This window comes from Methylorubrum populi (assembly GCA_036946625.1).
GTDB classification, from domain to species: Bacteria; Pseudomonadota; Alphaproteobacteria; order Rhizobiales; family Beijerinckiaceae; genus Methylobacterium; species Methylobacterium populi_C.
The window spans coordinates 1,470,001-1,523,733 of the sequence record JAQIIU010000002.1; the positions used below are offsets into that span (position 1 = coordinate 1,470,001).

The window sequence follows — 53,733 nt, forward strand, 5'->3', positions numbered from 1 at the left end:
CGAACCGGGCACCCCGGCGCTGTCGGACGACGACGTGACGGCCCAGGTCGAGGAGGAGCGGCGCCTCGCGGCGGAGGCCGGCCGCCGCACCGCCCTCCCCCTCGCGCCGCAGATCCTGCTCTCGCGCACCCTGCAGCAAGGCTCGGCCTTCACCGGCTTCGGCGGCGGGAGCGACGGCGGAACCGGAAAGGGCAAGCTCGGCGAGGACAACAGCCCGTTCAAGTCGATCGAGGTGCTCGTCGTCCCCGAGAACGTGACGAAGCTCGCCAAGGTGGAGTTGCGCTCCGGCGAGGCTCCGCTCGTCGAGGAGCGTGACCTCGCGCTCAAGCGCGGCGAGACGCTCGAGGGTTTGCTGAAGGCCACGGGACAGGCGTCCGATGCCGCCCTCGCGGGCATCGTGGCTGCGCTCGGCGGCAAGACCAAGGTGACGGCCCTGTCGGAGGGCCAGCAGTTCCGGGTGCAGATCGCGCCCGGCCCGAAGCCCGGCGACGGGCGGCAGGTGACCCGGGTGGTGCTGTTCGGCGAGAGCGGGGTCCAGGCGATCGCGGCGATCAACGACCACGGCAGCTTCGTGTCCGTGGCGCCGCCGGTGGACGAGTCGCGCGGCCGCGGGCGGGAGCAGACCCAGGCCGATGCGCCGGACGGCGAGGACGACGAGGACCAGGGCAGCGGCCCGCGGCTCTACCAGAGCCTCTACGAGACCGGCGCGCGCCACGAGATGCCCCGCGCGACGATCGAGGATATCGTCCGGATCTTCAGCTACGACCTCGACTTCCAGCGCCGCATCTCGGCGGGCGACGGGATCGACCTGTTCTACACCTATGACGAGGAGGCCGGCCCCGCCGCCGCCGAGCGGCCGGAACTGCTCTACGCCGCGCTCAACCTCGGCGGCGAGTGGCGCAAGGTCTACCGCTTCCAATCGCCGGACGACGGATCGATCGATTATCTCGACGATCAGGGCCGCTCGCTGAAGAAGTTTCTGATCCGCAAGCCGATCGCCGACGGCATCATGCGCTCCGGCTTCGGCTATCGGCGCCACCCGATCCTCGGCTATGCCAAGCTCCACACCGGCGTCGACTGGGCCAACCCGATCGGCACGCCGATCATGGCGGCCGGCAACGGCACGGTCATCAAGGCGGAATGGGATTCCGGCTACGGGCGGCGGGTCGAGATCCAGCACATCAACGGCTACGTCACGACCTACAACCACATGTCCCGTTTCGCCCGCGGGGTCACCGCCGGCGTCCGGGTGCGGCAGGGACAGGTGATCGGCTATGTCGGCTCGACCGGCCTCTCCACCGGCGCGCACCTGCACTACGAGGTGATCATCAACGGCCATTTCGTCGACCCGATGAAGATCCGCGTGCCCCGCGGGCGCGAGTTGGACGGGCGGCTGCTCGCCGAGTTCAAGCGCCAGCGCGAGCAGATCGAGGCGACGATGCAGAAGTCGAAGACCGCCACGGCGATGGCGCAGCGCGACGCGATGCGATGAGAGACCTGCCTCCCAGGCGGCGGGAAGAAGCGGAGCGATCTCCTGCCAGAGCGTCGGGAAGGATCGGTTTGGCCATCCTCTCCAACGCCCCAGACAGCGTTTTGTTAGGCGCTCTGAGCTCGACTTTGGCCATTCATGCGGCGTGGCAGAGCGCATAGGCCCAGGGCGCTGGCAAACGGAAGCGGGGTTTTGTTCGGGCGCGTCGGCGCAGTGATGTTGCCAAAGTCCGCTCGCGCCAGATCGCACAGCGCACGGCGGCCAGAGCGTCGGCGAAGGTCGGGCGCGGTTTGGAGTACCACGCGGCCGTCGCGACGCGTTGGCGTTGGCGAGCCGAGAGGCGTGCGGCCAGCAGTGTGACGATCGAGAACAGGGCGAGCAGGCAGGGTGTGGTGCGGGCAATCGCCGTATCGGACCACTGCCGCTGCGTCTCGACCCCAAGATGGGCACGCGCTTCCTGGAAAGTGACCTCGATGGTCCAGCGCCGCACGAACCACCCTACGATCTGTGCGGGCTCGCGCGTCGGATCAGTGCAGAGCAGGGCCTGGGGCGGGAAGCGCGCCTCGGGATCGCGGATGAGGACCCAACGGATCGGTACGACGGGCAAGCCACCGTGCCGCCACACCGCGGTGTCCGAGGCGATCTCGATCGTGCGCTCGCCTGCCCCATACCAGCCGGGCACCACGACCGCGTGCCAGCGCGTGTCCTCCGCCGCGAGGATCGCAGTGAGCGTCGGCAGCCGCGCGCCTTTGGTCCGCGGGCGCCCGATCGTGCCGGGCGGGCGCGGCGGGGCGGGATCGTAGAGAGCAGCATCCAGCCGCAGGCGGGTGATCGCCGTGATGCGAGCGCGGCGCATCGCGTCGAGGAACAGCAAGGCCGAGAAGCCGCTGTCGCCCACCACGACGAGGTCGCGCCCCGGCAGCCAGCGTCGGGCCTGGAGGGCAAGTTGGCGTCCGACATCGAGCAACGGCTTGTGCCGACGGCTCCGTTCGCGACAGGCGCGCTCTGACGGCACCAGCGCGGTCAGAAACGGCAACGCCCAGACGCGCCCCGCCCAGGGGATCGGGGCGAGCACCATCAGGCTCATCCAACGCAGCCCGCTCGCCTTGACGAAGTGGCTGTCGGAGGAGCGAACCGGATCACGGTAGATGCCCTTGGCGGCGATCCGCTTGCCGCGGCGGCGCTCGATCGTATCGTCCAGTCCCAGGACCACGGGGCCACGTTGCGCAAACGCATCGACGAGGAGCCCGAGCAGGATACGGCTGCCGGAGCGCGGGCACCACGCCGCCCGGCTGAGGATGCGGTGGACGTTCACAAACCGCCGCTCCTGCGCGCGGCCGATGATGCGCAGGACGCTTGTCACCGTGCGCTGCCCCGGCGTGAGGATCGCGCCGACCAGCAGGTTCTGGGCGTGTCGCCACGAGCGGTGGACGAACAGCGGTGCGAACGCCAGGATGATCTCGGCGAAGCGGGTGGGCAGGGGGAGCATGGCGGTGTCTCTTGGCGGGGACGCCACCAGCCTATCCGTCACGCCCGCTTCGTCACCTCACACCCTCGATCACCCGTCCGATTGGCCAAAGTCGAGCTGAGAGCCTGTTTGACCGGCCGACGTGTCTTCGTCAGGCAACGGCAAGGCGAGAGGAAGGTCCTACTCCCATCCCTACCCTCATCCTGAGGTGCCGGAGCGCAGCGGAGGCCTCGAAGGGTGCTCCAGATCCCGCGCGATTCCTGGAGCATCCTTCGAGGCCGCTCACGCGGCACCTCAGGATGAGGGGCGAGATGGGAGCACTGCAGTCAAACAGGCTCTCAGTCGCTCGACCGTGACATTCAGTTTGATCGATAAAACAATGACATTACGAAGGCACTTGGATTAAATATCAAACCCTGCGATCAAGAATAAAAAATTAAATTTCCGATTTATTTCCGTTCGCTAAAGTCTCTTTGTTTCAGATGGAATTTCTCCAAATCTTCTCCTGTAAACGCTTTCAAAATCTCCGAGATTGATAAAACCCCAAATGTTGGCGATCGATGCGACGGTCTGTCCCTGCCCCGCTGCAATCAGGTCGCGGCGCACACCTTGGAGACGTTGGTCGCGCAGATAAGCACTCGGTGTATAGCCGCGAAATCGCCGGAACGCCTCGGTTAGCGTGCGCAGGCTTATCCCGGTGGCCCGGGCGACGTCTGTCATGGTCGGCAACTGCAAGGCATGCTCGGTCATGAAGCGCTCGGCCGCCACGACGTAGCGCGGCGCCACGGTGCTTTGAGGCTTCTCCAGGTCCAGACCGGCCCGCGCGGCCCATTCGTTCAGAAGATGGATACAGATCGTCTGCTCCAGATGCCTTCCCGGCCGAGCTGTCGCCAGACCTTGCGCACGCCGCAGACGTGGAAGTTTTCCTCGAACACGCGTCGGATCTCGACCATCGGCGCGGCGTCCGAGCGAGGCCACCAACACCACCCCCATCGACGTCCCGGCCAATACGTCCGACAGGTAATGGCCGCCCGCGCCGAGCGTCGCGACGATGACCGCCGCGTTGACTCGCTTCGAGCCGCGCGAGGGACGGATCGACGAGCGGCCTCGCCAGCGTGGCGACGAGAACGTGAAGCACCGCCGCCGCGGTGGTGAAGGCGGCGAGATAGGCGCTCGACAGCGCCATGGCCCGCAGCTTCGGCTCCGGCTTCACGGCACCGGGAACGCACGCGAGCGCGAGCAGCCCCGCCACCGCGCCGAGCCACGCCGATCCCGGCCGCCGCGAGCCAGAGGATGTCGAGGCCGGGGAGAACGCCGACGAGCGCCCAGAAGCCCGGGCCGGGCGCGGCGAGGCCCGCGGTCAGCGCTCGAAGGCGGCGCGGTCGGGCCGCCCGCCCGGTCTCCCGCGAGCCGGCCCGGCGTTCCTCATCGAGAGCATCCGCCGGTCGCTCCGTCTCGCGACCAGGACGGCCGCCCCGGACGGGAAGACGCGGCAGCGTGCGTTTGTCCGGTCCGTCGTTCGGCAGGTCGCCCGCTCGGCCCGTCGGCAAGCTGGACCCGCTCAGACGGAGGGCCTGGCCGATTGCACCGGCCCCGCATCGGCGGGCAGCCGGTTCGCATTCGCGGCGGGCATGAAGCTCTCGACCCGATCCCGGCCCTCGTTCTTGGCGGCGTAGAGGGCGAAGTCGGCGGCCCTCAGCAGATCGCGTGCCTGGATGCCGAGTTCCTGCGTCCGGCCGCGGGCGGCGGTGACGCCGACGCTGACGGTCACGGTCGTTCCGGCGGGCCGACCGGGATGGCGGATCGCGAGATCGGCGACCGCCGCGCGAAGCGCTTCCCCCGCCGCACGCACCGTCGGCTGGTCCGTCTCCGGCAGCAGAACCACGAACTCCTCGCCGCCGTAGCGCGCCGCCAGCCCGCCCCAGACCTCGACGGAGGCCTGGAGTGCCGCCGCGACCGTGACGAGGCAGCGGTCGCCCTCGGCGTGGCCGGCCGCGTCGTTCAGGAGCTTGAAGTGATCGATGTCGATGAGGATCACGCCGAGCCACGCATCCTCCTGCGCGGCCAAGCGCCACGCCTCCTCCAGCCGCTCGGAGAAGTGACGGCGATTGGAGAGCGCGGTGAGCGAGTCGGTCTCCGAGAGGATGGTGAGGCGCGCATTGGCGCGGGCGAGCGCCTCGGCCTGGAGTTTGACCCGCAGCCCGATGAGGAAGGTCTTTCGCGCCTCCCACTCCCGGGAATAGCTGAGCTTCAGCGGCACCAGGATCAGCCCGGCGACCAGCAGGGGCAGGCCGCTGCGCTCCGGGCCGCCCAGGCCGAATCCGACGACGAGGCCGGTATAGAGCGCGAGCGAGGCCCCGCAGAACCACAGGCTGTGCCGGAACGGCAGGGGTGCGATCAGGCCCACCACCAGCGGAACGATGGTGGCGATGATGACGTAGACGTCCGCGTGCGGGGCCGGCGCGAGCCGGGCGCTGTTGAGGACGACGGCGATGTCCACGAGGACGGTGGCGAGCGCGGCGGCGGAGATGCGGACCGTCGATGGCCGCCCGCGCAGGGAGACGATCGCGGCCAGGGCGACCGGGCAGAAGACGCCCAGAGTCATCGCCAGCGGCACCGCGAAGCCCTGGGGGCCGAACACGTCGCGATCCATGACGAGCGAGAGGACGTTGAACAGGGTGAAGACGGCGAGCCAGGAGCGTACGTAGAAGCCGCTCTGCCGAGCCGTGTCGGCGCGGAACTGCGCTTCGAGCGCATCCGGCAGCCTGAGCTGATACCAGGGGCGGCTCAGGCCGGCTTCGATAGGCGATGGCATCGGTGCTTCAAGTCGGGCCTCTGCTGGCTGCAACGTTAGCGTAGCAGGCCGTCCCTTCTCAATACGGAATGTCAACCTGAAAGCGCAGCCGCAGGCGTCAGCGTCCGTGCGGTGCCGAGACCGGATCGCCGGCCTCTCCGCAGCCGCGCCGGGCCGCCGCCCGGTTGACGATCCCGAAGCGCAGGACCGCTTCCTCCAGGTAATCGATCGCCCGGACGAGGTGACGGCGCGCCCGGTCCACCTCGTCCGCCTCCGCTTCGCCCGGCATCTCGGCCAGGGTGACGGCGGCGGTCAGCACGCGGTCGCGCCCGTCCTCGATGCGCCGGTCCCGTTCGACATGGCCCCGCACATCCGCATCGAAGGCGGCGATCACCGCCCAGGGAAAGTCGTCAGCCCGGGCGGCTCCGGGAAAGGCGGCGGCGAGCCGCCGTGCCTGCGCGGCGGCTCCACGGACGAGATCTGCCAGGCTCACCGCCATACACGCCATCCTTTCGAAAGAGCCGAAGACGATACCCTCAAAGCCATCCGTCCCCCAGACGGATCGGCGGCTGGCCGATCAGGGTCCCGGGCCTCCACAAGCCGCTCGCGGGACGGGTCCGCGCTGGCCCGCCCACTCCTGCCATGCATCGCCCCTTATTGCGCCTCATTGCCTCCACACTTGCCGAAGATTTGCACATAGCTCACTGAGAGCGGCGAATTCAGTATCGGTTGATGACATGATTGATTTCGAGCGTTTGCCGTCCTGGGCCCGTCGGCGCTTGAACCGGCATTTCGCGCAGGGCGGCAGCGGGCGCGTCGTGCGCTGGATCTCCCTGCCGCCCGGACGCCGTGACGGACTCGCGAGCGAGATGGGCGAACGCGATGGCGGCCTCGTCGTTTCCTTCGTGCCGCGGACGGCGGCCCTGGCGGCCTCTTCCCGCGTGTTCGCCGCCGAATGAGCCGCAGCGGACCGACCGGCGACGCGGAGGATCGGGCCGACCCGAGGCCGTGACAGGGGGCCGCACCCGCGATCCGGCTTCGCGGGCGGCAAGACGACGCATCTGAGTCGACGCCGACGAACGCGGCTCGTGGCCGGATGTGCAACACCGGCATGAGCACGCGGCATGCCCTCGGCCACGAAAAGGGCATAACACCTGCTTTAGCATTTCGGCGGATGCTTCCCCCGTCGGTCCCCGAAAGGGAGGGCCGAGCGGCGCGGCGGCGGTACGTGCGGAACGGACACGCGAACCTCACTGCCGACGTTGCCGCGGAAGCGCGTCGGAAATGCATGGTGTTTCGATGAGACGAACGGGATTGCTCGAACTCGGCGTCGTCGCCCTCGCTGCGGCCGGGATCGGCCTCTCCGGCACGCCCGCCCGGGCCGGCGAAAGCGTGAGCGGGCATGCGAAGGTGCTCTCCGGCGACACGCTGGTCGTGGGCGGACGGGTGGTGGGCCTCTCCGGGGTCGCGGCACCGGGCCTCAAGCAGACCTGCCTGAACGCCAGGAGCCAGAGCTACGCCTGCGGCGTCCACTCGGCCAAGGCGCTGGCCGCCCACCTGAAGGACGCCACGGTCACCTGCCAGATCCGCGGCGCGGATGCCTACGGGCGCGCCCTCGCCGTCTGCCACCGGGACAAGGAGGATCTGAGCGCCTGGATGGCCGAGAAGGGTCTCGCCATGGCCGAGCGGGGCGAGAAGGCGGCCTATGTCGGCGCCGAGACCGTCGCCTGGGGCAAGCGCCTCGGCCTCTGGGCCGGCTCGTTCGAGGATCCCACCGGCCGGCCGCGGACGAGCTACACGCGGTCGAACGCAGTGGCCGACGCCCAACCCGAGACACACTGAGAGCGGCGCAGGCGCCGACGACGGTGCCGACTTTCGCGGGCGCCGGTTGTGCCTCCGGCGGCGGCCGCCGCCTTGGGTGCCGCGCCCGAGCGCGGGCGCCCGGTCGGGCTTGCGAGCCTTCGGCTCGGGGCGTCCTCGACGGGCTGGGATGGTGCGCATCGGCACGCGGCCCGCTCGTGGGACGTCGCGCCACTGCTTGCGGTCGGCCCGGTCCGGTGTCACCTAGACGATCACCCGCGATGCGAAGGGCAGTCCGTTCCCGCCGCCCCCGACCGCAGGGTCCGGTCCGGAGATGCGCCAGGGAGTGATTGAGAAGCCATGCGTCGTTCGATCGCCGTCTCCGCCCTGCTGCTCCCGGGCCTGCTGACAGCCCTTCCCGCTTTCGCGCAGAGCGCGGGCGAGCAGCGGATCTCGCCGACCGGCCGCACCATCAGTTCGACCGGCCAGACCATGCCGCCGGCCCTGGGCCCGCCGCAGGGCCAGATCACGCCGACCTCCCAGGAGCAGATGCTCAAGGCCCAGCGCGCGGCGCAGGAGCGCGACAAGGCCTGGGATGCCAAGATGAACCGGACCATGGGCTCGATCTGCAAGGGCTGCTGAACCGCTGGGCCCCGGCATGATCCGGTTCGAGGGCGTCACGAAGCGCTTTTCCGGCTCCGACCGCCCGGCGGTCGACGCGCTCGACCTCACCGTCGCGGAGGGCACGACCTGTGCCCTGATCGGCCCCTCGGGCTGCGGCAAGTCCACGACCCTGCGCATGGTCAACCGCCTCATCGAGCCGGAGGCGGGCCGCATCCTTCTCGGCGGGCGCGACCTCGCCGTCACCGACCCGATCGCCCTGCGGCGCGGCATTGGCTACGTGCTCCAGGGCGTCGGTCTGTTTCCCCATCGCAGCGTCGCGCAGAACGTGGCGACCGTGCCGGACCTGCTCGGCTGGCCCCGCGCCCGTGTCGCCGCGCGGGTCGAGGCGATGCTCGACCTCGTCGGGCTCGATCCCACCCGCTTCCGCGACCGGCGCCCCGACGCGCTCTCGGGCGGTCAGCGCCAGCGGGTCGGCGTGGCTCGCGCCTTGGCCGCCGACCCGGACGTGCTGCTGATGGACGAGCCGTTCGGCGCCGTCGATCCGGTCGCACGCGGCAGGCTGCAGGTCGAGATCGGCGCCATCCTGCGCGACCTGCGCAAGACGGTGATCCTCGTCACCCACGACATCGGCGAGGCGCTGCGGATGGGCGATCAGGTCGCGCTGATGCGCGACGGCCGCCTCGTCCAGGCCGGCGCGCCCGATCGGCTGCTCGCGGCACCGGCCGACGCCTTCACCGCGGATTTCCTCGGCGAGACCCGCACCCTGCGGCGCCTGGAGCGGCTGCGGGCGGGCGACTTCGCGCAGGCCGGCACACCGGACGCTTCGGCCCCCAGGATCGCGCAGGAGGCCAGCCTGCAGGAGGCGCTCGACCGGATGCTCGCGACCGGCGCCGGTCACCTCGCCGTGGGGCACGGCATGCTCTCGCTCGACAGCGTGCGGGCAGCCGCGCGGACCCTGCCGAACGCGAAATGAACCTCAGCCCTTGGTCTTTTTCGGATCCCGGTTGCCCGCCGCGCGGATCAGGCCGGCGAGCCCCGCCTCGATCACGACTTCCGCCGCCGCCGAGGGCGAGAACCAGCGCGCCTCCCGCTGCCCGCGTTCGGGAAACTTCTTGAGCTGCTTGCGCACTTCCAGCGGGAAGACCTTCACTTGGCAGAGCACCGCGTCGCGGTTCTTCAGGCGCTTCTCGTAGAGATAGAAGCCAAGGGGGCGCTTGCCGACATGGCCGACGATGCCGGCCTCCTCATAGGCCTCGCGCGCGGCTGCCTCGTAGGGCTTGCGCCCCTTCATCGGCCAACCCTTCGGGATGACCCAGCGCCGCGTCTCGCGCGAGGTGACGAGCAGGATCTCCGTGCCGCCCTCCGGCGTCCGGCGCATCGGCAGCACGCCGACCTGGGGCCGCGCTTCGCGGCTGATCTCGATCGGCCCGGCCGTCATCCTGCTGAAACGCCCCGCGGCCGGTGCAGTTCGCGCGCAGCTCCTGCCGCCGGGACGATCCCGCGCGAGCGAGGACGGGGACAGAGTTCCTTGAAGGCTGGATGACGGGAAAGCCCGTCGCCGTGACCGAGGCTGCCGCCGCATGCCGGCGCCGGGCGAGGGAATTCGCCGGAGCATCGTCCCGGATACCGGCTCCGGGACGATGCTCTCGATTCCTGATTTCGCATCGTCTTTTCCCGAAAGCCGGCAACCACCTTCGGGACGATGCTCTAGCGGAACCGCAGACCGGTCCTCAATCGGAATTTAACCGGCAAACGAACTTCAGCCCGCCGCGCAGAGGTTCTCGATCAGAGCGTTGAGATCGGCTCGCATCGCCTGGATCTCGGGCTCGGACATGTTGAGCTGGCACATCACGGACTGGCGCACCGCAACAGCCTCGGCCCGCAGGGCGCGGCCCTGATCGGTCAGGGAAATCTCGACCTCGCGCTCGTCGGACTGGCGGCGGCTGCGGTTCAGCAGGCCGCCCGTCTCCAGCCGCTTGAGGACCGGCGTCAGCGTGCCGGAGTCGAGGCGCAGGCGCCGGCCGATCTCGGAGACGGTGATGCCGTCGGCCTCCCACAGCACCAGCAGGACGAGATATTGCGGGTAGGTCAGCCCCATCCGCTCCAGCATCGGCCGATAGGATTTCGTCATCCGGTGGGCGGCGGCGTAGAGCGCGTAGCAGAGCTGATTGTCGAGCAGCAGGGGGTCCTTCAGCACCTCGGCTGTCTCATTGGGAGCATTCACGGTTCAAAATCCTGCCGTTCGACAACGCCTTCCGGCCGGCCACGCCAGAAAACCGGGCGCGTGCATCCGGCGATCCCCACCCCGCCGCGCCCGGGCACGATAACGGATGAAAGACGGCGAGACATATGCACAATTGTCCCAGTGCCGGTTATCCCCGCGCTTTCGCCACCAGCGGTTCCGCGTTCCGTTCCTACACTCATTGCTGCAAAGCAAAAAGGCGGCCTCACGGCCGCCTCTTGCGTCGATCGGTCGATTGTCATGCTCGCCGCACACCGCGGCGGGAACCGCCTCAGGCGGCGTCGGCGGTCTCGACCGAGGTCGGGCCGGAATCCTTGCCGCGGGCGTCGACGTCGCGGTCCACGAACTCGATCACGGCGAGGGGGGCGTTGTCGCCGTAGCGGAAGCCCGCCTTCATGATGCGGCAATAGCCGCCCGGCCGCGACTGGTAGCGCGGGCCCAGCACCGTGAAGAGCTTCCTGACCATGTCCGCGTCGCGGATCTGGGCCATGGCGAGGCGGCGGGCATGGACGCTGTCGGTGCGGCCGAGCGAGATCAGTTTCTCGACGACCGGACGCAGATCCTTGGCCTTCGGCAGGGTGGTGACGATCTGCTCGTGCTTGATCAGCGCGGCGGACATGTTGGCGAACATCGCCTTGCGATGCTCGGCGGTGCGGTTGAAGCGGCGGCCGCGATAGGCGTGACGCATGTTTTGGCCCTTTCCTTTGTCCTGCGGCCGCCGTGCCAAGGGCCGACCGGTGCCGCGCGTTGCGGCTCTTCGTTTCCGCGTAACCCAGCGGCGGGATTCCTTTTGGAGTGCCCCCGGCTTCGCTGGGGCGGGAGTTCGAGCCGGCCCTTCAGGCGCCGGATCGGATCGGCCAAACAAGCGGCGCCGTGCAGCGCCGCCCAATCAAGCCCGAGGCGGCTTCGCCTCTCAGTAATGCTCCTCGAAGCGCTTGGCGAGATCCTCGATGTTCTCCGGCGGCCAGCCGGGAACGTCCATGCCGAGGTGCAGGCCCATGCCGGCGAGCACTTCCTTGATCTCGTTGAGCGACTTGCGGCCGAAATTCGGGGTGCGCAGCATCTCGCCCTCCGACTTCTGGATCAGGTCGCCGATATAGACGATGTTGTCGTTCTTCAGGCAGTTCGCCGAACGGACCGACAGTTCGAGCTCGTCCACCTTCTTGAGCAGGGCCGGGTTGAAGGGGAGCTGCGGCGCGAGCGGCGCGGCCTCCTCCTTGCGGGGCTCCTCGAAGTTCACGAAGACCTGGAGCTGGTCCTGGATGATGCGGGCGGCGTAGGCCAGCGCATCCTCCGGCGACACCGCGCCGTTGGTCTCGACCGTCATGGTCAGCTTGTCCTTGTCGAGATCCTGGCCCTCGCGGGTGGTCTCGACGCGGTAGCTGACCTTGGTCACCGGCGAGTAGAGCGCGTCGACCGGGATCAGGCCGATCGGCGCGTCCTCGGGGCGGTTGCGCTCGGCCGGGACGTAGCCCTTGCCGGTGGCGACCGTGAACTCCATGCGGATCTCGGCCCCGTCGTCGAGGGTGCAGATCACGAGATCGGGATTCAGGATCTGGATGTCGCCGACGGCGCCGATGTCGCCGGCCGTGACGAGGCCGGGGCCGGTCTTGCGCAGGGTCATGCGCTTCGGCGTGTCGGTCTGCGAGCGCAGCGCGATGGTCTTGATGTTGAGGACGATGTCGGTGACGTCCTCGCGCACGCCGGGGATCGAGGAGAACTCGTGCAGCACGCCGTCGATCTGCACCGAGGTGACCGCGGCGCCCTGAAGCGAGGAGAGCAGCACGCGGCGCAAGGAGTTGCCGAGCGTCGTGCCGAAGCCGCGCTCCAGCGGCTCGGCGACGACGGTGGCGACCCGCTTGGGATCGTCGCCGGCGGACACCTGCAGCTTGTTCGGCTTGATGAGCTCTTGCCAGTTCTTCTGAATGACCACGGTCCTACCTCTTGCCAAACCCGCGCCGCCGGCGTCCCGGACAGCGCTTCGGCCGGCCCTTGAGCGCTGCGAAAGCGCCCGGACCGGTCCCAAAAATCACGGCTGTTCGCCGGCCACCCAGAGGGCGGGGACGAAGCTGTAGCCCGCGCCGTCGCGAGCCACGGACCCGAGCGCCGGGAACTCCAGGTGCGAGCCGGCGATGAAGGTCTTCTCCGTCGCCACCTCGTCGAGCACGCGCTTGCGGGTGGCCCGCGCCCGATCCCCGTCCACGTCGAAGGCGACGCCCGCCTCCGGCTGCTTGAACTGGATCGCCGGCATATGCACCACGTCGGTCCACATCAGCAGGGACTTGTCCCCCGACACGATCCGCATGCCGCAATGGCCCGGCGTGTGACCGGGCAGCGGGACGGCGGTGATGCCGGGCACCAGTTCGCCGCCCTCGTGCCTGCGCAGCCGCGCACCGTAGGGTGCGACCGCCTTGCGGGCGTTCTCGAAATACGGCTTCGCCTCGTCCGGCGCCCGGGAGAGCGCCTCGTCGGGAAGCCAGTGCGCGGCTTCCGTGGCATGCACCACGAGCTCCGCGTTCGGAAAGGCCGCGCCGCCATCCGGCTTCACCAGCCCGCCCGCATGGTCGGGATGAAGGTGGGTGAGGAGCACGGTTTCGATCTCTTCCGGCTTGACGCCGGCCAGGGCGAGGGCCGCGGGCACCTGGCCCATGGTGGCGGGGCCGAAATGGCCGTAGCCCGAATCGATCAGCACCGGCTTGCGGCCGGCGCCGGTGACGAGGAAGGCGTTCAGCGTGACGACCGGCGCCTCGGGGCGGAAGCCCGCACGCTGGAGCGCGCCGGCCTCCTCCTTGGAGATGCCCGTGACGAGATCGAGAGAGCCCTGAAACCAGCCGTCGTTGAGCGCGGTGACCGTGAGGTCGCCGAGGTTCCAACGCAGCGCGCCGGGAAGGGGCTTCGATCCGTCCGCCATGGGCTTCTCCGTTCGAGGGGCTCCGGTTCGTCCGATCAGACGCGACGGCGCTTGCGCGGGCGGCAGCCGTTGTGCGGGATCGAGGTGACGTCGCGGATCGAGGTCACGGTGAAGCCGGCGGCCTGAAGTGCGCGCAGGGCCGACTCACGGCCCGAACCGGGACCGGACACCTCGACCTCGAGGGTGCGCATGCCGTGCTCGGACGCCTTGCGGCCGGCATCCTCGGCGGCGACCTGGGCGGCGTAGGGGGTCGACTTGCGCGAACCCTTGAAGCCCATCGCGCCGGCCGACGACCACGAGATCGTGTTGCCCTGCGCGTCGGTGATGGTGATCATCGTGTTGTTGAACGAGGCGTTCACGTGCGCCACGCCGGAGACGATGTTCTTGCGTTCGCGGCGGCGGACGCGGGTCGGTTCCTTGGCCATTTTTTCGCTTTCGTCCTTCAGTCACGCCCGTACTTCCAGGCGCTCGGGATTCTTTTGTCACTTGGGCACGGCTGCCTTGCAGATCCGCCCCGTTCAACCACCCACGCCGAGGGACACCCGGCGCGACGGAAAGAAGGCCGAGCGAAGCCGGCCTTCCAATGCCAAGAAATTACTTCTTCTTGCCGGCGATCGGCTTCGCCTTGCCCTTGCGGGTGCGGGCGTTGGTGTGGGTGCGCTGGCCGCGGACCGGGAGCTGCTTGCGGTGACGCAGGCCGCGGTAGCAGCCGAGATCCATCAGGCGCTTGATGTTCATCGAGACTTCGCGACGCAGGTCGCCCTCGACGATGTAGTCGCGGTCGATGGTCTCGCGGATCTGGAGCACCTCGGCGTCGGTGAGCTGGTTCACGCGGCGCTCGGCCGGGATGCCGACCTTCCCGGTGATCTCCTCGGCCTTCTTCGGGCCGATGCCGTGGATGTACTGGAGCGCGATGACGACGCGCTTGGCGGTCGGGATGTTGACGCCTGCGATACGGGCCAAGATGATCTCTCCATGGGGCGGGCCGCAGGCCCGCCGTCACACAAGGATAAGCGCGCGTCCGGTGGAGGCCGGCCCCTGCGCGCTCGCCCGAAACGACAAATCGGCCCGCAAGCGTCCTCCGTGAGGCGCCCTCGGACCACATCCCGCTTGGACGAAGGGGGCCCGCCTAGCGCGGGCCGGCCTCTTTGTCAACGCCCTGTTGACCGGATCGGCGGCGGGGAAGGACGCGGTTGCTCCGGGCACCCGCGCGCCGCTGGATGGCTTCGCTTCGCTCGCCATGACGGAGAGGCAGGCCCACACCGTCCATTGCGAGGCGAAGCCGAAGCCATCCGGCATCGCGCTCATCGCCTCAACAACAAAGCCCGCCCCGTTCGAACGAGGCGGGCTTTCTGAAAAGTGGCGGCAGGGCCGATCAGGAGGCCGCGGTTGCGCGAAAACCGTCGAGCAGGCCGGTGACCTCGCCCGTCACCGCGTCGATCGGCTTCATGCCGTCGAGCCGCTTCAGCAGGCCGGTGCCGGCATAGTAATCGGAGAGCGGCGCGGTCTGGGTCTTGTAGGCCTCGAGCCGGGCCTTGAAGACCTCCGGCGTATCGTCCTTGCGCACCGGAAGCCCCTTGGCCGCGGTCTCCTCGGCGCGCTTGGCGATGCGGCCGACGAGTGCGTTCTCGTCGACGACGAACTCCACCACCGCGTCGAGGGCGATGCCCTTCTGACCGAGCATCGCGTCCAGAGCCTTGGCCTGCTCGACCGTGCGCGGGAAGCCGTCGAGGATGAAGCCGTTCCTGGCGTCGGCTTCTTCGATGCGATCGGCGACGATGCCGACCACGACCGCGTCCGGCACGAGGCCGCCGCTCTCCATGATCGACTTCGCTTCGAGACCCACCGGCGTCCCGGCGGCGACCGCCGCGCGCAGCATGTCACCCGTCGACAATTGCGGAATGCGATAGCGCTCCACGATGCGCTCGGACTGCGTGCCCTTCCCCGCCCCCGGCGGTCCGAGCAGAATGATCCGCATAACGTCTCCCCATCCTAAAAGGCCCGGCGCCGGGCTCGTTCTTCATGGGCGGCGCCAGCCAGTCCCAGGCCGCGCCATCGTCACATCTCAGTTGATGCGCAATTCCGGCGCGCGCGTCCACCGAACCTTTGGCGAAGGCGCCGGTTCAGCGGCGCCGCGTCGTGGAGGCGCCCCGGAGCTTGGCCTTCTTCACCAGCCCCTCGTACTGGTGCGCCATCAGGTGCCCGTGGATCTGCGCCACCGTGTCCATGGTGACCGAGACCACGATCAGGAGCGAGGTGCCGCCGAAGCCGAGCGCGGTCGAGGTGTAGGACGCCACGATCTCGGGCACGAGGCAGACGAAGGTGAGGTAGGCCGCACCGATCACCGTGATGCGGGTCAGCACCTTGTCGATGAAGGCCGCCGTGCGCTCGCCGGGGCGGATGCCGGGAATGAAGCCGCCCTGCTTCTTCAGGTTGTCGGCGGTCTCCTGCGGATTGAAGACGACCGCGGTGTAGAAGAACGTGAAGAAGATGATCAGCGCGGCGTAGGCCACCATGTAGAGCGGTCGCCCGTGGCCGAGATAGGCCGTCAGGGTGCCGAGGAAGCCGGTCGAGCCCTGGCTGGCCGAGAAGCTCGCCACCGTGGTCGGCAGCAGCAGCAGCGAGGAGGCGAAGATCGGCGGGATCACGCCCGAGGTGTTGAGCTTGAGCGGCAGGAACGAGGACTGGCCCTCGTACATGCGGTTGCCGACCTGGCGCTTCGGGTAGTTGATCAGGAGCCGGCGCTGGGCGCGCTCCATGAACACGATGAAGTAGATCAGCGCGACCGCCGCGACCGCGGCGCCGAGCAGGATGGCGGGCGAGAGCGCGCCGGTGCGGGTCAGTTCGAGCGCACCGAAGATCGAGGCCGGCAGGTGGGCGACGATGCCTGCGAAGATGATCAGGGAGGAGCCGTTGCCGATGCCGCGGGATGTGATCTGCTCGCCGATCCACATCAGGAACAGCGTGCCGCCGGTCAGCGTGATCACGGTCGAGAGGATGAAGAACGGACCCGGGTTGATGACCGCGTTCGAGCCCTGGAGGCCGAAGGCGATGCCCCAGGACTGGACCAGCGCCAGCACCACCGTGAGGTAGCGGGTGTACTGGTTGATGACCTTGCGGCCCGATTCGCCCTCCTTCTTCAGCGCCTCCAGGCTCGGCACCACCGAGGTGAGGAGCTGAACGATGATCGAGGCCGAGATGTAGGGCATGATGTTGAGCGCGAAGACCGCCATGCGCTCGACCGCCCCGCCCGAGAACATGTTGAACATGCCGAGCACGCCGCCGGCCTGGTTCTGGAAGTTGCGCGCGAACTGCTCCGGATCGATGCCGGGAATCGGGATGTAGGTGCCGAGCCGGAACACGATGAGCGCGCCCAGGGTGAACCAGATGCGCTTCTTGAGCTCGTCGGCCTTGGCGATGGCGCCGAAGTTCAGGTTGGCGGCAAGCTGCTCGGCGGCTGAGGCCATGTCTCGTATCCCAGGAATTGCCGTCGGGACGCGCTTCGAACGGTCCCTGAAAGCGGAAGCGGCGGCCGCGTGCGAGCACGGGCCGCCGCTTCGGCGTTCGACTTAATGGCGGGCTCAGGCCGACGCAACCGCGCCTTCAGCCGCGCCGCGGTGTGCGACGCCGGCAGCGAACACGGTGGTCACCGAACCGCCGGCCTTCTCGACGGCCTCGACGGCCGACTTGGAGGCGCGGGTCACCTCGAAGGTGAGCCTGGCGGTCAGCTCGCCGACGCCGAGCAGCTTCACGCCGTCCCGGGCGCGGGCGATGATGCCGGCCTTGACCAGGGCATCGACCGTCACGGGCGCGTTGGCGTCGAGCCTGCCGGCATCCACCGCCTGCTGGACGCGACCGAGGTTCACCTCGTTCAGGTCGTGGGCGTGGATGTTGTTGAAGCCGCGCTTGGGCAGGCGACGATGCAGCGGCATCTGACCGCCCTCGAAGCCCTTGATGGACACGCCGGTGCGGGCCTTCTGACCCTTCACGCCGCGGCCCGCGGTCTTGCCCTTGCCGGAGCCGATGCCCCGGCCGACGCGCATGCGGGCCTTGGTGGCCCCTTCGTTGTCGCGGATCTCGTTGAGCTTCATGGGTAAGCCCTCCTCACGCCGCGGCGTCGTCGAGGACGCGCACGAGGTGCGCGACCTTGCGGATCATGCCGCGGACCGAGGGAGTGTCCTCCAGCTCGGAAACGCGGTGCAGCTTGTTCAGCTTGAGGCCGATCAGCGTCGCGCGCTGGGAAGCCTCGCGGCGGATCGGCGAGCCGATCTGCTCGATGCGGACAGTCTTGGTTGCCATGCCGCCCTCCCCTTACGCGACGGCCGCTTCGGAGGTGTCGGCCGGGTCGGCGTCACGGCGACGGGCCTGGAGGGCCGACACCTTGAGACCGCGACGGGCCGCGACCGAGCGCGGGCTGTCCTCGTTCTTGAGCGCGTCGAAGGTGGCGCGCACGAGGTTGTAGGGGTTGGACGAGCCGAGCGACTTGGCGACGACGTCCTGCATGCCGAGCGTCTCGAACACGGCGCGCATCGGGCCGCCGGCGATGATGCCCGTGCCCTGCGGGGCCGCGCGCAGAATCACCTTGCCGGCGCCGTGGCGGCCGTTGACGTCGTGATGCAGGGTCCGGCCCTCGCGCAGGCTGACCCGGATCAGGCCGCGCTTGGCGGCCTCGGTCGCCTTGCGGATCGCCTCCGGCACCTCACGGGCCTTGCCGTGGCCGAAGCCGACGCGGCCCTTCTGGTCGCCGACGACGACGAGCGCCGCGAAGCCGAAACGACGGCCACCCTTCACCACCTTGGCGACGCGGTTGATGTGGACGAGCTTGTCCACGAACTCGCTGTCGCGCTCCTCGCGGTCGTCGCGGCGACGACCCTCGCGTTCACGTGCCATTTGTTTTCCACTTCATCTCACTGGCGCGGGCCCGAAGACCCGCTCGCTCGATATCTCCCCTCCCGCAAGGGGAGGAGAGCGTGCTTGGAGCCGCTCCCGATCACGTTGCGATCGGGAGCGGCTCCAAGCTCTCGATGCAACGCGCGCTCTCACGCCGAACCGGTGTCCACTTCGGCGCGAGAGCGCTCTAGAAGTCCAGGCCACCCTCGCGGGCGGCGTCGGCGAGAGCCTTGACGCGGCCGTGGAAGATGTAGCCCGAGCGGTCGAAGACGACCTTGGTGACGCCCGCGGCCTTGGCGCGCTCGGCGACGAGCTTGCCCACCGCCTCGGCCGCCGCCTTGTCGGCGCCGGTCTTGAGGCTGGCCTTGAGATCCTTGTCGAGGCTGGACGCGGCGGCGAGCGTGCGGCCCGCGGCATCGTCGATGACCTGGACGTAGATCTGCTTGGACGAGCGGAACACCGACAGCCGCGGACGGCCGTTGGCGGAGGCTCGGAGGGCCCGACGGACCCGCGCCTTGCGGCGCAGGAGGGCTTCGTTCTTGTTCGACATGATCGCCCCCCTTACTTCTTCTTGCCTTCCTTGCGGAAGATGAACTCGCCGGCGTACTTCACGCCCTTGCCCTTGTAGGGCTCGGGGCCGCGGTACTCGCGAATCTCCGCCGCGACCTGACCGACGCGCTGCCGGTCGATGCCCGCCACCACGATCTCCGTGGGCTTCGGGGTCGTGATCGTGATCCCGGCCGGGATCTCGTACTCGATGTCGTGGCTGTAGCCGAGCGAGAGCTTGAGCGCCTTGCCGGCCATCGCGGCGCGGTAGCCGACGCCGGTGATCTCGAGCTTCTTCTCGAAGCCCTTGGAGACGCCCTCGACGAGGTTCGCCACCTGGGCGCGCGAGGTGCCCCACAGGGAGCGGGCCTGCTTCGACTGGTCCTTGGGCTGCACCGAGACGGCGCCGTCCTTGAACTCCACGACGACCTGGGGCGGGACGACGAACTGGAGTTCGCCCTTCGAGCCCTTCATCTTCACCGTCTGACCCGTGACCGTGGCGGTGACGCCGCCGGGTACGGGGACGGGCTTCTTGCCTACGCGAGACATGTCGCTGGTCCTCCGGATCAGAACACCTTGCAGAGCACTTCACCGCCGACGTTGCGCTCGCGCGCCTCGTGATCGGCCATGACGCCCTGCGGGGTCGAGATGATGGTGACGCCGAGGCCGTCGGCGACGCGCGGCAACTCGCCAACCGACGAGTAGACGCGGCGGCCGGGCTTCGACACGCGCTTGATCTCCCGGATGACCGGACGACCATCGTAGTACTTGAGTTCGATCTGGAACTCGGTGCGGCCGTTGCCGAGCTCCGACACCGCGTAGTCGCGGATGTAGCCCTCGGACTTCAGAACGTCGAGAACCGAGGCGCGCAGGCGCGAACCGGGGGTCTGGACGACGTTGCGGCGACGGCTCTGACCGTTGCGGATGCGGGTGAGCATGTCACCCACGGGATCGTTCACCATGGATGCCTCCCCTTACCAACTGGACTTCACGAGACCGGGGATGAGGCCCCGGTTGCCGAGCTCGCGCAGAGCGACGCGCGAGATGCCGAGCTTGCGGTAGTAGGCCCGCGGACGGCCGGTCATCTCGCAGCGGTTGCGGATGCGGGTGGCCGAGGAGTTGCGCGGCAGTTCCGCGAGCTTCAGGCGCGCCTCGAAGCGCTCCTCCATCTCGCGGGACTCGTCGTTGGCGATGGCAAGCAGGGCCTTGCGCTTCTCGGCGAAGCGCTTCACCAGCTCCTTGCGGTGGTTGTTCTTCTCGACTGAGCTTTTCTTAGCCATGTCTGTCTCCAGTGTCCGCGTCTAAGCGACGTTGCCGCCGCTTACTGCCGGAACGGGAACTTGAAATGGGCGAGGAGAGCCTTGGCCTCTTCGTCCGTGGTGGCGCTCGTCTGGACGACGATGTCCATGCCCCAGGTCTGCTCCGCCTTGTCGTAGGAGATCTCCGGGAACACGAGGTGCTCCTTGAGGCCCATGGCGTAGTTGCCGCGGCCGTCGAAGGAGCGCGGGTTCAGGCCGCGGAAGTCGCGCACGCGCGGCAGCGCGATCGTGATCAGGCGGTCCATGAACTCGTACATGCGGGCCTTGCGCAGGGTCACCTTGCAGCCGATCGGCATGCCCTCGCGGACCTTGAAGGTCGCGATCGCCTTGCGGGCGCGGGTGATGACCGGCTTCTGGCCGGCGATGAGCGCGAGGTCGTCCGCCGCGACGGAGGCCTTCTTCGAGTCCGCGGTGGACTCGCCGACGCCCATGTTGATGACGATCTTCTCGATCTGCGGAACCTGCATCGGGTTCTTGTACCCGAACTGCTCGATCAGCTTCTGCCGGACGACCTCGTCGTAGTGCTTGCGCAGACGCGGGACGTAGGCGTTCTTGTCGGCCTCAGCCATCGATCTGATCCCCCGTGGTCTTGGCGAAGCGGACCTTGCGGCCGTCTTCGAGGATGCGGAAACCCACGCGGGTCGGCTTGCCGTTGGCGTCCTGGAACGCGAGGTTGGAGAGCTGGATCGCAGCCTCCTTCGAGATGATCCCGCCCTCGGCGTTCTGGGTCTGCTTCTGGTGCTTCTTGACCAGGTTGACGCCGCGCACGAACGCCTTGCCGTCCTTCGGCATGACCTGCACGACCTCGCCGGAGCGACCCGCGTCGCGGCCAGTGAGAACGACGACCGTGTCGCCCTTCTTGATCTTGGCGGCCATCACAGCACCTCAGGAGCGAGCGAGATGATCTTCATGTGGTTGCGGGCGCGCAGCTCGCGCGGCACCGGCCCGAAGATACGGGTGCCGACCGGCTCCTTCTGATTGTTGATCAGGACGGCGGCGTTCTTGTCGAAGCGGATCACCGAACCGTCGGCACGCTTCACGTCCTTTGCGGTGCGCACGACGACCGCCTTCATGACGTCGCCCTTCTTCACGCGGCCGCGCGGGATCGCCTCCTTGACGGAGACGACGATGATGTCGCCGACGCCGGCATACTTGCGCTTCGACCCGCCGAGCACCTTGATGCACATCACGCGGCGCGCACCCGAATTGTCGGCGACGTCCAGATTCGTCTGCATCTGGATCACGGAAGTGACCTTTCCTTGTTTCAGGCGGGTTTCCGCACGCGGACGGTATTGCCCGGCGGACGACGCCTGATGGAGATCTGATGTCCCCGGATGTAACGAACCGCGCAAACGGCACGTCTCAGCGCCGGCGCGGTCACCGCGTACGATAAGGGGTGCGAACACCCCAAGGACTGTCGCGAAGGCGTGCCCGATACTACGGACGCGCCCTGCGTGCAAGCCTCAAGGCGCGTGATTTTACGGCCGATCCGTCAGGCTGCGACGGGCTCGATCGCCGCCGACGCCTCGGCCATTCCGGCCTCCAGCGTCCGCAGGTCGTAGTCGCGCTGAAGGTTGACCCAGAACTCGGGCGCATGTCCGAACAAGCGAAGCGGGCGCGGAACTCTCGCTCCGCGCCCGCTTCGCATCCCGTGCCGGGAAAAGATCTCAGGCCGCCGTGCCAGCCGCCTCGGCCGCGGCCGCCTGATCCTCGACCAGCTTCCAGGTCTTGGTCTTGGAGTAGGGACGGGACTCCTCGATGAACACCGTCTGGCCGACCTTGGCCGTGTTGGCCTCGTCGTGCGCATGGTAGTTCTTCGAACGGCGGACCGTCTTCTTCATCACCGGGTGGGTGAAGCGACGCTCCACCTTCACGACGATGGTCTTGTCGGTCTTGTCGCTGACGACGACGCCTTGAAGGACGCGCTTGGGCATGTCGAACCTCCTCAGGCCTTGGCCGCATCCAGCGTCTTCTGACGCTGCAGCGTACGCACGCGGGCGATGTCGCGGCGGACCTCGCGGACGCGGGCGACGTTTTCGAGCTGGCCCGTCGCACCCTGGAAGCGCAGGTTGAACTGCTCCTTCTTCAGGTTGATGAGCTCGTCGGAAAGCTGATCCGCCGACAGAGCGCGCAGATCAGACAGTCTCTGTTCGGACTTCATGATCTCTTCCTATCAATCAGCGATGCGCTGGATGACGCGGGTGCGCACCGGCAGCTTCGCGGCACCGAGGCGAAGCGCCTCGCGGGCGATGTCCTCGGCAACGCCGTCGACCTCGAACATGATCCGGCCCGGATGAACGCGGGCCGCCCAATACTCGGGGGCACCCTTGCCGGAGCCCATGCGGACCTCGGTGGGCTTGGCGGTGACGGGGAGATCCGGGAACACCCGGATCCAGACCCGGCCCTGACGCTTCATCTCGCGGGTGATCGCGCGGCGGGCCGCCTCGATCTGGCGCGCGGTGATGCGCTCGGGCTCCAGGCACTTGAGGCCGAACTGGCCGAAGTTCAGCTCGAAGCCGCCCTTGGCCGCGCCATGGATGCGTCCCTTGAACTGCTTACGGAACTTGGTCTTCTTGGGTTGCAGCATGGCAGCCTCTCAAGATCTCTGCTCGAACCGTCAGGCGTGCGACGGCTCGCGGCGGCCGCGGCCACCCCGGTCGTCGCCGTCACGCTCGCGGCGCCCGCCGGAACGGCCACCCTCTTCCTGCGCCTTCTTGTCCTGCGCCATCGGGTCGTGTTCGAGGATCTCGCCCTTGAACACCCAGACCTTGATGCCGCACGTCCCGTAGGTCGTGAAGGCGGTGGCGGTGCCGTAATCGACGTCCGCGCGCAGGGTGTGCAGCGGAACGCGGCCCTCGCGGTACCACTCGGTGCGGGCGATCTCCGCGCCGCCGAGACGGCCGGCGCAGTTGATGCGGATGCCCTCGGCGCCGAGACGCATGGCCGACTGCACGGCGCGCTTCATGGCGCGACGGAAGGCGACGCGGCGCTCGAGCTGCTGCGCGATCGACTCTGCCACCAGGGTGGCATCGACCTCGGGCTTGCGCACCTCGACGATGTTGATCGTCACGTCGGCCTTGGTCATCGTGCCGACGAGCTTGCGCAGCTTCTCGATGTCCGCACCCTTCTTGCCGATCACCACGCCCGGACGGCCCGAGTGGATGGTGACGCGGCACTTCCGGTGCGGGCGCTCGATGACGATCTTCGAGACGGCGGCCTGCTTGAGCTGCTTCATGAGGGCGGCGCGGATCGCCACGTCCTCGTGCATCAGCTTGGCATACTCGCCCTTCTCGGCGAACCAGCGGGAATCCCAGGTCCGGTTGATGCCGAGACGCAGGCCGATCGGATTGATCTTCTGACCCATGGGTAAACTCCTCAGGCCGCTTCAGCGCGCACTTCGCGAACCACGATCGTGAGGTTCGAGAAGGGCTTCAGGATGCGCGCGCCGCGACCGCGGGCACGGGCGTGGAAGCGCTTGAGCACCAGCGCCTTGCCGACGAAGGCCTGGGACACGACGAGATCGTCCACGTCGAGGTCGTGGTTGTTCTCGGCGTTGGCGATCGCGCTCTCCAGGCACTTCTTCACATCGCGGGCGATGCGCTTGCGGGAGAATTCGAGGTCGGCAAGGGCCGTATCGACCTTCTTGCCGCGAATCAGCGCCGCCACGAGGTTGAGCTTCTGGGGCGACACGCGGAGCATCCGCGCGACGGCCTTCGCCTCGTTCTCGGGGAGCGCGCGGGGGGTGGCAGGCTTGCCCATCTCAGCGCCTCTTCGCCTTCTTGTCGGCCGCGTGACCGGGGAAGGTGCGGGTCGGCGAGAACTCGCCGAACTTGTGACCGACCATCTCCTCGGTGACGTAGACCGGGATATGCTTGTGTCCGTTGTGCACACCGAAGGTGATGCCGACGAACTGCGGGAGGATCGTGGAGCGGCGGCTCCAGATCTTGACGACCTCGTTGCGGCTGGAGCCGCGGGCGGCGTCGGCCTTCTTGAGGAGGTAGCCGTCGACGAACGGCCCTTTCCAGAGGGAACGTGCCATGGCTGTTACTTCTTGCGGTTATGGCGGCTGGACAGGATGAAGGTGTCGGTCCGCTTGTTGGACCGGGTCTTCTTCCCCTTGGTGGGCACGCCCCAGGGCGTGACCGGGTTCCGGCCGCCCGAGGTACGACCCTCGCCGCCGCCGTGCGGGTGATCGACCGGGTTCATGGCGACACCGCGGTTGTGCGGGCGCTTGCCGAGCCAGCGGTTGCGGCCGGCCTTGCCCAGCGAGATGTTCATGTGGTCCGGGTTCGAGACCGCGCCGACGCTGGCGAAGCACTGGCCGTGCACGAGGCGCTGCTCGCCCGAGTTCAGGCGCAGCGTCACGTAGCCCTGGTCGCGGCCCACGATCTGAGCGTAGTTGCCGGCGGAGCGGGCGATCGCGCCGCCCTTGCCGATCTTCAGCTCGACGTTGTGGACGATGGTGCCCACCGGCATCGAGCCGATCGGACCGGCATTGCCCGGCTTCACGTCGACGCTCTCACTCGCGACCACCTTGTCGCCCGGCGACAGGCGCTGGGGGGCGAGGATGTAGCTCTGCTTCCCGTCGGGGAAGGTGATGAGCGCGATGAAGGCGGTGCGGTTGGGATCGTACTCGATCCGCTCCACCGTCGCGGGAACGCCGAGGTTCTCGCGACGCTTGAAGTCGACGTTGCGCAGGACCCGCTTGTGGCCGCCGCCGCGGAAGCGGACGGTGATGCGGCCCAGGTTGTTGCGGCCGCCCGAGGAGCTCTTGCCCTCGGTCAGCGCCTTTACCGGCTTGCCCTTGTAGAGCTCACGGCGGTCGACGAGCACGAGCTGGCGCAGGCTCGGCGTGACCGGTTTGAATGTCTTCAAGGCCATCGGCTTGATCCTAGCTTTCCAAGTCTCAGAGCCCGGTCGTCACGTCGATCGTGTCGCCCTCGGCCAGCGTCACGATCGCCTTCTTCACGTCCGAACGCTGCCCGCGCTGCCCGCGGAAGAACTTCTTCTTGCCCTTGGTCGTGAGCGTGTTCACGCTCGTGACCTTGACGTCGAACAGCTTCTCGACCGCATCCTTGATCTGCGGCTTGGTGGCCTTCGGGGCGACCCGGAAGACGACCTTGTTCTGCTCGGTGAGGTTGGTCGCCTTCTCCGTGATGACGGGGGAGACGATCACATCGTAGTGGCGCGGATCGGCACTCATTTGAAACGCTCCTCCAGCGCATCGACGGCGGCGCGCGTCAGCACGAGCGTGTCGCGGCGCAGGATGTCGTAGACGTTGATGCCCTGGACGGGCAGCACGTCGATCTTCGGGATGGCGCGGGCGGCGCGGCCGAAGTTCTCGTCGACCTCGGAGCCGCCGATGATCAGCGCGCTCGACAGGCCGAGCCGCTCGAAGCGCTCGACCATCGCCTTGGTCTTGTGGCTGTCGACCTTGATGTCGTCGACGACGATCAGGGTCGAGGCCTTGGCCTTGGCCGAGAGGGCGTGCTTGAGGGCGAGCGCACGGACTTTCTTGGGCAGGTCGTGGCTGTGGTCGCGCACCACCGGACCGAAGGCCCGGCCGCCGCCGCGGAACTGCGGAGCGGACGCCGCGCCGTGACGGGCGTTGCCGGTGCCCTTCTGCTTGTACAGCTTCTTCGTGGTGCGATCGACGTCCGAGCGGTTCTTCACCGCGTGGGTGCCGGCGCGCCGCTTGGCGAGCTGGTAGCGCACCATGCGCTGCAGGATGTCGGCGCGCGGCTCGAGGCCGAAGATCGCCTCGTTGAGCTCGACCGAGCCGGCGGAGCCGCCGTCGAGCGTGGTGATATCGAGTTTCATCACGCGTTCTCCTCGGACGCAGGAGCCACAGCCTGGGCCTCGGGGGCCGCCTCGACCTGAGCCGCGTTCCCGTTGGCCGAACCGTTCTCACGGAACTTGCCCGGCAGCGGCACCTCGGCGGGCAGCTTGCGCTTGACCGCGTCGCGAACCTGGATCCAGCCGCCGGCGACGCCGGGGACGGCGCCCTCGACCAGGATCAGGCCGCGCTCCGGATCGGTGCGGACGACCTTGAGGTTCTGCGTGGTGACGCGCTCGACGCCCAGATGGCCCGGCATCTTCTTGTTCTTGAAGGTCTTGCCCGGATCCTGGCGGCCGCCGGTCGAACCGATCGAGCGGTGCGAGATCGACACGCCGTGGGTGGCGCGCAAGCCCCCGAAGTTCCAGCGCTTCATGCCGCCGGCGAAGCCCTTGCCCGTGGTGGTGCCCGTCACGTCGACGAACTGGCCCGGGATGAAGTGGTCGGCCGTGATCTCGGCACCCACCGGGATTAGCGCGTCCTGCGACACGCGGAACTCGGCGAGCTTCTTCTTGGGCTCGACCTTAGCGACCGCGAAGCGGCCGCGCTCGGCCTGCGACACGTTCTTGACCTTGGCCTTGCCGACGCCGACCTGAAGGGCGACGTAGCCATCCTTCTCGGTCGTGCGGTGTGCCACAACCTGGCACTGATCGATCTGGAGCACGGTGACGGGCACGTGCTCGCCAGCGTCCGTGAAGACGCGGGTCATGCCGACCTTCCGTGCGATGACGCCTGAGCGCATAGGTCACTCCCCTCGCGCGATGAAACGGTAAGCTCTAAATCCAGCGCGGACTTAGAGCTTGATCTCCACGTCCACGCCAGCGGCGAGGTCGAGCTTCATCAGCGCGTCCACGGTCTGCGGCGTCGGGTCGACGATATCGAGCACCCGCTTGTGCGTGCGCATCTCGAATTGTTCGCGCGACTTCTTGTCGATGTGCGGCGAGCGGTTCACCGTGAACTTCTCGATATGCGTCGGCAGCGGGATCGGGCCCCGGATCTGCGCGCCGGTGCGGCGCGCGGTCGAGACGATCTCCTTGGTGGACGCATCGAGGATGCGGTGATCGAACGCCTTGAGGCGAATGCGGATGTTCTGACCGTTCATGACCTGACCTCGGCGGAAACGTTGGAAGGGCGGGCGCGAGGGCCCGCCCCTCTGACGTCCCCTGTCGATGATGCTTCGCGGTGGCGGTTAGTCGTTGATGGCTGCGACGACGCCGGCGCCGACGGTGCGGCCGCCCTCGCGGATGGCGAAGCGCAGCTTCTCCTCCATGGCCACCGGCACGATCAGCACCACGTCCATGGTCACGTTGTCGCCCGGCATCACCATCTCGGTGCCCTCCGGCAGCGTGCACACGCCGGTCACGTCCGTCGTGCGGAAGTAGAACTGCGGGCGGTAGTTGGTGAAGAACGGCGTGTGGCGCCCGCCCTCCTCCTTCGTCAGGATGTAGGCCTCGGCCTTGAACTTCGCGTGCGGCTTCACCGAACCCGGCTTGCACACCACCTGGCCGCGCTCCACGTCCTCGCGCTTGGTGCCGCGCAGAAGCACGCCGACGTTGTCGCCCGCCTGACCCTGGTCGAGCAGCTTGCGGAACATCTCGACGCCGGTCACCGTCGTCTTCGTCGTCGGGCGGATGCCGACGATCTCCACTTCCTCGCCCACCTTGACGATGCCGCGCTCGACCCGGCCCGTCACCACCGTGCCGCGCCCCGAGATCGAGAACACGTCCTCGATCGGCATCAGGAACGGCATGTCGATCGGACGCTCCGGCTGCGGGATGTAGGCGTCCACCGTCGCCATCAGCGCCAGGACCGCCTCGCGGCCGATCTTCGGCTCCTTGTCCTCGAGCGCCATCAGGGCCGAGCCCTTGGTGATCGGGATGTCGTCGCCGGGGAAGTCGTACTTCGAGAGCAGTTCGCGCACCTCCAGCTCGACCAGCTCCAGAAGCTCCTCGTCGTCGACCATGTCGACCTTGTTGAGGAACACCACCAACGCCGGCACGCCGACCTGACGCGCCAGCAGGATGTGCTCGCGGGTCTGCGGCATCGGGCCGTCGGCGGCCGACACCACCAGGATCGCGCCGTCCATCTGCGCGGCGCCGGTGATCATGTTCTTCACGTAGTCCGCGTGGCCGGGGCAGTCGACGTGGGCGTAGTGACGGTTCGTCGTCTCGTACTCCACGTGCGCCGTCGAGATCGTGATGCCGCGCGCCTTCTCCTCCGGCGCCTTGTCGATCTGGTCGTAGGCCGTGAACGTCGCCCCGCCCGACTCCGCCAGAACCTTCGTGATCGCCGCCGTCAGCGACGTCTTCCCGTGATCCACGTGTCCGATCGTGCCGATGTTGCAGTGCGGCTTCGAACGGGTGAACTTTTCCTTACCCATGAGGGCCTCCTAATCGTCGGTGTCGTTGATCGAGGATGGTCCGGCGTACGCCTCAGGCGTACTTGGCGATGACCTTGTCGGCCTCGCCGCGCGGCACTTCCTCGTAGTGATCGAACTGCATCGTGAAGTTGGCGCGGCCTTGGCTGAAGGAGCGCAACTGGTTCACGTAGCCGAACATGTTGGCCAGCGGCACCATCGCGTTGATGACGTTGGCGTTGCCGCGCATGTCCTGGCCCTGGATCTGGCCGCGGCGGGAGTTGAGGTCGCCGATGACCGAGCCGGTATACTCTTCCGGCGACACGACCTCGACCTTCATCACCGGCTCCAGCAGCACCGAGCCGCCCTTCTGCAGCGCCTCGCGGAAGGCTTGGCGGGAGGCGATCTCGAAGGCCAGCGCCGAGGAGTCGACGTCGTGGTAGGCGCCGTCGACCAGCTCCACCTTGACGTCCACCACCGGGAAGCCGGCGAGCACGCCCGCGCCGAGGACCGAGTTGAGGCCCTTCTCGACGCCGGGGATGTACTCCTTCGGCACCGCGCCGCCGACGATCTTGGACTCGAACGAGAAGCCCGCACCCGGCTCGTTCGGCTCGACCACGAACTTCACCCGGGCGAACTGACCGGTCCCGCCGGTCTGCTTCTTGTGGGTGTAGTCGATCTCCTGACGCCGGGTCAGTTTTTCGCGATACGCGACCTGAGGCTGGCCGATATTCGCGTCGACCTTGTAGGTCCGGCGCAGGATGTCGACCTTGATGTCGAGGTGGAGCTCGCCCATCCCCTTGAGGATGGTCTGGCCCGATTCCTGGTCGGTCGAGACGCGGAAGGACGGATCCTCGGCGGCGAGCTTCGAGAGCGCGATGCCGAGCTTCTCCTGGTCGGCCTTCGACTTCGGCTCGACGGCGATCTCGATGACGGGCTCGGGGAACTCCATCTTCTCGAGGATCACGGCCTTGTTCGGGTCGCACAGCGTGTCGCCGGTGCGGGTGTCCTTGAGGCCAGCGAGCGCCACGATGTCGCCCGCGGAGGCTTCCTTGATGTCCTCGCGGTTGTTGGCGTGCATCAGCAGCATGCGGCCGACGCGCTCCTTCTTGTCCCGCGAGGAGTTCAGCACGCTGGTGCCCGACTCGACCTTGCCCGAATAGACGCGGCAGAAGGTGATCGTGCCGACGTGGGGATCGTCCATGATCTTGAAGGCGAGCATGGAGAAGGGGTCTTCGTCCGTCGGCTGGCGCTGGACGGGCTCCTCGGTCTTGAAGTCGAGGCCGTCGACCGCGCCGCGATCGACCGGGGACGGCAGGTAATCCACGACGGCGTCGAGGAGCGGCTGCACGCCCTTGTTCTTGAAGGCCGAGCCGCACAGCACCGGGTGAAAGGCGCGCAGTTGCACGGCGCGGCGCACGAGCTTGCGCAGCCCGTCCTCGTCCGGCTCGACCCCGTCGAGATAGGCGGTCATGGCGTCGTCATCGAGCTCGACGCAGGCCTCGACCAGCTTGGTGCGGTACTCGACGGCCTGATCCTTGAGCTCGGCCGGGATCTCCTCCTCGGAGAAGTTGGCGCCGAGCGCCTCACCCGACCAGACGATCGCCTTCATCTTGATGAGGTCGATCACGCCCTTGAAGCTCGACTCGGCGCCGATCGGCAGTTGGAGGCAGACCGGCTTGCCGGCGACGCGGCCGATGATGTCGGCGACGCACTTGAAGAAGTCGGCGCCGATCTTGTCCATCTTGTTGACGAACACGACGCGCGGCACGTCGTACTTGTCGGCCTGACGCCACACGGTCTCGGTCTGCGGCTCGACGCCCTGGTTGCCGTCGAGCACGCACACGGCGCCGTCGAGCACGCGCAGGCTGCGCTCCACCTCGATGGTGAAGTCGACGTGGCCGGGGGTGTCGATGATGTTCAGGCGCTTGTCGCGCCAGAAGCAGGTGGTCGCAGCCGAGGTGATCGTGATGCCGCGCTCCTGCTCCTGCTCCATCCAGTCCATCGTGGCGGCGCCCTCATGGACCTCGCCGATCTTGTGGGACTTGCCGGTGTAGTAGAGGATCCGCTCGGTCGTCGTGGTCTTGCCGGCATCGATGTGGGCCATGATGCCGAAGTTGCGGTAGTCCTCGATCGCGTGCGTGCGGGGCATCGGGGTCTCTCCGGGAGATAGCGGGCTCGGAGCGCGGCCCGGTGGCCGCGCTCGACAGGCGAATTACCAGCGGTAGTGCGAGAAGGCGCGGTTGGCCTCGGCCATCCGGTGGGTGTCTTCGCGCTTCTTGACGGCGTTGCCGCGGTTGTTGGCGGCGTCGAGCAGCTCGGCGGAGAGGCGCTCGACCATGGTCCGGTCGTTGCGGCCGCGGGCGGCCTGGATCAGCCAGCGAATGGCCAGAGCCTGACGGCGCTCGGTGCGGACCTCGACGGGGACCTGGTAGGTCGCGCCGCCGACGCGGCGGGAGCGGACCTCGATCGCCGGGGCGACGTTGTCGAGGGCGGCGCGGAACACCTCGATCGGGTTGGCGCGGGCGCGGCTCTCGACGAGATCGAAGGCGCCGTAGACGATCCGCTCGGCGGTCGACTTCTTGCCCTCGTACATGATCGAGTTCATGAACTTGGTCAGGACGACGTCGCCGTACTTGGCGTCCGGGATGATCTCGCGCTTCTCGGCAGAGTGACGACGGGACATCTTTTTCGACTTTCGAAGAATATGGTCTTAAGCACCCCACGCAGGCCGCCTTACCTCGGCCGAGGCGGCAGCATCCTTGTGAGGCCGTGGAAAGATCGTGGCCTGAAGTCCGAAAAACTTACTTCGGACGCTTGGCACCGTACTTCGAACGACGCTGCTTGCGGTTCTTGACGCCCTGCGTGTCGAGCACGCCGCGCAGGATGTGGTAGCGCACGCCCGGAAGGTCCTTCACGCGGCCGCCGCGGATCATGACCACGGAGTGCTCCTGAAGGTTGTGGCCCTCGCCGGGGATGTAGCCGATCACCTCGAAGCCGTTGGTCAGGCGCACCTTGGCGACCTTGCGCAGAGCCGAGTTCGGCTTCTTCGGGGTCGTGGTGTAGACGCGCGTGCAGACGCCGCGCTTCTGCGGGCAGGCGTTGAGCGCCGGCACCTTGTTGCGCGCCTTCTGCGCCTTGCGCGGCTGGGCGATCAGTTGGTTGATCGTCGGCATCCTGTGCCCTCTTCATCCGGCCGCACGGGGCGGCCACCGTCTGAAACCTGTCGAAGCCCCTTGCGGAGCGGTCGGTCCACGGGCAAACCCGCGGCAAAACGAATAGCGCCAGAGGCCGGCCAGGGCCTTTGGCGATGGTGAGGCAGAGGATCACGCCGTGGACGGCGCGGTCTTACCCGCTGATCTGACGAACACGCCAGGGTGTGGTGCCGGTATCGGTCTGACGACGGTCGCCGAAGCCCCTGGCCTCGACCCGAAAGCGACTCTCGATCCACCGGAGTGGCGCGCTTCTACGCGGGAGGGTCGGCTCCGTCAATGCCCGCAGAGGATAAAGTTCGGTGAACGGCCTTCCGTTGCGCAGCCAAGCTATCCGTCGGCCGCGTCGTCGCTATTCGGCCGCGTCCGAGAGGCGAAACGCCTCGATCCCGCGCCGCTCCGGGTTGATTTCGGCGAGCGCGCGCTTGGCCGTTTCCAGCGGATGCTCGGCCTCGATTCGGACCGAGGCGAGGTCCGGACTCTTGTAGACGGTGACGACGGTGTCCATCACCTCGGTCAGCGTCGTGCGCTTGTCCTCCGGCGCGGCGATCAGGAGTTGCAGGCCCCACGCCCGGAAGAGATCGACCAGCGACTGGCTGTTGCGCACGTCGAGCTTGGAGAAGGCTTCGTCCAGAAGGCAGAGGCCGAGGCCCGGCGTCTCGTCGCCGGGGCGGTCGCCGGGATAGTAGGCCGAGGCCATGGAGGCGGCGATCGCCACGTAGAACGGCGCCTGCGCCTCGCCGCCCGACCCGCGCAGCGCCCGGCTCGACAGGGTGGTGCGGTTGCCCGCCCGGTCGCGCATGCCGATCTCGTAGACGAAGTAGTTGCGGTAGTCGGCGAGCCGCGCCGCGCTCTCCTCGCCCTCGATCAGGGCGGTGATCTCGGCGAGCGCCGCCGCCAGCGGGCTTCGGTCCAGACCGTCCTCGGGGCCCGGCAGCACCGCCTGCGCCGCGTCGGGCGAGCGGGCGACCTCGGTGGCGAGGGCGTGGACGGCGGCGTAGCGCCGGTCCACCTCGGCCTCGAAGGCGTAGGTCTGTCCCGTGAAGGTCTGGGAGGCGAGGCGCTCGTTGAGGGCGTCGAGGCGGGCGCGCATCCGCTCGAACTTGTCGGCGAGCCGGGTCAGCAGGTCCTCGGTCATCAGGCGGCGCATCTCGGCCTCCGCCCGGAGCGACTGGTCGCGGTAGCGGCGCAGTTCGTGCCCGGCCACCTCGTCGCGCTCGCGGATCGCCCAGGCATAGCCGAAGGAAGCCGGCTGCTCGCCCGAGCCGAGCGGGTTCTCGACGCGCCACGCGGCGCAGTACTCGGCGAGATCCCGCTCGGCGGCGCGGCCCTGGTTGCGCACGCCGTCGGCCGCCTCGCGGGCGGAGGCGCGGGCCTGCGAGGCCAGCGAAGCGAGCGCCTTCGTATCGAGCGCGGCCCGGTCGGTGCGGACTTGCGCGATGCCGGCCACGGTGTCCGGCACGTCGGCGGGCACCGTGCCGGTGAGGCGGATGCGGACCGTGTCGCCGGAGGTCCAGCGCTTGAGCGCGGTGCGATAGGCCAGGAACGCGGCGCGCGCCGCCTCCCGCCCTTGCGCGACGCGGGCCTTCAGCCCCGCCTCCTCCGCGAGCAGGGCATCGCGCTTGGGCTCCAGGATCTGGACGAGTTCGGTGAGGTAGGCGGAACGCTCCTTCTGAAGCTCCTTCAACTCCGCCTCGATCACGCCGGCATCGGCGCGGGCGACCGTTTCCTGCTCGGTCGCGAGGCTGCGGCGGCGGCCTTCGATCGCGTCCGCCTCGGCGCGCAGAGCCTCGATGTCGACCGGCGCCTCGGCGAGCCGGCCGCGCAACAGGGCGGCGATGCGGGCGGCCTCGCGCATCACGGTCGCCTCGGCCCGCAGGGTGCGCGCCTCCTCGCGCGCCTCGTCGAGGCGGCGGCGGGTCTCGGCGGTGGGCCCGCGCTGGCCGCGGGTCATCATCAGCGGCACGGGGCGCACCACCGAATAGGCCATGCCGGAGGTCGAGCGCCCGCTCGGCGCCACCGCGCGGCTCATGCCCTTGAGCGCGGCGTCGTTCGGGGCGAGGTCGTAGCCGCCGAGCCGGGCGGCGAGGAAGGCCTCGGCGTGATCGCTGTCGGTCTCGATCAGGCCCATCGGCCCGTCGTCGAAGCGGCGCGCCGAGCGACGGGCGGTGTCGGTGGTCTTCACCAGCAAGCAGCGGAAGAACTGATTCTTTCGCGACTCAAGGAGTGCGAAGGCGCGGTCGAGCCGGTCGGGCTCGACCACCAGGGCCTCGCGGGCGCGGCCCAAGAGACCTTCCAGCGCCGGGCCCCATTTCGGATCGACGATCTCGGCGAGTTCGCAGATCGGCGCCGCCTCGATCCCCAACCGCCCCAACTCTTCGCGAAACGCTTCCGTGTCCGAGGACAGGCGCGCGGCCGAGGCGCGGCCGGCATCGACCTGTGCGTCGAGCCCCCGGACCTCGTTCTCGCGCTCGCGGGCCTTGAGGGCGCGATCCTCGGCCTCATCCTCCAGGGCGCCGGCCACGTCGGGCATGGCCGCGAGCCCGTCGAGCAGACCCTTGAGCGGGCCATCGACGCGCAGAATGTCCTCCGGCGGCGCCTCGCGGCGCAGGCCCGAGCGGGCACAGGCCTCGACGATGCGCGCCGCCCGAAGGTCGATCCGGCGCAAGGGGCCGCCGACCGCGCCGAGGCGGCCGGCATCCTGTACGAGGCCGACGATCCCGGCGAGGCGATTGGCGAGGTCGCGCCGGTCGCGGGCGGCCATGGCGAGGCCGGCATTGGAAGCCGCGAGCCGCGCCTCCGCCGCGCTGCCGACGATCAGCGCCTTGCGGGCGGCGATCTCGGCATCGATCTCGCGCACGAAGCCCTGGCTCGTCGCCACGCCCTCGCGGGCGATGCGCAGGCGCTCGGCGATTTCGGCCAGCGCCTGCCGCGCCTCCCCGTGGTCGAGGATGCGGCGGCGCAGCTCGGCACCGGCCGCGCGCATCTCGTCGAGGGCGGCGGTCAGGCTCGCCCGCGCCCAGAACTGGTAGCGCTCGCAGATGCGCGAGAGGTGAGCGAGGCGCGTCTCCAACTCCTCGATGGTCGCCAGAAGCCGCCGCCACGTCTCGATCGACTGGCGGATGCGGGCGACGTCGAGCGGCTCGGCCTCCAGCACGAAGCCGCGCACGAAGGCGCTGGTGTCGAAGATCGGCTTGAACGCCACCGCATTCGAGAAGGTGCGCAGGAACTGGCGCGGATCGGGAGTTGCCGCCCCCTCGCGCAACTGCGCCAGGACGGCGGCGGTGAAGCGCTCGCCGGAGGTGCGGAACTCCTCGAAGCTGTCGGCGCGGCGGCGCAGATCCGCGGCGACCTCGGCCCAGGAGGCGACGAAGCTGCCCTCCTCCGTCTCGCGCACGTAGTCGGCGATCTCGAAGCGGTGGCCGACGGCGACGAAGCGCGAGAGCGTCTCCTCCTTCTGTTCCTCCGAGCGGGCGGCGAGCGCCAACCCGACCGTGACGATGCGCCCGCTCGCCGGATTCTCGAAGACGAGAGCGATGAGGGTCTCGCAGGCCTCCCGCGTCGGCCGCCCGCCCTCGGCCGGGTCGCTGATCCAGCCGAGGCAGTAGTCGCGCACGGTGCGCGCGCTGCGGCCGGAGGCGGAGGCGTTCAGCGCCAAGCGGCTGGCGTTGTTGCCGGCCAGCACCGTGCCGACCGCGTCGAAGATCGTCGACTTGCCCGCCCCCGTGGGACCGACGAGCGCCGCCGCGCCGCGAATCCGGATCTGCTCGCGCCGGATGAGGTACCAGTTCGAGATCGCGATGTCGGTGAGGCGGTACACCGGTCCGGCCGCTTGTCCCCGAGGTTGAACGAGACAGGGCAATGGACGCTCCGCCCCGCGCACGCAAGGGCAGCCGCACGGCAACTCACGGCAAGCGGCCCACGCGCCTCGCAGCCCCCCGGCGCAATCCAAGGCAGTCCGAGCGGCGGACTACCAGCCGGTCGAAATTCGTCGACGACTAGGAAACAACAATCACCGACGCGTGATTTGACTGCCAGACATCGATCCGAGATTGAAACCGGACCATCGCCGATCTGTGATCGCCCCTTGGAACAACTGATTGTCCCGGCATTCAACGAGAGGTTTATGGTAGACAATCAATGACTGCGCCTTGCTTGTCACATGCGTACTCTGAATCATGCGAAACCGATCGATTTTGACATAAAATCAACACGATCCATGCCATATGGCAAAGCACTACTCCCGGACTCCCGCAAAATTGATCTTTAAAATGTCCGCCCACCATCCTCACCCGACTTACGGAATAATATTTGTTGTAATTTCCATTTTACTGTGGAGCACGGCATCATGGCTGGCCGGCAGCTTCATCTGGATCTAAAATTTGTTTATACGCCTCTTCTGTAGGCGATATAGCCGCCCAGAATATAGCCTCCCTGAAGAGCGCACAGGGAGGCCGCCAGCATCAGCACATCCACGATGATGAACTGCCCACTCTGAAAGTGGTAGGCAACACGCACGACCACAACAACGAAGCTCGCGACCGCCAGCATTCCCCAATGACAGAACAAGCCGATGCTCATTCCGGCGACGATTAGAAATAAAATCGCTAACACTGGGTCATGATCCTGTTCTACCGATTCGGCCCATGGTGGATTGTGCGCGAAATTTTTCCCTCAGGTTACCGCCTCTTCGGATTACGCGCAAAGGCGCGCAGGCTGTAAAGCTAGGCTGACTTTACAAGTTCCTTTTCCTCGTCCCGTAGCGTTAACGAAGCCGTCACCCTCGGCTCAAATTCTCCTCCGGACGAGCTTGCAAAACGCCGATTCTCAGTATCGGGCCGGCTATCTTTCTCGCGCGACAGCAATCGAACGGGCCTACCCGCGACATCAAGCGCCCCACTGTCATACCGGCTTTCCAAAAGGCGGCCGCGACCGGTCCACGCGGGATCTTAAATAGTTGACTCCGTCAACTTTCATGGTGATTCTCGGACGATGGACACCACCATCACCGCCGTTCGCAGCTTCAACCGCTTCTACACCGGGCTGATCGGCGCGCTCGACGACCAGTTCCTGGGCTTCGACGTGACCCTGCCGGAGGCCCGGCTCCTGTTCGAGATCGCGACGAGCGATCCCGGAAGCGGACCCGTGACCGCGCGGGCGGTCCAGGCGGGGCTCGGCATGGATGCAGGCTACGTCAGCCGAATCGTCGCCCGCTTCGAGGAGCGGGGCTGGATCACCCGCGCGCGCGGGGCGGATGCCCGGGCGCGGCCGATTCGGCTGACGCAAGCGGGGCGAGCGGTCTTCGAGAGGCTGGACGAGCGCCAGCGCGGGGCGGTCGCCGGCCTCGTCGGGGGACTCGATGCGCTCCAGCGGGCGGATCTGGCGGAAGCGTTGGCGCGGGTGCGGCTTCTGCTGCAGCCGGAAACCGCGCAAGCGTTCACGATCCGGCCGTTCCGCAGCGGCGATATGGGCCTCATCGCCGCCCGCCAGTCGATGCTGTACGCGCGGAGCCATGGCTGGGGCCGTGGGCTCGAGGTCGTCGAGGGCGAAACCACCACGAACTTCCTGCGCGACTTCAAGCCGGGGCGCGAGCAGTGCTGGGTGGCGGAGATCGACGGCGTGATGGCGGGCTCCGTCCTCCTGACCGACGAGGGGGGTGGAGCGGGGCGGCTGCGCCTCCTCTACGTCGAGCCCTTCGCGCGGCGGCGCGGAGTCGGCGATACGCTGGTCGAGACCTGCCTCGGCTTCGCCCGCGAGGCCGGCTATGCCCGTCTGACCCTGTGGACACACACGGTTCTGGAGGCGGCCCGGCGCATCTACGCCCGCCACGGCTTCCAATGCGTCGAGACCGCCACCCACACCAGCTTCGGCGAGCCGGTCGCGGGCGAGACCTGGACCCTGCGCCTCCGCGGGCCGGAAGCATAGAATCCGTGGGGATGACGGGGTTTACCGGCCGAAGGTCCGGGCGAGCCACGCCCCCGCCGCAGCGATGTCGGCCCCGTTCGAGACCCCGAGCCTCAGGCGCCCCTCGCCTCCCCGGCGGAGCCCCAGGCGCGGACCTGATCCATCCAGGCGTCGGGCGAGAGCACGGTGATGCCCGGCATGACCATCAGCGGCGTGACCCGCTCGGTCCGGTCGCGCTCGCCCAGCCGCAGGGCGCCCTTGCGGGCGAACAGGCGCAGGATCTCGATCAGGCGGGCCTCGTCCGGCGGCTCGGCCCGGGCGGCGGAGCGGATCGCGTCGGCGATGTCGTCGGTGGTGCATTCCACCGTGCCGTCGGTGGAGACGCGGTGATCGCGCAGGCCCTCCTCGTAGGCGAGCCGCAGGGACAGCAGCACCAGGGTCTCGTCCTTGCGCAGCCGCTCCCCCTGCGCGTCGTGGCGCACGCCGTCCGGCGGCAGGGCGAGAAATACCATCTGGTCGCGATGGGCGACCTCGAAGCGGTAGCCGAGGCAGGCGAAGTAGTCGCGGAAGAACGGCGCGTAGTGCCGTGCGAGTTCGTAGGAGCGGCCGATGCCCGTACTCGCCGCGTAGATGCACTGGCTCTTCAGCATCACCTGAAGCGCGCGGATCAACTCCTCCTCGCTCGGCGCGGGACTGCCGGGGGGCGGTATCTCTTCGCCGTCGAGGATGGCGCGGAAGGGTTCGAGCATTTTACCGTTCAGCCTGCTTTGCCGGCTTGACGCCGTCTCTCCCCTCTCCCCTCGCGGGCAAGGGCTGGGGGTGGGGCAGACGGCACCGCCGCGGTTCCTCCCGCACCACCCCCACCTCCTACCTCCTCCCCGCAAGGGGGAGGAGAGGCCCGCGTCTCGGTCGGAGCCGATCGCTCAACGCCGCCTTGCAGACGCGGCGACCGGAACACGCTCGATCGAAAAGTCCGGGCAGTCGAGCCAACCGTTGGACACCCGGCCCTCCCCCCGCGCGACGCGGTAGCGGCTGCGCAGCACCCCGTCGAACAGCACGTCGATCTCGCGCAGGCGCTGGAACACCACGAAGGCGTCCACGTCGTCCACCTGGATCTCCGAACCGCGCAGGACCTTCACCTGGGCAAGCCGCGCGTCGAGATAGGCGACGATGCGCTCCGGCGTCACGGTGATGCGGCGGCGGAATTCGTCCTTGGCGGCGATGAAGGCCTCGATCGCCGGATCGACGTCGATCTCGGGCAGCGGCTCGTACTCGATGATCCGGCGCGGCATGCGCGGATGGGTGAGCTGCGGCGGGCCGATCGGCGGGCGCAGCAGCGAGACCTGCGGCGGAGGAATGCCGGCGAGGTCGGCCTCGCCCGCGCCGACCGCGCGCAAGGCCGCCGCCGCCCGCTCGATCCGGGCGGAATCGCGCGGGTCGCGGTAGCGCAGGGCCGCCGAGATGCGCCGCTCCAGCCGCGCCACCACCTCGGCCACGGCCTCGAGATGCGGGTCGAGCCCCTCGAAGATCGAAAGGATCTCGACGAGATCCGTGCGCACCATCCGCTCGGCCGCCGCGATGTCGGCGGCCCGGCCCTCGCGCAGGTTGCCGTCGGCGAGCGCCCGGAGCGTCAGCGGATCGCGCAAGGCGCGCCCCGCCTCGCGCACGATGCCGGAGCGGAAGCGGAACGGATTGAAGCGGGTGTGCAGCGTCCGGTAGTCGCTGACGAGGTGGCGCTCGACGAACTCTTCGAAGTAGAGCCGGAAGGCCGCGCTGAGATCGGGCTCGCGCAGGATCCGCTCTTCGAGCTTGCGCATCGCCCCGGCCAGCCCCCGCAGGTGGCCGAGGAAGGTGCGCGAGGCCTTGGCCGCGTTGCGCAGGGCCTCCGAGCGGTCGGCGGGGCTGGCGATGGCGCTCTCCAGGGCGCTCAGGACCTCCAGCACGGCGCCGCCGTAGGAGCGGGTCTCGCCCCGCTCGATCCGCGCCAGTTCCTCGATCAGCAGTCGCGCGTCGGGGTCGAAATCGACCACCGGCACGTAGCGCTCGCGCCGCTCCACCAGCCAGCCCGCCTCGATCAGCCGCCGGAACACCGCCGAGCGGCGCTCGATCGGATCGACCGGCGTGGCCTCGTCGTCGGCGATCTCGGCCTGGCTCCACCCCGTGGAGAAGTCGCCGATGGCGGCCAGAAGCTCGCTCTTGCGCAGGGGCTCGGCGGCGTCCCCGAACACGCGCGCGTGCAGGTGCAGCAGCAGGGCCGCGTTGAAGGCCCGGCTCGGCGAGGCCAGCGGTCGGAAGAGGTCGTCGGCGAGATGGGCGAAGAGCATGTTTTCGGGGGCGGGAGCCTCGAACGATCAGGCAAGGCGAAGGTCAATCCAGGCGGGGCATGTTAGACCCTGCCGCGATCCCAACCGGATAGGCCTTCCCTACCATGTCCCTATCGATCCGCCGACTCGGAGCCGAGGATGCGCCGGCCTATCGCACGCTCCGGCTTGAGGCGCTGAGCCGCCATCCGGAAGCGTTCGGGGCGGCCTACGACGAAGAGGCTTTGCATCCGCTCGCGTGGACCGAGGAAAGGCTTGCCGGCAACGTCGTTCTCGGCGGCGTGTCGGGCGGTGACGGTCGTCTTGTCGGAACAGCGGGCCTGTCCGTGCCGGCAGGGCTCAAGATGCGACACAGAGGGGTGCTGTGGGGGATGTATGTCTCTCCACAAGCACGTCGCACGGGTGTCGGCACCGCCCTGGTCCAAGCCCTCGTTTCCGAGGCGAATTCTCGCGTCGAAGAGGTCACGTTGACCGTGGCGAGCGGAAACGAGCCGGCATTGACGCTCTATCGTCGCGCAGGCTTCATCGAATACGGCCAAGATCTTCGCGCCCTCAAGCTCGAAGGGGACCGGTACGTCGATGAGACGCTGATGCGCCGACGGCTGCGACGATAGATTGCATCGTACCCGCGTGAAGCGGTTGTTCGAAGATATGCGGTGGAGCCCCCAAAAATGCGCATCGAAACCGTCTTCCTGTTCGACCTCGACGGCACCCTGGTCGACAGCGTCTACCAGCACGTGCTCGCCTGGAAGGAGGCGCTCGACGCGGAGGGGATTCCGCTCTCGGTCTGGCGCATCCACCGCAAGATCGGGATGAGCGGGGGCCTGTTCACCAACCAGCTCCTGCGCGAGACCGGGCTCGACATCGATCCCGAACGGATCGACCGGCTGCGCCGCCTGCACGCGGAGGCCTATGGGCGGCTGTCGAAGGGCGTCGTGCCGCTTCCCGGCGCCAGGGAACTGCTCGCCACGCTGACCGAGAACCGCATCCCCTGGGCCATCGCCACCAGCGGGCGGATGGAGACCGCGGGCCACAACCTCGTCGCGCTCGGCGTCGATCCCGGGCAGGTGCCGGTGGTGACCCGCGACCTCGTGAAATACGCCAAGCCCGACCCCGACCTGTTCCTCGCCGCCGCCGCGCGACTGAACGCACCGATCGAGCACGCGGTGATCGTCGGCGATTCGATCTGGGACATGCTGGCCGCCCGCCGCTGCCGCGGGCTCGGGGTCGGCCTGCTCTCGGGCGGATACGGCACGGAGGAGTTGGAGCGCTCCGGCGCCGTCCGGGTCTACGACGACCCGGCGATGCTGCTGGGGCACCTCGACGAAGTCGGCGGCCGGCGCTGAGGCGCAGTAAGGCCAAGGTTAGTCCGGCAAGGGATCGCGGTCAGGCGCAGATCCGACGACCTCCGGCGAACCTGACGATCAGATGAACGACGCCTTGCATCTTCGTTCATGCGACGGGACGTAGCGTGGAAACCACGAAATCGAGAGTGAACCGATTCAGAGGCACGCTCGTTAGGGTGCCGATGGATCGCCGATCCTCCGCTCACGGAGATATTCGATGAAAAAGCTTGCAGTCCTGTCCGCCGCGACCGTTCTCGGCGTCGGCGCCCTGACCTCGACCGGCGCCGAGGCCCGCTGGCGCGGCGGCGGCGGCGCGGTCGCCGCCGGCGTGGTCGGCGGCCTCGCGGCCGGCGCCCTTCTCGGCGCGGCCGCTTCGAACTCCTACGGCTACGGCGGTTACGGCTACGATTACGGCTATGCCCGCCCGGTCGCCGGCTATGGTTACGGCTACGGCCGTCCCGCCTACGGCTATCGCAGCGTCGGCTATTACGACGGCGGCTACTACGCCCCGCGCCGCGCCTATGGCGGCTATTCCTGGGGTGGCCCGGCCTACGATTACGGCTACGGCTGGTAAGCCTTCCCGCCGTTAGAGCATCGCATGACGGCCGGCCGCGCCCCTCACGAGCGCGGCCGGCCGTTTCGCATGTCAGGCCGCGGCGTCGCGGGCGGCGATCGTCTCGGACCAGACCACGGCGCGGCGGGCCATGCCGATATGCTGGCGCTCGTACATGCGGCCCTCGATCTTGATCGCCGCGCGCTTGGCGTTCTCCGGCAGGGCGAAGGCCTCGATCACGAGGCGGGCGCGGCGCACCTCCTCCTCCGTCGGCGCGAAGGAGGTGTTGGCGGGCTCGATCTGGTTCGGGTGGATCAGCGTCTTGCCGTCGAAGCCGAGGTCGCGCGCCTGCCGGCACTCCTCGCGGCACCCTTCCGGATCGGCGATGTCGTTCCACACGCCGTCGAGGATGATCAGCCCTTCGGCCCGGGCGGCGGCCAGCGTCAGCATCATCCACGGCAGCATCGGCACGCGCCCGCGCACGAGCTGGGCCCAGGTGTCCTTGGCGAGATCGTTGGTGCCGAGCACGAAGCCGGTGAGCCGGTTGCGCCGGTCGCGCCGCGCCTTGGCGATCTCGTGGATGTTGAGGATCGCCGCGGGCGTCTCGATCATCGCCCAGATGTCGATGGAATCGGGCGCGTCGAGCGCCTCCAGCGCGTCGGCGACGCTCTCCAGCACGGCGGGCGAGGACACCTTCGGCATCAGGATCGCGTCGGGCTTGGCCTGGATCGCCGCGCGCAGGTCGCCGTCGCCCCAGGGCGTCTGCGGGGCGTTCACCCGGATCACGAGTTCGCGATGCCCGTAGCCGCCCCCCTTCACCGCGGCGCAGACCTGCTCGCGCGCCAACTCCTTCTCCTCCATGGAGACGGCATCCTCGAGATCGAGGATCAGCGAGTCGGCGGGCAGCGTCTTCGCCTTTTCCAGGGCGCGCAGGTTCGAGCCCGGCATGTAGAGGACGCTGCGGCGCAACCGCAAATCGGACATCTCTCGTCTCCTCCCAAAGGGGCGGGTGATGGCGCCCTTCGCCGATCCCGCCCTCGAATTGCATGCATAATATGAAAGATCCGGGTCGGGTGGAAGCGGCCGGGAGTCGGGCTACTTAACCGTGTGTGCCCGGCGACCGCCAGAGGGCGCATGCTCGCGCCGTTTTCGGAGAAACCCCGATGCCCCTCGTGCGCTTCGACCTGATCGAGGGCCGCAGCGACGCCGAACTGAAGGCGCTGCTCGACGCCGCCCACGAGGCGATGCTGGAGGCCTTCCAGGTCCCGCCCGGCGATCGCTACCAGATCGTCACCGAGCACAAGCCGACACGGATGATCGTGGAGGATACCGGTCTCGGCATCCCGCGCACCCGCGACGTCGTCGTGGTGCAGATGATCACCCGGCCGCGGGGGCGCGCGAAAAAGGAGCTGTTCTATCGGCTCCTGACCGAGAAGCTGGAAGCCGCCTGCGGCATCGCACCCGCCGACGTGATGGTCTCGACGGTGGAGAACACGGACGAGGATTGGTCGTTCGGGCACGGCCGGGCGCAGTTCCTCACGGGGGAATTGTGAGGCCGGGGGGCCGCCCCTCCGCCGCCAGCCAATCGACGAAGGCGGCGAGCGCCGGCGACTTGTCGGCGTCGAACGGCGTCAGGGCGAAGTAGCGGGCCCGCGCGACCCGGATCTCCGGGAACGGAGCGACCAGCCGCCCTTCGGCGACCGCGCGGTCGAGCACCGGGAAGGGGCCGATGCCGAGGCCGCACCCGTCCTCCAGGGCCTGGAGGGTGACGAAGAAGTGGTCGAAGACCCGGCGCCGCGCCCCGCCGGGCCGCGGCAGCCCCGCCGCCGCGAGCCAGTCGCTCCAATCCCCCGGCCGCGTCTCGGTGCCGAGCAGGACGTGGCCTTCGAGATCGCGGAGCGTCGCGAGCGGCCTCTCCCGCAGGAGCGCCGGGCTCGCCACCAGCGTATCGGCCTCGTCGAGGAACGGCACCGCCCGGTGCTGCGGCCAGGGCTCGGGGCCGCGCCGGATCGCGAGGTCGAACCCGCCGCGCAGGGCGTCCTGCAAGGTCGTGGTCGTGGCCACCGCCACTTCCGTGCCGGGGCGCGCCGCATGGAAGCGGTCGAGGCGCGGGATCAGCCAGCGCATCGCGAAGGTCGAGGGCGCGCTGACTCGCAGGACGCGCGGTGCCTGCGGCCGTCCGCAGGTTTCCGCCGCCGCGGTGAGGCGGTCGAAGGAGAGACTGATCTCCTCCGCGAAGGCCCGCGCCGCCGGCGTCGCCACCATCCGCCGTCCGACCCGGACGAACAGCCGCTGGCCGAGCCAGGTTTCGAGCGCACCGATCTGCCGGCTGACCGCACCGTGCGTCAGCCCGAGTTCGAGACCGGCCGCGGCGTAGCTGCCGGCGCGGGCGGCGACCTCGAACACCTGCAAGGCGTGGAGCGGCGGCAGGCGGCGCATTCTTCTCGAACCTCCGATCCGTGAGCCAGACGCACGGAATCCGTGAACCCGCCGGCTCTCATCGCGAGAATGTCACGGATTTAGGGTGTCCGCGCCAGAGCCGCTCTGAGGATCGCCCGTGAGCCAGACCGTTCGCCTCGACACGTGGATGCCGGATGCGGCTCCGAGCCCCGACCGGAGGCGGCGCAGTCTCGGCGGCGCCTGCCTCGCCCATGCCCTGCACGACGGCTACACCGACCTGCTCTACGTGCTGCTGCCGGTCTGGCAGGCGGAATTCGGCCTCGGCTATGCCGGGCTCGCGGTGCTGCGCAGCCTCTATTACGGCACCATGGGCGGCCTGCAGGTTCCCGCCGACCGGCTGGCCGCCGGGCGACCGGTCCGGGCCGCGCTCGCCGTCTCGACGCTGGTCGCTGCGGCCGGCTTCGGCCTGATGGCGCTGAGCGGCAGCCTTGCCGGCCTCTGCACCGGATTGGTGCTGGCCGGGATCGGTTCGAGCGTCCAGCACCCGCGGGCCTCGCTTCTCGTCAGCCAAGCCTATGGCGGAGCCGCGCGCGGGCCGCTCGGAATCTACAATTTCTCCGGCGATCTCGGAAAGGCGCTGTTTCCCGTCCTCGTCGCGGGGCTGCTCGGCGCCCTGGCGTGGCGGCCGGTCGCCGGGCTGATGGCGGGGGTGGGCGTGACCGCGGCGCTGGCCCTCGCCCTCGTCCTGCCGCGGGGATCGCTGGCCGCGCCGCCGCCACGGTCCGGCCGGGCGGCGGGACAGGGCGCGGGATTCCCCCTGCTGATGACGGTCGGTGCCCTCGACACCGCGACGCGGATGGGCACCCTGCTGTTCCTGCCCTTCCTCCTGGAGGCGAAGGGCGGCACCGGCACGACGACGGGCCTCGCGCTGGCCCTGGTCTTCTCTGGCGGCGCCTTCGGCAAGGCCGTCTGCGGCCGGCTCGGCGAGCGCCTCGGCATCGTGCGCAGCGTCGTCGTCACGGAGACGGCCACCGCTCTGCTCGTGGCCGCGCTGCTCGTCCTGCCGCTCGTGCCGACGCTGGTCCTGCTGCCGCTGGTCGGCCTCGTCCTCAACGGCACTTCCTCGGTGCTCTACGGGACGGTGCCGGATCTCGCCCCGCGCGGCGATGTCGGCCGCGCCTTCGCCCTGTTCTACACGGCGGTGATCGGGTCGGGCGGCGTCGCGCCCATCGCCTACGGGGCGCTGGGCGACCGGATGGGGTCGGCCGCCGGTCTTCTCGCGGCCGCCGCCACGGCACTCGTCATCGTGCCGCTGGCGCTCCGGTTGCGCCGGCCGCTGGCGGCGCAGGGCCGGGATTGAGCAAGAACAAGCACGGCTTTTCGGATCGATGTTCTCGCGCGACCAAGTCCCACGGCAGAGAACAGGTCAACCTTTCGTCAAGATCGAAAGCCAAGGGCGTCCCTGAATTGCTGTTCGAGGGGATCACCCGAATGCGAAAGACCTGCTTCGGCGCACTTGCCGGCCTTGCGTTGTTCGCCGGATTGTCCGCCCCCGCCCGGGCCGAGAACCGGACCGCGATGGGCGTCGGCGCCGGCGCCGTGGCGGGCGCGCTGGTGGCCGGGCCGGTCGGGGCGGTGGTCGGTGCCGTGGCCGGCGGGGTCATCGGCTCGAACAGCGGAGCGCGCCCCCGCTCCGCCCGCAAGCGCCGCGCCGCCGTGCGCCGCCCAATGCGCACCACCCCGCGCCGCGCCGCCATGGCCGAGCCGCCGGCCGCTCGCTCCGAAACGCTCCGTCCCGCCGTCGGCAGCACGAGCGGCGCGCCGGTCCGTTCCGGCTGGCAGGATCCCCGCTGAAGCGCCGGCCAGCCGCCCCGCGGAACTGTCTCTTTCGCGTCACAGCCAGGGAAATGCGAAAGCGTGACCGACTCGGTGCCATTTTCATGACGCGATGCGGGGCGCAGGATCACCCTCGTGCAATCGTCCGAGAGCGAGGAAGCGATGGCTGATCCGAGCGCCGACCCGAACCGAGCGGACAGAACGCGGACGGTCCTCCACAACGAGGGACTTTCCGTCGGACGGGTGACCAAGGGGGTCGCCTACGCGATCGGCAAGCGCCTGACCGTCGAGAAGGACGCCGCCCTGCCCGATCGCCTCGCCTTCCTCGTGGATCGTCTCCAGGCCGGACCTCTCGGCCGCACCGCCCTCAAGCATCGTCGAGTCGCCTGAATGTCCAAGTTCGATCGTGCCCTCAACGACGCCACCGTGGTTCCCTTCCCCGCCGCCGCCCCGGAAGCGGTCGCCGACGAGAACGTCGCCTCGATCATCGAGGTGCTTCAGGACCAGCTCAAGCTCGCCCGCGAGGGCAAACTGCGCTCCGTCGCCGTGGTCTCGGTCTCGAACGACGGCAGCGCCATCGGCACGCAGTGGTCCTGCGCCCACGGCGACGTGGCGAGCCTGATCGGCAAGCTCACCGTGCTCTCCCACGACATGATGGCCGCGCGGAACTGACTCTTTTTTACATCTGCTCCGAACGAAGAAAGGGCGGCGCTCGAAGCGTCGCCCTTCTCTTTTCGCCGGCTGATCCTGCGGATGCGCCCCGGTTGGCCACGAACCGCTCCACGGCTCCGGCGCGAGCAGAGCAGCCCTCTACTCTCCATCGAGCGAAACATCCTCAGCGGGTATCCTGAACACAACCGACGTAGCGGTTGCGTTTTCACCGCCCCTTTCCATACTGACGTGGTTGGACGCGAACCTTCCTGTCACGACGACCCCGCGGCTACGGGGCTTACGGCGATTTAGCCGCTCGCCGTCCGTGAGTAGGCAGACGGGAAGGGGGTGAGCGATGTGCTGATGTTTCCGCTCCTGCGGATCACCGTCACGAAAAACCCGAGCGGTGAGTGGTCCGTGACCATCACGCTCGGGCTCATCTAACGTTGTCCAACAAGAGGGCCCGCAGGTAGCCGCCTGCGGGCCCTCACCCTTATTATGGGGTGCGATTCGAGCGAAGGCAAACGCCCGCCGTCATCGCGCGCGCAAACGAAGCGATCCGGGCACCGCGACGGCAGCCGGACCGCGCGAACGCCTCAGGTCAGCCCGAGCTTCTGCGCCAGCCCGATGCGCTGGAGCTTGCCGGTGGCGCCCTTGGGGATCTCGTCGAGGATCAGGATCTTGGCCGGCACCTTGAAGGCGGCCAGACGCTCCGAGGCGAAGCCGCGGATCTCCTTCTCCACCGCCTCGACGCCCTCGCGCAGGACGATCGCCGCGGCGACGTCCTCGCCGAGCTTGTCGTGCGGCACCGCGAAGGTGACGCATTGCGACACCGCCGGGTGGTCCATCAGGATCTCGTCGACCTCGCGGGGCGAAATCTTCTCGCCGCCGCGGTTGATGATCTCCTTGAGCCGCCCGGTGATCGAGAGATAGCCCTCGGGGCTCAGCACGCCCTGGTCGCCGGTGCGGAACCAGCCCTGGCGGGTGAAGGCCTCGGCGTTGGCCTTCGCGTTGTTCTCGTAGCCCTTCATCACGTTGTCGCCGCGGATGACGATCTCGCCGGTCTCGCCCGCGGGCAGCGGCTCGCCGTCATGATCGACCACGGCGATCTCCGGGCCCGCCGCGAGGCCGACCGAGCCGGGGCAGTGGGGCTTCGGCGGCAGCGGGTTCGAGGCCATCTGGTGGGCGGCCTCGGTCATGCCGTAGGCCTCGATGACGGGTGCGCCGAAGGTCTCCTCCAGTTCCTTCATCACCTGCGGCGGCAGGGACGAGGAGGAGGAGCGGATGAAGCGCAGCGGGTTCCTGGCGATGATCTCCGCATTGCGCGCGGCCCGGCCCAGGATCGCCTGATGCATGGTCGGCACGCCGGTGTACCAGGTGGGGCGCACCTCCTCCATCCAGCCGAAGAACTTCAGGGCGCTGAAGCCCGGCGTGCAGGAGACCCGACCGCCCGCCGAGAGCGGGGCGAGGATGCCGGCGATCAGGCCGTGGATATGGAACAGCGGCATGATGCTGAGGCCGCGGTCCTGAGCCGTGAAGGCGAGCGCGGTGCGGATGTTGCGCGCCGAGGCGCAGACGTTGCCCTGCGTCAGGGGCACGATCTTGGGCCGCGAGGTGGTGCCGGAGGTGTGCAGCACGAGCGCGATGTCGTCCGGGTGGGCCGGGCCGCCCTTTTCGGCAGGCGCGGCGCTCTCATCGGCGAAGTGCAGCGTGAAGCTTCCCGCGCCCTCCTCCGGCGTCGGCCGCAGGCGGGCCACCGGCACGCCGAGCTTGTCCGCCACGCCGATGGCGGGCGAGTCGGAGCCCTCCGCGACCAGCAGGAGCCTGGCGCCGAGATCGCTCATGTAGAACTCGAACTCGTCGGCCTTGTAGCTCGGGTTCAGCGGCGCCGAAGTGGTGCCGGCGGCGACCGCGATGAAGGCCGCCGCCATCTCCGGCCCGTTCGGCAGCACGATCGCCACCCGGTCGCCGCGGCCGATGCCGCGGGCGTTGAGACCGGCGACCGTCCGCTCGGTCAGCGCCCGCAGGGCCTGGAACGTCAGCGGCACGCCGCCGGGGCTCGACAGGGCGGTGTCCGCATCGGCGCCGGTCTGGATCAGCTCGTGGAGAGTCGTCGCGGCCACGCTGGCCTCCTTGGAGTCGATGAGGGAAGAGGCGGAAGGTTCAGGAAGAAGCATCGCGTCACGCTCCCTGGATCGCGAGGCGCCCGCCCGCGCGCTCCAGGCTCTGGGCCAGGAGCCGCATCAGGGCGAAGACGGTATCGATATGCGGGGTCGGGGTGCCGGTGAGGCGGCCGAGCTCGATCACCGAGCCGACGAGCGCCTCCAGCTCGATCGGCCGGCCGGCCTCGATGTCCTGCAGCATCGAGGTCTTGTGCGGCCCGACCTTCTCGGCACCGGCGATGCGCTTGTCGATGCCGAGGCGGAAGGTGACGCCGAGCCGGTTGGCGATGACTTCCGCCTCCCGCATCATCTCGGCGGCGACCGCCCGCGTGTCGGGAAAGCGGCAGATGTCCTCCAGCGTCGCGTGGGTCAGCGCGGAGATCGGGTTGAAGCTCAGGTTCCCCCACAGCTTGAGCCAGATCTCGGCGCGGATGTCATTGGTCACGGGTGCGCGAAAACCCGCCTTGGCGAGCCGCTGCGACAGGGCCAGCACCCGCTCCGACTTCGAGCCGTCGAGTTCGCCGAGCCCGAAGCGGTTGCCCTCGATCACCTTCACGGTGCCGGGATCGGTGAGCACGGTGGCCGGATAGACCACCGAGCCGATGACGTGCTTCGGGTCGAGATGATCGGCGATCAGCCCGCCGGGATCGGCGCTCTCGAGCCGCGTGCCGACATACTCACCGCCGTGGCCGCCCAAAAAGTACCACCACGGAATCCCGTTCTGCATCGTCACGACGACGGTGTCCGGGCCGATCAGGTGCTTCAGGTCGGCGGCGATCGGGCCGACCTGATGCGCCTTCACGGTGAGCAGCACGACCTCGTGGACGCCCGCCTCCTGCATCGAGCGGGTCGCCTTGACGGATTTCGAGTGGATCTCGGTGCCGTCCTCCTCGATCAGGCGCATGCCGTCCGCCTGGATCGCCGCCGCGTTCGAGCGGGCGATGAAGGTCACGTCCTCCCCGGCCTCCGCCAGCCTGACTCCGAGAAAACCGCCGATGGCGCCGGCGCCGACGATCGCGATGCTCATGTCCCTCACCCGTGCTGCCGTCCTTCGCTCCGCCGGCTCGACCTTGAAACGCCGCTCGGGGCCGGTTTCGTCCGACCCGCGGAGACCACTTTTGCTTGAGTTTCTTCCGGAGCGGCGTCCCGGACCGGTGTCCGGGACGCCGCTCCGGGTCCTTGTCTTGGTCCTTGTCTTGGCATCGTCTCTTTCCGAAAGCCGGCCACCACCTTTCGGGACGATGCCCTACTCGAACCGGTTCGAGAGCGTTCCGATGCCCTCGATCGCCACCTCGACCGTGGCGCCCTTCGGGATCGGGCCCGACCCGACCGAAGTGCCGCAGGCGATCACGTCGCCCGGCTCCAGCGTCAGCCCCTGCGAGAGCTGCGCCACCAGCCGGGACACCGGGATCAGCATGTCGCCGATCGGAAAGCTCTGGCGCTCCCGCCCGTTGACCAGGGTCCGCACCGTCAGCGTGTCCGGGTCGAGCCCGGTGGCGATCGCCGGCCCGAACGGGCCGAAGCCGCTCTTGCCGTCGTGGACGAAGCCGATCCAGCGCGTCACGCTCGCCTCCGTCACTGATTGCGGGCGACGAAGCGGGCGCGCATCGGCTTCAGGACGAAGAGTGCGAGGAACCCGGCGACGAAGGCCATGCCGGAGGCGAGATAGAACACGTTCTGCCAGGAGCCGGTCGCGGTCTGGATCGCCAGGAAGGCGGGCAGGAGGAGCGAAGCCGTGCCCTTGGCGGTGTAGAGCAGGCCGGCATTCGCGGTGGCGTTCTTGTCGCCGTAGGTGTCGGCGCAGGTCGAGGGGAACAGCGAGTAGATCTCGCCCCAGGCGAAGAACACGAGGCCGGTCAGCAGCACGAAGGCCATCGGCGAATGGGCGAACATGCCGAGCGCCAGGATGCCCGCGCCCTCGATCATGAAGGCGAGGAACATGGTGTTCTCACGCCCGATCCGGTCGGAGATCCAGCCGAAGACCGGCCGGGTCACGCCGTTGAGCACCCGGTCGATGGTGAGCGCGAAGGTGAGCGCCGGCAGCGTCAGGCCCATGAGCGAGACCGGGATCGTGTCGACGTGGAAGTCCCTGGCGATGGGGGCGAGCGAGGCGGTCGCCATCAGGCCGCCGGCGGCCATCATCACGAACATCGCGTACATCAGCCAGAAGACCGGGGTGCGCACCATCTCGGCGGAGGCGTACTGGCGCCAGGTCGTCGCGTTCGGCGTGGCCCGGCCGGCGAGCCTCCGCTCCTTGTAGGCGGCGCTCGGCGCGGAGAGCAGCAGGGCGGCGACCATCACGACGATGCCCTGGCCGAGCCCGAAGACGAGGAAGGTCCGCTCGTAGCCGCCGTCGCGGATCATCGCGGCGATCGGGATGACGGTGAGCGCCGAGCCCGCGCCGAAGCCCGCGGCGGTGAGGCCGGCGGCGAGACCGCGGCGATCGGGGAACCACTTCAGGGCGTTGCCGACGCAGGTGCCGTAGACCGCGCCCGCGCCGATGCCGCTGATGGCGGCGGCGAGGTAGAGGAACCACAGCGAGTCGGCGACCGAGTTCATCGCCCAGCCGACGGCGCAGAGGATGCCGCCGAACAGGGTGACGATCTTCGGGCCGTACCTGTCGACGAACCAGCCCTCGATCGGCACCAGCCAGGTCTCGGTGAGGACGAAGATCGTGAAGGCGACCTGGATCGCCGGCTTGCCCCACTGATACTTGTCGTTGATCGGATTGACGAACAGCGTCCAGCCATACTGCAGGTTGGCGATCATCGACATGCACAGCACGCCGAGAACGAGTTGCCCCCAGCGCCCGCCCGCGGGCGCATCGGCCCGCGACACGGAATAGGCGCTGGCGCCGGGCAATGGATCGGCGGCTTGAACGGCCATGGAGCGGTCCCTCGGTCTCACGTCTTCTTGGCGGACCGGGACGAGCACCCGGCTTGGCCATATTGGAATTTTGGATACCGCATACGTAACCGCTCCCGGGCCAAGCTCTGACAGGAAAATATTTGGCCGCCGCGCAGATATTTTTTGAAGACGCGCCTAGAAGTGCATTCATTATCCGCAAGTGGGCGTGACGGCCTGCGCCTCATCGTAGGACTGGAACCAAGGGCCGGGGGATCCCGTTCAGCTTACCAAGAGCGCCCCGACGTGGCGCGCAAGCGAAGGACGGAGACACGCGATGAGCAGCACGACCGACAAGATCAAGGGCGCTGCCAACGAGGCCGCCGGCAACATCAAGCAGGGCGTCGGCAACGTCACCGGCAACGAGAAGATGCAGGCCGAGGGCAAGGCCCAGGAACTCGAAGGCAAGACCCAGCGCACCGTCGGCAAGGCCAAGGAAGGCGTCAAGGACGCTGCGGACGCGGTCAAGAGCAAGCTCTGAAGCAGGGCCCGGCGTCCCGCGACGGACCCGACGGACGGGGCCGCGCCCGATCGGGTGCGGCTTCTTCGTTTTCGGTCTCGGGGCTGGTCGGACCGCGCCCGCTCGACGGCCGGCGGCATCCACCGCAACGCCGCGCGGGTCACGACGAGACCGTTCTTTACGACAGGAATTTCATCATGAACAGGGATCGGATCGAGGGCGGCATCCGCAACCTCAAGGGCCGCGGCCACAGCGCGCTCGGCGCCGTGGCGGGGCGGGCTCGCCCGCAGGTCGAGGGTGCCTACGAGCAGATCGCCGGCGTGGCGCAATCCGCCTATGGCCGCACCCGCGAGCGGGCCGAAGACATCTACGAGGACGGCTACCGCATCGCCGACGAGGCGGTCTCCCGCGGCCGGCACCTCCACGACGAGGCCCGTACCCGCGGGCGGCACTACCGCGATGCGGCCAGCCGCCGCGGCCGTGCCCTGGCGGTCCGGGCCGACGAGAACCGCGGTACCACGCTGGCGCTGGTCGCCGCGGCGGCCTTCGGTCTCGGCTGGCTCGTGAGCCGCCGTCGCTGATGCGGGGGCAATCGGGGTCGGGCGTTGACGCCCGCTCCGCGATGCTGTCCGAAAGGGCGGATAGCGGAGCAAGTTCGAAGAGATGCCGGCGCGATCCTGGCTCGACCTGACGACGGAGGAGATCCGCGGCCGCGACATGGGCCGGGCCATCGCGGTGCTGCCCGTCGCGGCGATCGAGCAGCATGGGCCGCACCTGCCGCTCGGCACCGACGCCCTCATCGCCGAAGGCTATCTGGAGCGGGTCGCGCGGCTCGTGCCCGAGGCGCTCGACGTGCTGATCCTGCCGGTCCAGGCGGTCGGCAAGTCGGACGAGCACGACGCCTTCCCCGGCACCCTGACCCTGACCGCGCGGACCGCCCTCGCCGCCTGGACCGAGATCGGAGCGAGCCTGCACGGCGCGGGCTGCGGCAAGCTCGTGATCGTCTCCTCGCACGGCGGCAACAGCGCGCTCGTCGACCTCGTGGCCGGCGAATTGCGGGGCCGGTACGGCATGGTCGCGGTGACGACCTCGTGGAGCCGGCTCGGCCTGCCCGAGGGACTGTTCCCGGCCGACGAGATCCGCCACGGCATCCATGCCGGCGGCATCGAGACCGCGCTGATGCTGGCGCTGCGGCCCGACCTCGTGCGGCGCGAGAGGACCGAGAACTTCGAGCCCCGCACCGTGGCGATGGAGCGCGACTTCACCCTGCTGCGTGCCGGCCGCCCGGCGGCCTTCGCGTGGAAGACGCAGGATCTCCACCCGTCGGGCGCCCTGGGCGATGCCCGCCTCGGCACGGCGGAAGCGGGCGAGGCCGCCCTCGACCATGGAGCGCGCGCCTTCGTGAGGCTGCTGGAGGAGGTGGACCGCTTCGCGCTGTAGCGGTCTCCACCCGCCGAACCCCACGCGTCATGCCAACCGGCGCCGATCCCGACGCATCGCCGGTTGCCCGCGCGAAGGCGCGGCGGCGGGCGTCCGCCGGACGCAGGGAAGACGACCAGCGGTCGGCTTCCCTGCAACGAGGCGCTCCTCATGCTTCGCTCCGTTCTCAAGAAGCCGTCGGGTGCAACGCTTCCACCGCCTCGCAGGCCGCCCCCACGCCATCCTCACCCGTCATCCGCGCCTTGGCCGCCGAGCAGGCCCGGGCGACG

65 protein-coding genes and 2 pseudogenes (2 of these 67 cut by a window edge) are annotated in these 53,733 nt (G+C 68.8%); 17 read left to right on the forward strand and 50 right to left on the reverse strand.

Going from position 1 to position 53,733, the window contains the following annotated elements; translation table 11 throughout:
• Positions 1-1,492: the 3' portion of a M23 family metallopeptidase gene (locus PGN25_08870; GenBank protein ID MEH3117688.1), read on the forward strand. Its footprint begins 611 nt before the window's first position; only the last 1,492 of its 2,103 coding nucleotides appear in the window; its start codon lies off the left edge, out of view; the stop codon is at positions 1,490-1,492.
• Between the two features lie 133 nt (positions 1,493-1,625).
• Here the strand turns inward: PGN25_08870 and PGN25_08875 are convergent, their stop codons facing one another.
• From PGN25_08875 to PGN25_08895, 5 genes and pseudogenes are all read right to left on the reverse strand, one after another.
• Entirely contained in the window at positions 1,626-2,978 is a 1,353-nt protein-coding gene (locus tag PGN25_08875) for a transposase (protein MEH3117689.1), read from the reverse strand.
• A 441-nt stretch (positions 2,979-3,419) separates the two neighbouring features.
• Complete coding sequence (locus tag PGN25_08880) at positions 3,420-3,677, reverse strand: helix-turn-helix domain-containing protein (protein MEH3117690.1); 258 nt, start codon at positions 3,675-3,677, stop codon at positions 3,420-3,422.
• A 125-nt stretch (positions 3,678-3,802) separates the two neighbouring features.
• A pseudogene (locus PGN25_08885) lies at positions 3,803-3,928 on the reverse strand (IS3 family transposase).
• Between the two features lie 590 nt (positions 3,929-4,518).
• Positions 4,519-5,772: a diguanylate cyclase gene (locus tag PGN25_08890; protein MEH3117691.1), complete on the reverse strand. Its 1,254-nt coding sequence runs from the start codon at positions 5,770-5,772 to the stop codon at positions 4,519-4,521.
• 97 nt (positions 5,773-5,869) lie between these two features.
• Positions 5,870-6,250 (reverse strand): hypothetical protein, encoded by a 381-nt coding sequence (locus PGN25_08895; protein ID MEH3117692.1) that lies wholly within the window; start codon positions 6,248-6,250, stop codon positions 5,870-5,872.
• Positions 6,251-6,530: 280 nt separating this feature from the next.
• On the opposite strand from PGN25_08895, the gene PGN25_08900 reads away from it, so the two are divergent.
• From PGN25_08900 to PGN25_08915, 4 genes are all read left to right on the forward strand, one after another.
• Complete coding sequence (locus PGN25_08900; GenBank protein MEH3117693.1) at positions 6,531-6,710, forward strand: hypothetical protein; 180 nt, start codon at positions 6,531-6,533, stop codon at positions 6,708-6,710.
• A 340-nt stretch (positions 6,711-7,050) separates the two neighbouring features.
• Positions 7,051-7,593: a thermonuclease family protein gene (locus PGN25_08905; protein ID MEH3117694.1), complete on the forward strand. Its 543-nt coding sequence runs from the start codon at positions 7,051-7,053 to the stop codon at positions 7,591-7,593.
• Positions 7,594-7,911: 318 nt separating this feature from the next.
• Positions 7,912-8,193: a hypothetical protein gene (locus tag PGN25_08910; protein MEH3117695.1), complete on the forward strand. Its 282-nt coding sequence runs from the start codon at positions 7,912-7,914 to the stop codon at positions 8,191-8,193.
• 16 nt (positions 8,194-8,209) lie between these two features.
• Positions 8,210-9,148, forward strand: a complete 939-nt coding sequence (locus tag PGN25_08915) for an ATP-binding cassette domain-containing protein (GenBank protein MEH3117696.1) — start codon at positions 8,210-8,212, stop codon at positions 9,146-9,148.
• 3 nt (positions 9,149-9,151) lie between these two features.
• Here the strand turns inward: PGN25_08915 and PGN25_08920 are convergent, their stop codons facing one another.
• The 36 genes from PGN25_08920 to PGN25_09095 form a co-directional block, all read right to left on the reverse strand.
• The gene (locus tag PGN25_08920; GenBank protein MEH3117697.1) at positions 9,152-9,613 is read right to left on the reverse strand and encodes an NUDIX hydrolase; all 462 of its coding nucleotides are present in this window, start codon (positions 9,611-9,613) and stop codon (positions 9,152-9,154) included.
• Positions 9,614-9,934: 321 nt separating this feature from the next.
• Entirely contained in the window at positions 9,935-10,399 is a 465-nt protein-coding gene (locus PGN25_08925; protein MEH3117698.1) for a MarR family transcriptional regulator, read from the reverse strand.
• A 289-nt stretch (positions 10,400-10,688) separates the two neighbouring features.
• Positions 10,689-11,105: a 50S ribosomal protein L17 gene (gene rplQ / locus PGN25_08930; GenBank protein MEH3117699.1), complete on the reverse strand. Its 417-nt coding sequence runs from the start codon at positions 11,103-11,105 to the stop codon at positions 10,689-10,691.
• A 225-nt stretch (positions 11,106-11,330) separates the two neighbouring features.
• Positions 11,331-12,368: a DNA-directed RNA polymerase subunit alpha gene (locus PGN25_08935; GenBank protein MEH3117700.1), complete on the reverse strand. Its 1,038-nt coding sequence runs from the start codon at positions 12,366-12,368 to the stop codon at positions 11,331-11,333.
• Positions 12,369-12,446: 78 nt separating this feature from the next.
• A complete protein-coding gene (locus PGN25_08940) occupies positions 12,447-13,328 on the reverse strand; it encodes an MBL fold metallo-hydrolase (protein ID MEH3117701.1) in 882 nt (293 codons plus the stop codon).
• A 35-nt stretch (positions 13,329-13,363) separates the two neighbouring features.
• Complete coding sequence (gene rpsK / locus PGN25_08945) at positions 13,364-13,753, reverse strand: 30S ribosomal protein S11 (GenBank protein MEH3117702.1); 390 nt, start codon at positions 13,751-13,753, stop codon at positions 13,364-13,366.
• A gap of 169 nt (positions 13,754-13,922) precedes the next feature.
• Entirely contained in the window at positions 13,923-14,291 is a 369-nt protein-coding gene (gene rpsM / locus PGN25_08950; protein MEH3117703.1) for a 30S ribosomal protein S13, read from the reverse strand.
• 412 nt (positions 14,292-14,703) lie between these two features.
• On the reverse strand, positions 14,704-15,306 hold the full coding sequence (locus PGN25_08955) for an adenylate kinase (protein MEH3117704.1): 603 nt from the start codon (positions 15,304-15,306) through the stop codon (positions 14,704-14,706).
• A 145-nt stretch (positions 15,307-15,451) separates the two neighbouring features.
• Positions 15,452-16,795, reverse strand: coding sequence for a preprotein translocase subunit SecY (secY, locus tag PGN25_08960; GenBank protein MEH3117705.1), 1,344 nt, complete (start codon positions 16,793-16,795; stop codon positions 15,452-15,454).
• A 114-nt stretch (positions 16,796-16,909) separates the two neighbouring features.
• Entirely contained in the window at positions 16,910-17,419 is a 510-nt protein-coding gene (gene rplO / locus PGN25_08965; GenBank protein ID MEH3117706.1) for a 50S ribosomal protein L15, read from the reverse strand.
• 13 nt (positions 17,420-17,432) lie between these two features.
• Complete coding sequence (gene rpmD / locus PGN25_08970; GenBank protein MEH3117707.1) at positions 17,433-17,627, reverse strand: 50S ribosomal protein L30; 195 nt, start codon at positions 17,625-17,627, stop codon at positions 17,433-17,435.
• Positions 17,628-17,639: 12 nt separating this feature from the next.
• Positions 17,640-18,218, reverse strand: a complete 579-nt coding sequence (gene rpsE / locus PGN25_08975) for a 30S ribosomal protein S5 (GenBank protein MEH3117708.1) — start codon at positions 18,216-18,218, stop codon at positions 17,640-17,642.
• Between the two features lie 187 nt (positions 18,219-18,405).
• Positions 18,406-18,768, reverse strand: a complete 363-nt coding sequence (gene rplR / locus PGN25_08980) for a 50S ribosomal protein L18 (protein ID MEH3117709.1) — start codon at positions 18,766-18,768, stop codon at positions 18,406-18,408.
• Between the two features lie 11 nt (positions 18,769-18,779).
• Positions 18,780-19,313, reverse strand: coding sequence for a 50S ribosomal protein L6 (gene rplF, locus PGN25_08985; GenBank protein MEH3117710.1), 534 nt, complete (start codon positions 19,311-19,313; stop codon positions 18,780-18,782).
• Between the two features lie 17 nt (positions 19,314-19,330).
• The gene (gene rpsH / locus PGN25_08990) at positions 19,331-19,726 is read right to left on the reverse strand and encodes a 30S ribosomal protein S8 (protein MEH3117711.1); all 396 of its coding nucleotides are present in this window, start codon (positions 19,724-19,726) and stop codon (positions 19,331-19,333) included.
• Positions 19,727-19,738: 12 nt separating this feature from the next.
• Entirely contained in the window at positions 19,739-20,044 is a 306-nt protein-coding gene (gene rpsN / locus PGN25_08995; GenBank protein MEH3117712.1) for a 30S ribosomal protein S14, read from the reverse strand.
• Positions 20,045-20,085: 41 nt separating this feature from the next.
• Entirely contained in the window at positions 20,086-20,652 is a 567-nt protein-coding gene (gene rplE, locus PGN25_09000) for a 50S ribosomal protein L5 (GenBank protein ID MEH3117713.1), read from the reverse strand.
• Positions 20,645-20,959 (reverse strand): 50S ribosomal protein L24, encoded by a 315-nt coding sequence (rplX, locus tag PGN25_09005; protein ID MEH3117714.1) that lies wholly within the window; start codon positions 20,957-20,959, stop codon positions 20,645-20,647. Before rplX ends, rplE begins: the two co-directional genes overlap by 8 nt.
• Positions 20,959-21,327, reverse strand: a complete 369-nt coding sequence (gene rplN / locus PGN25_09010; GenBank protein ID MEH3117715.1) for a 50S ribosomal protein L14 — start codon at positions 21,325-21,327, stop codon at positions 20,959-20,961. The genes rplX and rplN overlap by 1 nt, the downstream gene beginning before the upstream one ends.
• A 423-nt stretch (positions 21,328-21,750) precedes the next feature.
• Positions 21,751-22,017, reverse strand: a complete 267-nt coding sequence (rpsQ, locus tag PGN25_09015; protein MEH3117716.1) for a 30S ribosomal protein S17 — start codon at positions 22,015-22,017, stop codon at positions 21,751-21,753.
• An 11-nt stretch (positions 22,018-22,028) separates the two neighbouring features.
• Positions 22,029-22,244 (reverse strand): 50S ribosomal protein L29, encoded by a 216-nt coding sequence (gene rpmC, locus PGN25_09020; protein MEH3117717.1) that lies wholly within the window; start codon positions 22,242-22,244, stop codon positions 22,029-22,031.
• Positions 22,245-22,256: 12 nt separating this feature from the next.
• Positions 22,257-22,670 carry a 50S ribosomal protein L16 gene (gene rplP / locus PGN25_09025; protein ID MEH3117718.1) on the reverse strand — a complete coding sequence of 138 codons (414 nt, stop codon included), beginning with the start codon at positions 22,668-22,670 and terminating at the stop codon, positions 22,257-22,259.
• Between the two features lie 30 nt (positions 22,671-22,700).
• Complete coding sequence (gene rpsC, locus PGN25_09030; protein ID MEH3117719.1) at positions 22,701-23,447, reverse strand: 30S ribosomal protein S3; 747 nt, start codon at positions 23,445-23,447, stop codon at positions 22,701-22,703.
• Positions 23,448-23,458: 11 nt separating this feature from the next.
• Entirely contained in the window at positions 23,459-23,842 is a 384-nt protein-coding gene (rplV, locus tag PGN25_09035) for a 50S ribosomal protein L22 (protein ID MEH3117720.1), read from the reverse strand.
• Between the two features lies 1 nt (position 23,843).
• Positions 23,844-24,122: a 30S ribosomal protein S19 gene (gene rpsS / locus PGN25_09040; GenBank protein MEH3117721.1), complete on the reverse strand. Its 279-nt coding sequence runs from the start codon at positions 24,120-24,122 to the stop codon at positions 23,844-23,846.
• Between the two features lie 5 nt (positions 24,123-24,127).
• Complete coding sequence (gene rplB, locus PGN25_09045; protein ID MEH3117722.1) at positions 24,128-24,964, reverse strand: 50S ribosomal protein L2; 837 nt, start codon at positions 24,962-24,964, stop codon at positions 24,128-24,130.
• Between the two features lie 25 nt (positions 24,965-24,989).
• Positions 24,990-25,286 carry a 50S ribosomal protein L23 gene (locus tag PGN25_09050; GenBank protein ID MEH3117723.1) on the reverse strand — a complete coding sequence of 99 codons (297 nt, stop codon included), beginning with the start codon at positions 25,284-25,286 and terminating at the stop codon, positions 24,990-24,992.
• The gene (rplD, locus tag PGN25_09055) at positions 25,283-25,903 is read right to left on the reverse strand and encodes a 50S ribosomal protein L4 (GenBank protein MEH3117724.1); all 621 of its coding nucleotides are present in this window, start codon (positions 25,901-25,903) and stop codon (positions 25,283-25,285) included. The genes PGN25_09050 and rplD overlap by 4 nt, the downstream gene beginning before the upstream one ends.
• Complete coding sequence (gene rplC, locus PGN25_09060) at positions 25,903-26,661, reverse strand: 50S ribosomal protein L3 (protein MEH3117725.1); 759 nt, start codon at positions 26,659-26,661, stop codon at positions 25,903-25,905. Before rplC ends, rplD begins: the two co-directional genes overlap by 1 nt.
• A 51-nt stretch (positions 26,662-26,712) precedes the next feature.
• On the reverse strand, positions 26,713-27,021 hold the full coding sequence (gene rpsJ, locus PGN25_09065; GenBank protein MEH3117726.1) for a 30S ribosomal protein S10: 309 nt from the start codon (positions 27,019-27,021) through the stop codon (positions 26,713-26,715).
• Positions 27,022-27,108: 87 nt separating this feature from the next.
• Positions 27,109-28,299, reverse strand: a complete 1,191-nt coding sequence (tuf, locus tag PGN25_09070) for an elongation factor Tu (GenBank protein ID MEH3117727.1) — start codon at positions 28,297-28,299, stop codon at positions 27,109-27,111.
• Between the two features lie 52 nt (positions 28,300-28,351).
• Positions 28,352-30,427: an elongation factor G gene (gene fusA / locus PGN25_09075; protein ID MEH3117728.1), complete on the reverse strand. Its 2,076-nt coding sequence runs from the start codon at positions 30,425-30,427 to the stop codon at positions 28,352-28,354.
• A 63-nt stretch (positions 30,428-30,490) separates the two neighbouring features.
• Entirely contained in the window at positions 30,491-30,961 is a 471-nt protein-coding gene (gene rpsG / locus PGN25_09080) for a 30S ribosomal protein S7 (protein MEH3117729.1), read from the reverse strand.
• A 118-nt stretch (positions 30,962-31,079) separates the two neighbouring features.
• A complete protein-coding gene (gene rpsL / locus PGN25_09085; GenBank protein ID MEH3117730.1) occupies positions 31,080-31,451 on the reverse strand; it encodes a 30S ribosomal protein S12 in 372 nt (123 codons plus the stop codon).
• Positions 31,452-31,839: 388 nt separating this feature from the next.
• Positions 31,840-35,307, reverse strand: coding sequence for an SbcC/MukB-like Walker B domain-containing protein (locus tag PGN25_09090; protein ID MEH3117731.1), 3,468 nt, complete (start codon positions 35,305-35,307; stop codon positions 31,840-31,842).
• A gap of 566 nt (positions 35,308-35,873) precedes the next feature.
• Positions 35,874-36,068, reverse strand: coding sequence for a hypothetical protein (locus PGN25_09095; GenBank protein MEH3117732.1), 195 nt, complete (start codon positions 36,066-36,068; stop codon positions 35,874-35,876).
• Between the two features lie 411 nt (positions 36,069-36,479).
• Here PGN25_09095 and PGN25_09100 point away from each other — a divergent pair, with 411 nt between their 5' ends.
• On the forward strand, positions 36,480-37,412 hold the full coding sequence (locus PGN25_09100; GenBank protein MEH3117733.1) for a helix-turn-helix domain-containing GNAT family N-acetyltransferase: 933 nt from the start codon (positions 36,480-36,482) through the stop codon (positions 37,410-37,412).
• Positions 37,413-37,504: 92 nt separating this feature from the next.
• Here the strand turns inward: PGN25_09100 and PGN25_09105 are convergent, their stop codons facing one another.
• Both PGN25_09105 and PGN25_09110 read right to left on the reverse strand, forming a co-directional pair.
• Positions 37,505-38,140, reverse strand: coding sequence for a DUF4194 domain-containing protein (locus PGN25_09105; GenBank protein ID MEH3117734.1), 636 nt, complete (start codon positions 38,138-38,140; stop codon positions 37,505-37,507).
• 174 nt (positions 38,141-38,314) lie between these two features.
• On the reverse strand, positions 38,315-39,715 hold the full coding sequence (locus PGN25_09110) for a DUF5716 family protein (protein MEH3117735.1): 1,401 nt from the start codon (positions 39,713-39,715) through the stop codon (positions 38,315-38,317).
• A gap of 104 nt (positions 39,716-39,819) precedes the next feature.
• On the opposite strand from PGN25_09110, the gene PGN25_09115 reads away from it, so the two are divergent.
• From PGN25_09115 to PGN25_09125, 3 genes are all read left to right on the forward strand, one after another.
• Entirely contained in the window at positions 39,820-40,326 is a 507-nt protein-coding gene (locus PGN25_09115) for a GNAT family N-acetyltransferase (protein ID MEH3117736.1), read from the forward strand.
• A 57-nt stretch (positions 40,327-40,383) separates the two neighbouring features.
• Positions 40,384-41,058, forward strand: coding sequence for an HAD family hydrolase (locus PGN25_09120; GenBank protein MEH3117737.1), 675 nt, complete (start codon positions 40,384-40,386; stop codon positions 41,056-41,058).
• Positions 41,059-41,275: 217 nt separating this feature from the next.
• Positions 41,276-41,632 carry a hypothetical protein gene (locus tag PGN25_09125; GenBank protein MEH3117738.1) on the forward strand — a complete coding sequence of 119 codons (357 nt, stop codon included), beginning with the start codon at positions 41,276-41,278 and terminating at the stop codon, positions 41,630-41,632.
• Positions 41,633-41,704: 72 nt separating this feature from the next.
• Here the strand turns inward: PGN25_09125 and PGN25_09130 are convergent, their stop codons facing one another.
• Positions 41,705-42,595: a CoA ester lyase gene (locus tag PGN25_09130; GenBank protein MEH3117739.1), complete on the reverse strand. Its 891-nt coding sequence runs from the start codon at positions 42,593-42,595 to the stop codon at positions 41,705-41,707.
• Positions 42,596-42,774: 179 nt separating this feature from the next.
• On the opposite strand from PGN25_09130, the gene PGN25_09135 reads away from it, so the two are divergent.
• On the forward strand, positions 42,775-43,164 hold the full coding sequence (locus PGN25_09135) for a tautomerase family protein (GenBank protein ID MEH3117740.1): 390 nt from the start codon (positions 42,775-42,777) through the stop codon (positions 43,162-43,164).
• Here the strand turns inward: PGN25_09135 and PGN25_09140 are convergent.
• On the reverse strand, positions 43,148-44,050 hold the full coding sequence (locus PGN25_09140) for a LysR substrate-binding domain-containing protein (protein MEH3117741.1): 903 nt from the start codon (positions 44,048-44,050) through the stop codon (positions 43,148-43,150). The genes PGN25_09135 and PGN25_09140 overlap by 17 nt on opposite strands.
• A gap of 148 nt (positions 44,051-44,198) precedes the next feature.
• Between PGN25_09140 and PGN25_09145 the strand changes: the two genes are divergently transcribed.
• From PGN25_09145 to PGN25_09160, 4 genes are all read left to right on the forward strand, one after another.
• The gene (locus PGN25_09145) at positions 44,199-45,371 is read left to right on the forward strand and encodes an MFS transporter (protein ID MEH3117742.1); all 1,173 of its coding nucleotides are present in this window, start codon (positions 44,199-44,201) and stop codon (positions 45,369-45,371) included.
• The gene (locus PGN25_09150; protein MEH3117743.1) at positions 45,368-45,865 is read left to right on the forward strand and encodes a hypothetical protein; all 498 of its coding nucleotides are present in this window, start codon (positions 45,368-45,370) and stop codon (positions 45,863-45,865) included. Before PGN25_09145 ends, PGN25_09150 begins: the two co-directional genes overlap by 4 nt.
• A gap of 144 nt (positions 45,866-46,009) precedes the next feature.
• The gene (locus PGN25_09155) at positions 46,010-46,237 is read left to right on the forward strand and encodes a hypothetical protein (GenBank protein ID MEH3117744.1); all 228 of its coding nucleotides are present in this window, start codon (positions 46,010-46,012) and stop codon (positions 46,235-46,237) included.
• Positions 46,238-46,519, forward strand: a complete 282-nt coding sequence (locus PGN25_09160; protein ID MEH3117745.1) for a hypothetical protein — start codon at positions 46,238-46,240, stop codon at positions 46,517-46,519.
• A 575-nt stretch (positions 46,520-47,094) separates the two neighbouring features.
• On the opposite strand, the gene PGN25_09165 is transcribed toward PGN25_09160, so the two are convergent.
• From PGN25_09165 to oxlT, 4 genes and pseudogenes are all read right to left on the reverse strand, one after another.
• On the reverse strand, positions 47,095-48,675 hold the full coding sequence (locus tag PGN25_09165; GenBank protein MEH3117746.1) for an acyl--CoA ligase: 1,581 nt from the start codon (positions 48,673-48,675) through the stop codon (positions 47,095-47,097).
• A 4-nt stretch (positions 48,676-48,679) separates the two neighbouring features.
• On the reverse strand, positions 48,680-49,687 hold the full coding sequence (locus PGN25_09170; protein ID MEH3117747.1) for a 2-dehydropantoate 2-reductase: 1,008 nt from the start codon (positions 49,685-49,687) through the stop codon (positions 48,680-48,682).
• A 219-nt stretch (positions 49,688-49,906) separates the two neighbouring features.
• A pseudogene (locus tag PGN25_09175) lies at positions 49,907-50,191 on the reverse strand (fumarylacetoacetate hydrolase family protein).
• Positions 50,192-50,235: 44 nt separating this feature from the next.
• Positions 50,236-51,546: an oxalate/formate MFS antiporter gene (gene oxlT / locus PGN25_09180; protein ID MEH3117748.1), complete on the reverse strand. Its 1,311-nt coding sequence runs from the start codon at positions 51,544-51,546 to the stop codon at positions 50,236-50,238.
• A 295-nt stretch (positions 51,547-51,841) separates the two neighbouring features.
• On the opposite strand from oxlT, the gene PGN25_09185 reads away from it, so the two are divergent.
• From PGN25_09185 to PGN25_09195, 3 genes are all read left to right on the forward strand, one after another.
• Entirely contained in the window at positions 51,842-52,045 is a 204-nt protein-coding gene (locus PGN25_09185) for a CsbD family protein (protein MEH3117749.1), read from the forward strand.
• Positions 52,046-52,221: 176 nt separating this feature from the next.
• Positions 52,222-52,605, forward strand: a complete 384-nt coding sequence (locus tag PGN25_09190) for a CsbD family protein (GenBank protein MEH3117750.1) — start codon at positions 52,222-52,224, stop codon at positions 52,603-52,605.
• Positions 52,606-52,687: 82 nt separating this feature from the next.
• Positions 52,688-53,464, forward strand: a complete 777-nt coding sequence (locus tag PGN25_09195; protein MEH3117751.1) for a creatininase family protein — start codon at positions 52,688-52,690, stop codon at positions 53,462-53,464.
• A gap of 166 nt (positions 53,465-53,630) precedes the next feature.
• Here the strand turns inward: PGN25_09195 and PGN25_09200 are convergent, their stop codons facing one another.
• On the reverse strand, positions 53,631-53,733 hold the 3' end of the coding sequence (locus PGN25_09200; GenBank protein ID MEH3117752.1) for a glycosyltransferase. Its footprint extends 1,151 nt past the window's final position; 103 of the gene's 1,254 nt are visible here — the last part of the coding sequence; its start codon lies beyond the right edge, outside the window — the gene reads right to left on this strand; its stop codon occupies positions 53,631-53,633.

Excerpts from the sequence above, each read along its gene's own strand:
- PGN25_08875 (MEH3117689.1), bottom strand. The coding sequence starts at position 2,978 with ATGCTCCCCCTGCCCACCCGCTTCGCCGAGATCATCCTGGCGTTCGCA.
- PGN25_08880 (MEH3117690.1), bottom strand. The coding sequence starts at position 3,677 with ATGACAGACGTCGCCCGGGCCACCGGGATAAGCCTGCGCACGCTAACC.
- PGN25_08890 (MEH3117691.1), bottom strand. The coding sequence starts at position 5,772 with ATGCCATCGCCTATCGAAGCCGGCCTGAGCCGCCCCTGGTATCAGCTC.
- PGN25_08895 (MEH3117692.1), bottom strand. The coding sequence starts at position 6,250 with ATGGCGGTGAGCCTGGCAGATCTCGTCCGTGGAGCCGCCGCGCAGGCA.
- PGN25_08905 (MEH3117694.1), top strand. The coding sequence starts at position 7,051 with ATGAGACGAACGGGATTGCTCGAACTCGGCGTCGTCGCCCTCGCTGCG.
- PGN25_08910 (MEH3117695.1), top strand. The coding sequence starts at position 7,912 with ATGCGTCGTTCGATCGCCGTCTCCGCCCTGCTGCTCCCGGGCCTGCTG.
- PGN25_08915 (MEH3117696.1), top strand. The coding sequence starts at position 8,210 with ATGATCCGGTTCGAGGGCGTCACGAAGCGCTTTTCCGGCTCCGACCGC.
- PGN25_08920 (MEH3117697.1), bottom strand. The coding sequence starts at position 9,613 with ATGACGGCCGGGCCGATCGAGATCAGCCGCGAAGCGCGGCCCCAGGTC.
- rplQ (MEH3117699.1), bottom strand. The coding sequence starts at position 11,105 with ATGCGTCACGCCTATCGCGGCCGCCGCTTCAACCGCACCGCCGAGCAT.
- PGN25_08940 (MEH3117701.1), bottom strand. The coding sequence starts at position 13,328 with ATGGCGGACGGATCGAAGCCCCTTCCCGGCGCGCTGCGTTGGAACCTC.
- rpsK (MEH3117702.1), bottom strand. The coding sequence starts at position 13,753 with ATGGCCAAGGAACCGACCCGCGTCCGCCGCCGCGAACGCAAGAACATC.
- PGN25_08955 (MEH3117704.1), bottom strand. The coding sequence starts at position 15,306 with ATGCGGATCATTCTGCTCGGACCGCCGGGGGCGGGGAAGGGCACGCAG.
- secY (MEH3117705.1), bottom strand. The coding sequence starts at position 16,795 with ATGGCCTCAGCCGCCGAGCAGCTTGCCGCCAACCTGAACTTCGGCGCC.
- rplO (MEH3117706.1), bottom strand. The coding sequence starts at position 17,419 with ATGAAGCTCAACGAGATCCGCGACAACGAAGGGGCCACCAAGGCCCGC.
- rpmD (MEH3117707.1), bottom strand. The coding sequence starts at position 17,627 with ATGGCAACCAAGACTGTCCGCATCGAGCAGATCGGCTCGCCGATCCGC.
- rpsE (MEH3117708.1), bottom strand. The coding sequence starts at position 18,218 with ATGGCACGTGAACGCGAGGGTCGTCGCCGCGACGACCGCGAGGAGCGC.
- rplR (MEH3117709.1), bottom strand. The coding sequence starts at position 18,768 with ATGTCGAACAAGAACGAAGCCCTCCTGCGCCGCAAGGCGCGGGTCCGT.
- rplF (MEH3117710.1), bottom strand. The coding sequence starts at position 19,313 with ATGTCTCGCGTAGGCAAGAAGCCCGTCCCCGTACCCGGCGGCGTCACC.
- rpsH (MEH3117711.1), bottom strand. The coding sequence starts at position 19,726 with ATGGTGAACGATCCCGTGGGTGACATGCTCACCCGCATCCGCAACGGT.
- rpsN (MEH3117712.1), bottom strand. The coding sequence starts at position 20,044 with ATGGCTAAGAAAAGCTCAGTCGAGAAGAACAACCACCGCAAGGAGCTG.
- rplE (MEH3117713.1), bottom strand. The coding sequence starts at position 20,652 with ATGGCTGAGGCCGACAAGAACGCCTACGTCCCGCGTCTGCGCAAGCAC.
- rplX (MEH3117714.1), bottom strand. The coding sequence starts at position 20,959 with ATGGCCGCCAAGATCAAGAAGGGCGACACGGTCGTCGTTCTCACTGGC.
- rpsQ (MEH3117716.1), bottom strand. The coding sequence starts at position 22,017 with ATGCCCAAGCGCGTCCTTCAAGGCGTCGTCGTCAGCGACAAGACCGAC.
- rpmC (MEH3117717.1), bottom strand. The coding sequence starts at position 22,244 with ATGAAGTCCGAACAGAGACTGTCTGATCTGCGCGCTCTGTCGGCGGAT.
- rplP (MEH3117718.1), bottom strand. The coding sequence starts at position 22,670 with ATGCTGCAACCCAAGAAGACCAAGTTCCGTAAGCAGTTCAAGGGACGC.
- rpsC (MEH3117719.1), bottom strand. The coding sequence starts at position 23,447 with ATGGGTCAGAAGATCAATCCGATCGGCCTGCGTCTCGGCATCAACCGG.
- rplV (MEH3117720.1), bottom strand. The coding sequence starts at position 23,842 with ATGGGCAAGCCTGCCACCCCCCGCGCGCTCCCCGAGAACGAGGCGAAG.
- rpsS (MEH3117721.1), bottom strand. The coding sequence starts at position 24,122 with ATGGCACGTTCCCTCTGGAAAGGGCCGTTCGTCGACGGCTACCTCCTC.
- rplB (MEH3117722.1), bottom strand. The coding sequence starts at position 24,964 with ATGGCCTTGAAGACATTCAAACCGGTCACGCCGAGCCTGCGCCAGCTC.
- PGN25_09050 (MEH3117723.1), bottom strand. The coding sequence starts at position 25,286 with ATGAGTGCCGATCCGCGCCACTACGATGTGATCGTCTCCCCCGTCATC.
- rplD (MEH3117724.1), bottom strand. The coding sequence starts at position 25,903 with ATGAAACTCGATATCACCACGCTCGACGGCGGCTCCGCCGGCTCGGTC.
- rplC (MEH3117725.1), bottom strand. The coding sequence starts at position 26,661 with ATGCGCTCAGGCGTCATCGCACGGAAGGTCGGCATGACCCGCGTCTTC.
- rpsJ (MEH3117726.1), bottom strand. The coding sequence starts at position 27,021 with ATGAACGGTCAGAACATCCGCATTCGCCTCAAGGCGTTCGATCACCGC.
- tuf (MEH3117727.1), bottom strand. The coding sequence starts at position 28,299 with ATGGGTAAGGAAAAGTTCACCCGTTCGAAGCCGCACTGCAACATCGGC.
- fusA (MEH3117728.1), bottom strand. The coding sequence starts at position 30,427 with ATGCCCCGCACGCACGCGATCGAGGACTACCGCAACTTCGGCATCATG.
- rpsG (MEH3117729.1), bottom strand. The coding sequence starts at position 30,961 with ATGTCCCGTCGTCACTCTGCCGAGAAGCGCGAGATCATCCCGGACGCC.
- rpsL (MEH3117730.1), bottom strand. The coding sequence starts at position 31,451 with ATGCCGACGATCAACCAACTGATCGCCCAGCCGCGCAAGGCGCAGAAG.
- PGN25_09095 (MEH3117732.1), bottom strand. The coding sequence starts at position 36,068 with ATGAGCATCGGCTTGTTCTGTCATTGGGGAATGCTGGCGGTCGCGAGC.
- PGN25_09100 (MEH3117733.1), top strand. The coding sequence starts at position 36,480 with ATGGACACCACCATCACCGCCGTTCGCAGCTTCAACCGCTTCTACACC.
- PGN25_09105 (MEH3117734.1), bottom strand. The coding sequence starts at position 38,140 with ATGCTCGAACCCTTCCGCGCCATCCTCGACGGCGAAGAGATACCGCCC.
- PGN25_09110 (MEH3117735.1), bottom strand. The coding sequence starts at position 39,715 with ATGCTCTTCGCCCATCTCGCCGACGACCTCTTCCGACCGCTGGCCTCG.
- PGN25_09115 (MEH3117736.1), top strand. The coding sequence starts at position 39,820 with ATGTCCCTATCGATCCGCCGACTCGGAGCCGAGGATGCGCCGGCCTAT.
- PGN25_09120 (MEH3117737.1), top strand. The coding sequence starts at position 40,384 with ATGCGCATCGAAACCGTCTTCCTGTTCGACCTCGACGGCACCCTGGTC.
- PGN25_09125 (MEH3117738.1), top strand. The coding sequence starts at position 41,276 with ATGAAAAAGCTTGCAGTCCTGTCCGCCGCGACCGTTCTCGGCGTCGGC.
- PGN25_09130 (MEH3117739.1), bottom strand. The coding sequence starts at position 42,595 with ATGTCCGATTTGCGGTTGCGCCGCAGCGTCCTCTACATGCCGGGCTCG.
- PGN25_09135 (MEH3117740.1), top strand. The coding sequence starts at position 42,775 with ATGCCCCTCGTGCGCTTCGACCTGATCGAGGGCCGCAGCGACGCCGAA.
- PGN25_09140 (MEH3117741.1), bottom strand. The coding sequence starts at position 44,050 with ATGCGCCGCCTGCCGCCGCTCCACGCCTTGCAGGTGTTCGAGGTCGCC.
- PGN25_09145 (MEH3117742.1), top strand. The coding sequence starts at position 44,199 with ATGCCGGATGCGGCTCCGAGCCCCGACCGGAGGCGGCGCAGTCTCGGC.
- PGN25_09155 (MEH3117744.1), top strand. The coding sequence starts at position 46,010 with ATGGCTGATCCGAGCGCCGACCCGAACCGAGCGGACAGAACGCGGACG.
- PGN25_09160 (MEH3117745.1), top strand. The coding sequence starts at position 46,238 with ATGTCCAAGTTCGATCGTGCCCTCAACGACGCCACCGTGGTTCCCTTC.
- PGN25_09165 (MEH3117746.1), bottom strand. The coding sequence starts at position 48,675 with ATGCTTCTTCCTGAACCTTCCGCCTCTTCCCTCATCGACTCCAAGGAG.
- PGN25_09170 (MEH3117747.1), bottom strand. The coding sequence starts at position 49,687 with ATGAGCATCGCGATCGTCGGCGCCGGCGCCATCGGCGGTTTTCTCGGA.
- oxlT (MEH3117748.1), bottom strand. The coding sequence starts at position 51,546 with ATGGCCGTTCAAGCCGCCGATCCATTGCCCGGCGCCAGCGCCTATTCC.
- PGN25_09185 (MEH3117749.1), top strand. The coding sequence starts at position 51,842 with ATGAGCAGCACGACCGACAAGATCAAGGGCGCTGCCAACGAGGCCGCC.
- PGN25_09190 (MEH3117750.1), top strand. The coding sequence starts at position 52,222 with ATGAACAGGGATCGGATCGAGGGCGGCATCCGCAACCTCAAGGGCCGC.
- PGN25_09195 (MEH3117751.1), top strand. The coding sequence starts at position 52,688 with ATGCCGGCGCGATCCTGGCTCGACCTGACGACGGAGGAGATCCGCGGC.